The organism is Streptomyces sp. NPDC041796 (assembly GCF_055590785.1).
Genome location: NZ_JBVJAH010000029.1, coordinates 1 through 47,912 on the forward strand (window position 1 = coordinate 1; position 47,912 = coordinate 47,912).

A 47,912-nucleotide genomic window follows, 5' to 3' on the forward strand; every position below is an offset into this window, starting at 1 on the left:
CCCCCCCCCCCCCCCCCCCCCCCCCCCCCCCCCCCCCCCCCCCCCCCCCCCCCCCCCCCCCCCCCCCCCCCCCCCCCCCCCCCCCCCCCCCCGCCACGATGACGCTCCCCCCGGGCCGGGCCCGACGGGGCAAGGTGCCGGACGGTCCGTCCCGGCGTGCCGGAAACCCAGGCGCCGCGGAGGGCGCGGTGCCGGACGGTCGGCCCAGCGGCGCCCGGCCGGATGCTGCCGTCCGGCGCCCTCGGGGCGGCGCCGCCGGACGCTGTCACCCCGCCGGTGGCCCCGAGGTGGCCGCTTAGCTCAGCGTCTTGAGCGCCGCCGCGTCGTAGGACTTCAGCTCGTCGAGCCGGTTCGCCAGGACCTTGGCCGCCCACTGCGGGTCCTGGAGCAGGGCGCGGCCGACGGCGACCAGGTCGAACTCGTCGCGCTCCAGGCGGTCGAGGAGGTTGTCGATGCCCTGGACCGGGGCGCCCTCGCCCATGAAGGCGCGGATGAAGTCACCGTCGAGGCCGACGGAGCCGACGGTGATGGCGGGCCGGCCGGTGAGCTTCTTCGTCCAGCCCGCGAGGTTCAGGTCCGACCCCTCGAACTCCGGGACCCAGTAGCGGCGGGTGGAGGCGTGGAAGGCGTCGACACCGGCCGCGGCGAGCGGGGCCAGGATGGTCTCCAGTTCCTCGGGGGTCTCGGCGAGCTTGGCGTCGTAGGCCTCCTGCTTCCACTGCGAGTAGCGGAAGAGCACCGGGAAGCCGGGCGAGACGGCCTCGCGCACGGCGGCCACGATCTCGGCGGCGAACTTCGTACGGGAAACGGGGTCGCCGCCGTAGGCGTCGGTACGGCGGTTGGTCCCCGACCACAGGAACTGGTCGAGGAGGTAGCCGTGGGCGCCGTGCAGTTCGACGCCGTCGAAGCCGATACGCTCGGCGGCCGCGGCGGCCTCGGCGAAGGCCCCGATGACATCGTCCAGGTCGCGCCGGGTCATCGCCTTGCCGCCGCCCTCGGTGCCGTCGAGGCGGATGCCCGAGGGGCCGACCGCAGGGGCGTCGGGGTAGGGGGCATCGCCCTGCTTGCGCACCATGCCGATGTGCCACAGCTGCGGCACGATCCTGCCGCCCGCCGCGTGCACGGCTTCGGCGACCCCGGCCCACCCGGCGAGCTGCTCCTCGCCGTGGAAGCGCGGTACCCGGTCGCTCTGGCCGGCCGACTCGTGCCCGACGTAGGTGCCCTCCGTGACGATCAGCCCCACACCTGCGGCGGCGCGGCGGGCGTAGTACGACCGGACGTCCTCGCCGGGGACGCCGCCCGGGGAGAACTGGCGCGTCATCGGCGCCATCACGATGCGGTTCGGAACGGTCAGGCCGTTCAGCGAGACGGGCCGGGAGAGGATCTCGGCCGCGCGGGAGGCGGCGGACTCGGTGACGGTCACAGGGGTGCTCCTCGGGGTACCGGGCGGTATGTGCACGTGCATCCACTACAGGTGCACGCGTCAACCGCACCGGCGGCGCTCCGATTCCCGCACGCCGGTCGAACCGCCGTGTGATCCCGGACACGCCGGCCCGCCGTACCGGCCGCCGTGCTCACGACGGGCATCCTCACCCGGAGCGGCCGCCGCCTCGACAGGGGCCGCCCTGTGGACACGATCCCGACTCGCACCACGTCTTGCACAAGTCGAGAAGGGAGGCGGCAGCATGCCCATCACCACCAGCGAGGCGCGCCAGAACCTGTTGCCACTGATCGAGCAGGTCAACGAGGGCCACGCGCCGGTTCACATCACTTCCCGCAAGGGGAACGCCGCCCTCATGTCCGAAGAGGACTTCAGCGCGTGGACCGAGACAGCGCACCTCCTGCGTTCCCCCAGGAACGCCCGTCGCCTGCTCGACTCCATCGCCGAGACGGAGGCAGGCGCGCCCAGCACCGCGAGCTGATCGACCCCGGTGCGGAGCGTGCGTGAAAGGCTTGCCGATGCCCTTGAAGGTCGAAGCGGTAGGCCACCTCGACCATGCGCGCCTCGACATCGCGACGCCCCCTCTCCACAGCAAACCGAGCAAAAGCCGGATATCAGGGCAACCCCCCGGTTGTTCCTTGGAGGGCTACCGCCGTAACCAGTGACGGGGAGGGGATCCACCTATGGCGGTTTCTGTCCCCTAAGGGCTGTCCCGCTTTTGCAGTCAGGGTGTTCCGGAAGCCTCGCGTCATGTGCGGCTGGAGTCTGCTCCAAAGGCTCCGTAGCCGTTTGCCCCACAGGTTGGCGACGCCGGTGGCGGACCGGTTGTCGACACGGCGTCGTTCGACTGGCTAAATGATCGACAGCTTGGGGTGGAGGGGCTAGGTCAGCCCGTACTGGGGTGGGGGAACTGGTATGCCAGTCCAAACAGTGCCTACGCGGCCGACGCCCGGAACGTACGTGGTCATGGCGGCGTGCACCGGTGTCGCGGCCGTCCTGCTAGGGACGCTGTACCTGATCTACCGGGACATGGCGATCACGGGAGGCTGCGGATCACGGTACGGCGGCGCATGTTCCGGGAAACAGTCCGCACACATCTTCGCGGCGCTCGTGGTGATGCCCGCCTCCGTGGCGTGCCTCATGTTCCTGGATTGGGCTGTCTTCCGCCCGTACCGCCGGGGCCACGAGGCATACCGCCTCGTTGTCCCACTTCTCCTGGCGGCGGGCACAGTGGAGTTGTTCACAGCACATGTTCCCCTTGGCGGCGCAGCCGCGCTCCTCGGCGCCGTCGGGGTTCTCCTGGCCTTCCGTAAGCCGGTCGGTGTGCGGGGAATGGTGTGGGGGCTGAGCCAGGACCGCCTCAGGGCGCTGACGACCGATCCCGAGGCGGAACCGTTGTCCACAGGCCAGAACGTACTCTTCCTGTGCGCCAACGCCATCGGGACTGCGCTGGGACTCTTGGGTGCCGACCGGCTGCACTCGTCGCTGGGATGAGCTGAGCCGACCGTTCGCGGCCCGGCGGGAATACCATCTCCTTCACGCTCAGACGCTGCTTCATGGGGCAGGTGACCGCAGGCTGAACGCTGCGGTACCGCGCTGGAGCAGGAAGGACTCTCAGCAAAGGAATGATCCCCCAGTGACTGCTGTGATCACGGCGTCGAAGCCGTCTTGGATAGGTCCGTTCGCCCAACTGAGTCTGCATCAGTTCGGCAGGCTGATCGCCGCGCTGCGGTGGGAGTGGGCTGACCTGGTTCGCCAGGGCCGACCGTGGAGCCTGCCATTGGAGAAACGGCTGCTCCTGGCCGCTGCGTACTGGCGCGCGAACCTGACGTTGCGGCAGCTCGCCCCGCTCTTCGGCATCTCGAAATCGGCCGCTGTCCGCATCATCGACCACCTCGCTCCGTCAATCACCCTGCAACCCCGCAAGCGATTCGGGTGACCGGGAAGCGGCGCTGGCCAACTGCCATACAGTAGATCATTTATTGGACATTTAGTCGCCGCCACAGGGAAGCGTGTTCGCGAATTCGCTATCTCCCGCAATGAAGGACTCAACAGTGCCTTGATCGTTCATCAGGAACGTGATGACCTTTCCCTGAAACTGCGCCCCACGGGGGGTGAAGATGATCTGGTCCACACCAGGCGCTATCTCATTTACTTTCACGTCCGGTTCATAGGTCGCGAGCACCTCGTCCTGATGGCTGCCTACGTGGATTCCCGAGGCCGTTCTGATCGACGTCGACGCCGTCGAACCGACGTAAATGGCTACAAGCCGGTCGTCGTTGGAGAACCGAAGCAGCAGTCCTTGCGGCCCTCCGTCGATGGCCATGTCCGTGCAGTCCGGACCGCCAGGGCCTTTGGGAATCCGAGCGCCAACTGCCCGCTCGGCTTGCACCCGGCTCATCCCCAGGCGCAGGGGGCCCATACCGTTCACCGTGATGCGGTGTGTGCTCAAATCTGTACGGGTAGATTTGTCCGCATCAACTTCGGAACGCTTGACGAAACGGCTGCCATCCCACTCCCAGGTGACATGGCGAAGTATCGACGGACCGGTGGCATGACTGTCACCCGGCCCAAAGAAACGGACATCGGCAGTCAGCCGGCCATTCCGGAACGCCACGGTGCCCGGCTGGTAGCGGGGCGCGAGCCCCTCTACGTCGAACGTCGGCGTCCTGCCCACTTCCCGACCATCGACGGCACGGTAGACCCGCAGCTCGTGTAGGGAGAAATTGCTGGGCTGAGGGCTGCACGTGAACAGTACGGCGGTCACATCGCCAAGACGGCGCACCTTCCCGGATGTGATTCGTTGAATCTGCACACTCCAGAAGTCGTAGTTCCCGATGTCGCTCCCACCGGCTCTCACGCTCCCTCTGCCATTCCGTACAGCGACGGGCACAGCCTTGCTCACGGTGTCGCCGCAGGTCACGCCATAGGTACGGTTGTTCCAGTCAGTGGGGACCCGTGACGCCAGGAACTTTCCACCCTCAGTGGTGGATCGGCCGGAGTAACAGTGGGCCGAAGCGGGGCACTTCATCGGCACTCGCATGTCCTTGAGCCGCTGCGCCAGATCTCGCCCGTTATCCCGGTACCCGGTGCCGCACACTGGATCGCCGCGATTGCAGACACTATGCACCTTTTCGGGGAACGGTGGATAGGGCGTGCGCAGGCCACGGTTGAAGAGCACGGCCAAGCCTCTTCCCTGTCCGGGAACCCTCCACTGCGGATCTCCATACAGCTGCGCGGCGCGGACGAGCTGCCGCCGACGGGAGTCGGTGACCAGGAACTTGTCGACGACCCACGCGCCCAACGAGTATCCGGTAAGCACGAACGTCGTTGACGAACAACGCCTGACGGCCTGGTCCATGGCTTTCTGGACAGCCTCCACGCCGTCGTCTATGTCCGGCTCGATGCCGATCACGCTGTTCTTGGCCAGAAACTCGTTCCTGGACACCTTGGGAAAGGCGATCGCGTCCCGCTTCGGGGGAAGCGCCTTGGCGATGACGGCCGACTGGAACGATTTCCACGTGGCGTTGATGGTGGGTGACGTGAGGTCGCTCTGCTCATCCAGACCATGGAGTCCAAGGAAGTGAACGGGACAGCGTGCCGATGTAGCGGGCTGTGCTGCCGCCGGTGGCGTGGTCGGCTGGCTCACCAGCAGCCCAGTGGGCAGCACGAGGGTCCCTGTGACGGCGAGGAGTCTCTGGTATGCGCTGCGTGTCATGGTTGTGGCTCCGTACCTGGGGCGAGCCAGCCCGAGCTGAGCCTCCGGACACTTCCAGCACACCACAGGTCCCCCAGGCATGCATCCGGCCTTCGCGCCCCCAACGTCGACGTACTCCTGTGACAATCTGGGGGTGATCTCCGCGTTGGGCCGTGATGGTCGGCCGCTCGTCACGACGAAGCAGACCGCCTACTCGCTGGGCATGAGGCCTGGCGCCTTCCGTGAGTGGGCCAGACGCCGGGGCCTCAGCCCCACCGCCCGCCAGGCGCCACCGGATCGCGTGGGCCGGCGTTTCCTCGTGTCCCCAACGAGCAACTGAACCTGAACGAATGTCGAGGCGTTCCGGCAGATCCAGGTCTTCTGATTCGGTACTGCCGAGGCTGTGAGGTATGCGCGAGGTGGGGGCTTCACCGACGCGGAGAGGGCTACTCGCGAACGAGTGCGTGCTGGATGCGGTGGCCCGGTTTGAGGCCGGGCAGACGACCCGAGCCATCGTGACCACGCTTAGAGTGTCGGAGCGGTCGATGGAACGGTGGCAACGTCAATGGCGCGAGGGCAGTGCAGCTGGCGTCGCCTCGAAAGCCTGGCCGCTCCCGGCCACCCGACGGCCAATCTGTGCGATTGGAACGGGAGTTGAAAAGCGGTCCACTCGCGCACGGCTGGGCTGATCAGCGGTGGACGTTGGCCAGTGTGAAGACTCTGATCGGTCGGATGTTCCACGTCTCCTCCACCGTGGAGGGCACAAGGCGATTGTTGCAGCGGCACGGCTGGTCGCGGCAGCAGCTAGCACGGCGAGCGATCGAACGCGACGACGATGTGGTGGACCTGTGGAGGAAGGAGGTCTGGCCGCGGGTAAGAGCATCGCGACGGCCGCGACGAATGGATCGTCTTGAGGACGAGGCCGGTCAGTCGCCCCGACCTGAACCCGCAATAAGGTATCTGGTCGCTGGTCAAGCTGCCAGGATCTGCCCATCTGGACTGAAAGCCACAGAGGAAACGGGGCGGCCGACATGGCCTCTCAGCGATTCACCCAGCGACATTATCGTCGCCGATTCTCGGCGTTCGTGCAGATCAGAGCAGGTAAGCTTGCTCGCCCACATCGGGCCATGCAGATCCTTGCGGATGCTTGTGTCCCCACAGCGTCCCCAACGTCCCCGTGGCGTCCCCAATGACCGCCCGTCGAGAGCGTCCAGTTGTCCAGGAGCGACGTCCGGGCAGGCCACCAAGCGCGGCCGAACAGGCGAGCAGCGGAGTGCCTTACCGGCGTAGCGGGATTTGACCCCCTGCGCCCGGGGTAGAGCCATGAGGTTTTCACAGGTCAGCCGCCTATCGAGAGCGCACTCGAAAATGCGGCTTGGCCCCTCCGGACGAAACCGACCATATGGGCGACGCTCGACTGAATGCGCGAAGTAGGACAGCACGCCGTCGTAATCGGCGCTGACGAGGTCACCGGCGCGGTAGTGGCGGGCTCCGTGAATGGCGACGAACCGTTCGGCACTGGGGTCGGGCCGCCTTGGGTAGCGGCGGGCGAGGCCGTGGCCGCCTGTGGCGGCCGTCAGGGCTTCCAACTCGTCGAGGGTGCCCTCCGGCACGGCCGGTGCGAGGTCGCCACAGGGCGGTGACTGGCGACCAGTGAGCGCCGTGGGTGCCTCGCGGGTCCACAACTCGCCGCGGTACGACCCGCCCCGGAGCCGCCCCGGGACGACCTGCGCTGCAGGGTCGCTCAGCACCGGAAAGCGACCCGAGAGAGGGGAATTACCGTCTGGACGGAAGGCAGGTGGTTCCGCTTCAGCCCAGGGACGGCTGGGCCGTTCAGATCGCATCCCACGGGTCAAGCGGCCGCACCGTCAGCTGATGGGAGCCTGGGCCATGGTCTTTCACCTCAAGCCCCCGCCACGAGAAGCCCGCGGACATCTTCCTCCGGTCTGCGCGGTTCGTGGGAGAGTGCGCGGTCGCGAGCGCGGCGGTCGTTGAGGCCGAGGTCGAGCGGGGTGGCGGTTGCGTTATTGATGGCTTGCTGGTGTGCAGGGCCCGTAGGGGCCGTGCCAATGAGGCTGACAGTGCCGGGATGTGAGGAGCTGCCCGCGGTGCTGGTGTTTCGGCCGAAGGTTGGCACCGGCCTGCTCCACGACCTGGTGGTGAGGGATGGCGTCGGCGTCTGGGGCGGGACTCGACAGCAAGCCAATAATCGTGCCGGTTTTATGCAGCACATCCCATTACTCCGACAAGGGCGTTTGAATATGTTTCTGCCATGGTGCGACTTCCGACCCTGTGTGGAATAGAGAATTCCAGTTGTGTTCGGTGGGTGTGCTGTTACTCTTCGCTGGCTCTTTTGAGGATGCGTTGTTTATGGGGGGGTACAGGGTGAGACGTTTCGGCATGCGTGGCTTGCCGACGCTTTTGTTCACCGCGGTTCTGGCCGGGGCGTTGCCGGGTGCAGCCGTCGCCGCAGGGCCGGGTGATTCGGTGAGGCTCCCAACGGTGAAGCAGCCGAAGGCAGTGCCGGTGGAGAAGGTCACCGTGGGGGGTGCGGAGCGAAAGGACGACGCTGCTGCGCGCCCCTGGAAGGGGCGGCCGAAGGTGACGTGGCCCGCGGCAGGCAGCGCCGAGTTCGATCTCGGTTCCCCGGGGGAGGCGAAGAACGCCGCGTCGCAGGCGATGGGTGGCCCGCACAAGAGCACCGGACCCGGACCACTGCCCGTGACGGTCACGCCGGGACGCCTGGCGACGGCGGTGGCCCGTGCCGGAGCCGGGGGCAAGCTTCCCCGTGGATCCGCCGCGGAACCCAAGGTGAGGGTCTCTGTCGCCGACCGGGACGCGACGCGCAAGGCGGGCATTGACGGCGTACTGCTGTCTGTGGGACGCAGCGACGCGGTGGCCGCCCCGGCAGCGGTCAAGGTGGCGGTCGACTACTCGGACTTCAGCGGGGCGTACGGGGGCGACTGGGCCAACCGGCTGCGCTTGGTGCAATTGCCGGCGTGTGTGCTGTCGACGCCCGAAAAGGCACAGTGCCAAAGCCGACGGCCCCTGGTGACGAAGAACGATACCGAGACCGGCAGCGTGTCGGCCGAGGTTCCGGTAGGCCCGGGTGTCACCAAGGCTCCTGCCGCGCGCACCATGACGGCGGCCGGCGCGACGGTGCTGGCGGTCACGGCCGGGTCCGGCGGCTCCACCGGCGACTACAAGGCCACGCCGCTCGAGACCTCAGGCTCCTGGGCCGCGGGCGGTCCGACGGGAGGGCTCAGCTGGTCCTATCCGATGGGCGTCCCTGAGGTGCCGGGCGGCCTGACGCCGGGCGTGGCGCTGGGCTACAGCTCACAGTCCGTTGATGGGCGTACGGCCGTGTCGAATAACCAGCCCAGCTGGCTGGGCGACGGCTGGTCATACGAGCCGGGGTTCATCGAGCGGAGGTACAAGTCCTGCCAGGACGACAAGACTGACGGTACGAACACCACCAAGGCGTGGGACCAATGCTGGTTCAACGACAACGCGATGCTTTCCCTCGGCGGCAAGACGACCGAGTTGGTCTATGAGGAGGGCAAGGGCTGGCATCCGGCCTCGGACTCCGGCGAGAAGGTCGAGAAGCTGACCGGAGCGGTCAACGGAGACAAGGGCACCGCCGGTGTCGACGGTGAAGGTGAACACTGGAAGGTCACCACGACCGACGGCACCCAGTACTTCTTCGGTCTCAACCGGCTGTCGGGCTGGAAGGACAACGGCACTGCCGCCGACGATCCGGTGACCAACTCCGCCTGGACGGTGCCGGTCTTCGGCAACCACTCCGGGGAGCCTTGCTACAACACAACGTTCACCAACGGCTGGTGCCAGCAGGCATGGCGGTGGCAGCTCGACTACGTCGTGGACGTTCACGGCAACGCCATGGCGTACTACTGGAACACCGAAAAGAACAACTACGGCCGCGCCTTCTCCGAGACCACCGGCAAGGGCACACCCACGCCCTACGTACGGGGCGGTTGGCTGGACCACATCGACTACGGCCTGCGGTCGGACGCCGTCTACACCGGTAAGGCGATGGGCCAGGTCCACTTCGGCGTGAACGAGCGCTGCCTGACCAACTGCGGCACCTTCGACGCGGCCAACGCGGCGTACTGGCCGGACACTCCCTTCGACCAGCACTGCAAGGACGGGGACGAGTGCAAGGACCAGTTCTCCCCCACCTTCTGGTCCCGTATGCGTCTGACATCGATCACCACCAAGGTACTCACTGGTGGCGCCTACAAGGCGGTGGACTCCTGGACACTGGCTCAGGACTTCCCCGCCTCGGGCGACGGCATTTCCCGGCCCATGTGGTTGAAGTCCATCACCCACACGGGGAAGGCCGGCGGCGACCTGGCGCTGCCGGCGGTGACGTTCATCGGTGAGCAGCGGGCCAACCGCGTCGACAAGACCGGGGACGGCCTGGCGCCGTTCGTGCGCCTGCGCATGTCGCAGATCACCACCGAAACCGGTGGCGCCCTGGGGGCGTACTACTCTCAGCCGGAGTGCACCGCCACGACGCTTCCGCCGGCCGACGGAACCAACAACACAAGGTGCTTCCCGGTGAAGTGGGCCTACGAGGGCGACACCGCGAAGCTCGACTGGTTCAACACCTATGTCGTCACCCAGGTCGTTGAGGGCGACAACCTCGTCGAGTCGCCGGACACCGTCACCTCGTACAGCTATCTGGGCGGAGCAGCATGGTCCAAGAGCACGGACGAGTTCACCAAGGCCGAGGACCGTACCTATTCCGTCCCACGTGGCTACGGGCGCGTACAAACCAGAACGGGGGCGGCGTCGGACCCGAAGACCCTGGCGGAGACACGGTACTTCCGAGGAATCGACGGGGACGCGGTGACCGACTTCGCCGGTGTCGCGGTCACCGACCGCGAGCAGTTCGCCGGCATGCCCCGCGCCACGGCTCTCTACAACGGCGAGGGCGGCGCACTGGTCTCCGCAACCTCCTCCGCTCCGTGGCGTTCGCCCGCGACAGCCACGCGAACCCGAGCCGGTCTTCCTTCGCTCCAGTCCTACATGACGGGCACTGAGAGGGAGGAGAAATTGACCGCTGTCACCGGCGGACAGCACAAGACCGCCGTCACGTACACCTTCGATGCTTATGGCATGGTCACCCGGACCTCGGACCTCGGCGATGTGGCCAAGACCGGTGACGAGACCTGCGCCACCGCCTACTATGCCCGCAACGCCGGCGCGTGGCTGCTGGACAGGGTCTACCGCACGGAGAAGACGGCGGTTGCCTGCGGCGAGACGGTGAGCCGCCCCGCGGACGTGATCTCGGACAGTCGCGTCTACTTCGACGGTACGACGACACTCGGCACCCCGCCCTCCAAGGGCGACGCCACCAAGGTCGAGCAGATCAACGGCACGGGCACCGGCTACGACATCGTCAGCACCACCCCGGTCACCGACTACGACATCTACGGTCGCCCGCTGAGCACGACCGACACCTACGGAAAAAGAAACACGACCACCTATACGCCCGCCACCGGCGAGGCCCCGACCACCATCGTGGTAACGAACCCGCTGGGCCACCAGATCATCACGAAGTCCGACCCGCTGCGTGGCCAGCCGCTGAGCGTCACCGACGCCAACGGGCGGGTGACCACCACGGCGTACGACCCGTTCGGCCGGATCACCAAAATCTGGCATCCGGGTAGGTCCGCCGCGACCTACCCCGACTCGCCGAGCTACACGTTCTCCTACCTCGTCCGCAACGACGGTCCCAACGTCGTCACAACGAGTGCTTTGGACCACAACTCGGTCTACCAGACGTCCTACGCCTTCTACGACGGCCAGTTGCGCTCCCGACAGACCCAGTCACCGGCGCCCGACGGAGCGGGACGGCTGATCAGCGAGACGTCCTACGACACCCGGGGCCAGGCATGGCGCACCTCCGGCACGTTCTTCGCCGGCGGCAAGCCGGAGCCTGTCCTGGTGACCGGGCAGGAACTCAACTATCCCGCCTCCACCGACACCCTCTTCGATGGTGCCGGCCGGACCACCGCGGTCATCTCCAAGAGGTTCGGGGACGAGACCAAGCGGGTTACCACGGTCTACACCGGAGACACCACCACGGTCATCCCGCCGCTGGGCGGCACCGCCAAGACCACGGTGACGGACGCCCGGGGACGCACCACCGCGATCAAGCAGTACACGGACGCCGCCCGCACCACCTTCCAGTCGACGAAGTACGCGTACAACAAGCGGGGACAACTGGCGCAGGTCACCGACCCGTCCGGCGCCCTCTGGAAGTACGGTTACGACGTCCGCGGCCGGCAGAACCACGTGGAGGACCCGGACAAGGGCGTCGCGAACGTCACCTTTGACAAAGGTGACCGGGCCACCGACATCACCGACGCCCGTGGCTCCACGCTGCACACCGACTACGACGAGCTGGGCCGCAAGACCGCTCTGAAGCAGGGCACCACCACTCTCGCGACCTGGACCTACGACACCGCCACGAACGGCAAGGGCAAGCCGGCGAAATCTACCCGCTGGATCGGCGGCAAGGCCTACGAATCCGCGGTCACGTTCTACAACGCTCTCTACAAGCCGGTCACCACCCAGGTCACCCTCCCGACGGCCCCGGAGACCGGCGCACTGGCGGGCACGTACAAGTGGACCACCTCCTACAACACCAACACCGGGCAGGTGATGTGGGTGCAGCAGCCCGCCGTAGGCGGGCTGCCGGCGGAGAAGATCACCAACACCTACACCGCCGCGGGCGGTTTGCTGAACACCGTGGGCGCGGGGGTCGACCCCGTCGTTTCGGCGATGACGTACGACCACTACGGGCGGGCGACGCGGGCCGAATACGGCGCCTTCGCCGCGCACCTGTGGAGCTCGTATGAGTACGACGAGCACACCGGCGCGCTGACCCGCGCCTACACGGACCGCGAGGTGGCGCCGCAGCGGATCGACGACACCCGCTACAACTACGACCCCATGGGCAACATCACCTCGGTCTCCACCGCGTCCGGCCAGGGCACTCAGACGGTGACGGATATGCAGTGCTTCTCCTTCGACGCCCTGCGGCAGATCACCGAAGCATGGACGGCCGCCCCGACTGCCCCGGGCGGCTGCGACGCGGGCCCGTCGGCCACCACGGTCGGGGGACCGGACGCCTACTGGACGTCGTACACCTACGGCCCCTCCGGCAACCGCAGGACCGAGGTGCAGCACAAGACCCCTTCGGGCCCAACCAGTGACATCACCCGCACATACGGCACACCGGTGGCGGGCAAGCACGCTCTGCCGTCGGTCAGCCAGACCGGTCCAGCGGGCACGACCACCGAGTCGTACACGTACAACGCGCTGGGCCAGACCGACACGCGCAAGATCGGCTCGGCGGCGGTACAGACCCTGGAGTGGGACGCGGAAGGGCACCTGGCCAAGACCACCCAAGGCGCGATGGTCACCAGCTACCTGTACGACGCGGAGGGCCAGCGGCTCATCCGGGCCGACTCGTCCGGCACGACCCTGTACCTGCCCGAGGGCAACGAGGCAAAGCTGGGCAAGGACGGGACGGTCGTCGGCACCCGCTACTACAGCGCCGGTGAGACGGTGGTGGCCATGCGGACCGGCGGGAAACTGACCTACCTGTTCGCCGATCACCACGGCACCACCACCACCCAAGTAGACGCGACCACCCAGGCTGTCACCCGCCGCAAGACCGGTCTCTTCGGCGGCCCCCGGGGCCCTCAGCCCGCCACTTGGGCCGGAGACAAGGGCTTCGTCGGCGGAACGCGTGACGTGGATACTGGTCTCACACACCTCGGGGCTCGTGAGTACGACCCGGCCATCGGCCGCTTCGTCAGCGTCGACCCGCTCATGGACGTCACCGACCCGCTCCAGATGGACGGCTACGGGTACAGCCACAACAACCCCATCACGCGCAGCGACCCGAGCGGCCTCTACGACCCGGACCTGATGGACTGGTGTCACCGGAACCCCGGGCAGTGCGAAGGGGGCCGGCCCAAGCAGGTCAAGCCGGAGAAGAAGCTGACGTCCGAGAAGGACGGCAAGGGGAACATCACCAAGGTCTACGACAAGAACGGTGTGCCTCATCACATCACCAGCAAGACCGATGGCCCGACGGCGGACACGGCGCTCAAGACGCTGAATGACGACCTGAAGAAGGCGGGCATGTACTACGACCCGAAGAAGGGCGACGGTGTCCAGTACCTGATCCAGGACGACACCGATCCGGATGTCAAGAAGGACACGCCTATCAAAGACGAGAAGGGCGACTCGGCGAAGGCCGGTACCACGTCCGACTTCGTCAAGGTCACCTGGAAGAATGGCCAGATCGTGGATGTCGACTCCTACGACGCCACGGGTTCCACTCGGCCGGCGGCCCAAGCGCGGGGGACGATCGACAAGAAGCTTCGCATCCAGTCGAACAACGTCATCTTCGTGGCCAAGGACATGACCCAGGCACAGGAGATGGCCGCCCTCTACGACGGGAACCCCAACGTCAGGGTGATTTTCCCGGAAGGGGACTTCGACTCACGGAGAGTCTTCATCGCCCCAACGTCGACCGTCAAGCCACCCGAGGGCAAGGTTCGTGCGTTCGGGCTGGTCGGCGGCGGTCTGGCTGTGGCGCAGGCGCCCGGCTACGTCCGGGATTACGGGTGGTCCGGAGCTGCCGTGGAAATGTTCAAGGACACCTTCGATCCCTTGGGCACGCTCGACGGCGACGAGTCGGTTCCGCCGCCCGGCGAGCCGTACAGCTGCGCCGACTACCCGGGGTCGTGTGGCTGAGTCGTCCGACTGAGGTCGCATGGAGGGGGTGCCCGCACGTCGTACGGACGTGCGGGTACCCCCTCCTTTCAGCTGTCCGGTCTGTCGGTCCGGCGAAGATATCCGGTGATGCTGTTCTCGTACGGTTCCCGCTCTGTGCGGGGCAACGGGACCTCGGTGAGCGAACCGTCGTACATCATCCACAGCCCGAAACAGTCGTCGTCCTCGTCCCGCACCAGAACCTGGACCGAGTGCGGGTCGGGCCACGGCAGCGATTCCAAGTGCGGCAGCAGTCCTCGCCAGTTGAGGCGTGTGAACTGGATCACCCAGGTGTAGCACTCCTCCGAAGGCGTGCTCGCTCCCGCGAACATATGGTCACCGACACGCGTGAAGCACTGGTGCCACTCACGGTTCTTGTCCGGCCGGGTCAGCGGCTCCATGACCTCTTCGGCGTGCCGCGCCAGCACGATGACTTCGACGTATCTGCTCATGGAGGCATTGTCTCAGCTGCGGGGCCGGCCAAGAAATGCATGAGACGAGACCGAAATTGCTTATGCACACCACGTCTCACTTGAGCGTTTGGGGTGGTCTCGGACGTCATATCCGATTACTCCGGCAGAGGACGTTTGAATTCGTTTTCTGTTAGGGTGTCACTTCCGACCCGTTCGGAATAGAGAACTCCGATTGTGTTCGGCGCGCGTACTGTTACTCTGCTCACGTTTTTTCAGAATGCGCTGTTTCATGGGGGGCAAAGGGTGAGACGTTTCAGCACGCGCGGCCTGCCGACGCTCGTGGTCAGCGCGGTTCTGGCGGGGGTGATGCCGGGTGTAGCCGCCGCCGCAGGGCCGGGTGATTCGGTGAGGCTTCCAAAGGTGAAGCAGCCGAAGGCAGTTCCGGTGGAGAAGGCTGCTGTGGGGGGCGTGAAGCTGCCTGACGCGGCCGCCGTCAACTCGTGGCGGAAGAAGGCGCCGAAGGTGAGCCGGCCCGCGGCGAGAGCGGCGACGGCTGAGGTGTCGCTCGGCAGGGGCGGGCATGCAGGTTCGCCACCCGTGTCGGTCTGTGCGGTCCCGGCCGCGAAGGGTGCACGCCAGGGAACCGGCCGGGCGAAGGGTGCTGCCCCGGCCGTGAGTACCACACCGTCCAAGCTCAAGGTGGCGGTCGCCAACCGTGAGGCCGCTCGCAAGGCGGGTGCCGAGGGTCTGTTGCCGTGAACAACTACGGCCGCAACGTCTCGACGACGGGTAGGGCCACGGTCACCCCGTACGACCGGGGCGGATACCTGAAGCGCATCGACTACGGCCTGCGCAAGGACGCCTTGTACACACGCAGGGCTAAGGGCCAGGTCCACTTCGGAGTCGACGAATCCCCCACCCGCTCGGCTTGGCCTGCCAGAGAGGTTGAGTATGCCCACCCCGTTCCGACGCGCCGTGGTCGCCGTGGCATGCGCTGCCGCGGTCCTCACCGGCACATCCGCGTGCGTCGACAGTCGTACAGCACCACCGCCTCCGCCGGCCAAGGCGACGGCGGCGGATCTGCACGGCACTTGGAAGGGCTGGGCGGGAAGTTCGCTGACCTTGCGCGAGGACGGCGTCGCCGAAGTGACTGACCTGGACGGCCAGGAGTTCCGGTTCGACGACGGCTGGCGCATGACGGGCACCGGGACGTGGTCGCTGTCCGGCCCGGGGCAGTACAAGGGCGGGAACACGTTGGGCGAAGGCTTTGTGGTCAGCCTCGACGTGAAGCCACGGAAGGCATCGGCTTCCCCGTTGCTGTCCCCTGCCCCGGCTTCACCCACATCTCCGGTCCCGAGCGAGGCGGCGACGCGTACGGCGCCGCCGCCGAACGCAGCGTCCTCGGACCTCGGCGTCACCAAGGACAAGACCGGCCGCTTGACGCTGTTTTTCCTGAGCTCAGACCCGGACGTGAGGGACACCTATTACCTGGTGAAAGGATGACCTGGCCGGCCCCTGGTCGAGCCCCCCGTACTCGCCCCACGCGTATTGCTCGACGGCGACCGGTCGAGAGCGAGGCACCTCGGCGCCGCGCTTGGGAGCCGAAGCCCCGGATTAGTCGCTCAGTGTGAAAGTCGCTTCACGCCCTGCCCCGTCTGGAGAACCGGCGGCGGGGGCTCTTCAAGGGTCGATGAAGCGATTCCAGCAAGGAACAACGCAAAGGCGGTCTCGGCTCGCCAATCGGATCGAAGGTCCAGCTTCACTCGAAGGCGCAAGTGAGGCATGGTGCAGGGTTCCGACTGCCGGTAGAGTCGCGGCGCTTATCCGATTTTGAGAGGTTTATATGACACAGGAGAGACCCGGATCCGGCAGATTGGGTGGGCGCCTAATAGGTGGAATTTCACTTGCCTTGGTGAGTGCAATTTCGGCGACTGGCCTCGTTCTTCTTCCACATACCCCAGCGGCAGCCGCTGCCACCACGGCAGTCGACCCCGTCGCGGAGGGCTCCCTGAGCGAAGAGGACCACGCCCTTCGGCAAGCCAAGGCTACCGGCCAGCCGTTTGAGCTGACCTCAGCGCGGACCGAGTCGTCGGACGCATGGGCGTTGCCCGACGGCACTTGGTCGGTCAAGCGACATGGCACCCCGGTGCGGATGCTGCGGGACGGAGCCTGGATCCCGACCGACCCGACCCTTGCCTTCGCTGCCGACGGCAGCGTCGTGCCGAAGGCTTCCACGGTGGCGGTGTCGTTTTCCGGCGGTGGAAGCAAACCCCTGCTCTCGGGGGTCAAGGACGGCCGTACGCTGACTCTCACCTGGCCCAAGCCGCTCCCCAAGCCGACGCTCATCGACAACGTGGCTACCTACAGCGAGGTGCTGCCAGGTGTTGACTTGCAGTTGAAGGCCGAGGTGGAGGGCTTTTCCCAGCTGTTGGTCGTAAAGACGGCGGAAGCGGCGAAGAACCCCGAACTGGCCTCCCTGAAGTACAAGTTGGACACTGTCGGGTTGAGTGTGTCCACAGACGCGACGACTGGCAGTGTCACTGCGGTGAACCCGGCGGGGGAGACCGTGTTCACCAGTCCGTCCCCCCTCATGTGGGACTCCTCCACGGCTACCTCCGGCGGGACATCGCCGCAGATACGGAGCGCCACCACCGCCTCTACGGCGACTACCACCGGATCCGTTCCAGCCGACGCCTTCGAGCCGGCCCCGGGCGCACAGGACGCCCAGATGCCGACCACCGTCTCCGGTGACACCCTGGAGATCAAGCCTGACCAGGCCCTGCTGACCGGCGCGGAAACCACGTACCCGGTCTACATCGATCCTTCGTGGGCCTGGGGCAAGCGACAGAACTGGACGCGGGTCTACAAACACTTCCCGAACACCTCCTTTTGGAACACCAAGGAAGTGGTACGCGTCGGCTATGAGGCCGAATCCGGCGGATCCGACCGGATCTCCCGGTCGTTCTTCCAGCTCGACACCGCGAACATCAGGGGCGCGACCGTCAAGTCGTCCACCTTCCGAGTGAAGAACACCTGGTCGTGGTCCTGCCAGGATCGACCGGTGCAACTGTGGCACGTCGGCCCGATCTCGTCGAGGACCACCTGGAACAACCAGCCGACCAAGATCGGCTCTTCGCCGCTGGCGACTGTGAATGATTCGAAGGGCTGGAGCAAGGACTGCGCCGCTGGCAACCTCGAGTTCGACGCGACGGCCAAGATCCGCGAGGCAGCGTCCAAAAGGTGGGCGAGTGTCAATTTCGGGCTCTACGCGTCCGATGAGGGCGACACATTCGGCTGGAAGAAGTTCGACGCGAAGACCGCGGTGCTGGAGACGGTCTACAACCACCCGCCGAAGAAGCCGACGAATCTGGGGACCCATCCCAAGACGTCTTGTGCGAACGGCGGGCGACTCGGGAACACGAGGGTCAGCGTCTACGCGAAGATCGACGATCGAGACGGTGGAAACCTCACGGCCGAGTTCGAGATCTTCAAAGCGGGTACCACCACCCCGGTCGTGAAGCAGACCATGCCCGCAAACAGGGGCCAGGTCACCACCTATCCGGTGCCCGACTCGTACCTGTCCGGAGGCGACTACACGTGGCGTGTGCGCGCCAAGGACCAGGACAACGCCTACTCGGGCTGGTCCGCCACGTGCAAGTTCTCCGTCGACCGGGCCCGTCCCAGTGCGGCGCCGTTGATCACTTCGGACGGCAATGTGTTCCCGCCCGGAGACAAGGGCTGGCCCGTAGGCACAGGCAAGGCCCGCCAGACCGGCATGTTCTCCTTCGCGCCGAACGGAGCCGAGGGAGTCGTCGAGTACGGCTACTACACAGATCATGACCCTGACGTGAAGTCGGCGATGCCGGGTGATTCGGTACCCATCACACCGCCCGGCTACGGACCGCACTTCGTCTACGCGTTCAGCGTGGACCAGGCGGGCAACCGGTCCGACACGGCCACGTACATCTACTACGCGGCCCGCGCCTTCGTCCGTGACAGCCCGCACGACCTCAATGGCGACACGCACCGCGACATCTGGAGCGTTGACTCCAACGGAACTCTGCTGACCTACGCCGGCCAGGGCAACGGCACCTTCTCGGCCGCCACCAACGGCGGCGGCGCGTCCTTCGAAGGCAGGCAAGTCACCTTCGCCGGCGACTGGGGCCAGGACGGGGCGAACGACCTCGTCGCCCTGGAGTACGACCCCATCGACATGAGGAAGAAGCTCTGGTCGTACCAGAACAACGGCAGTGGCGTCATCGCCGACGGCTCGACCGAGCTCACCGTCAGCTGCCCCCGGAACGACCCCGAGATCGGCTGCTTCGGCAACGACGAATGGACCGGGGACGACCACTGGCACAACGCCGAGCAGGTCATCGGCGCGGGTGACATCAACGGCGACGACCAGCCCGACCTTCTGGTCAAGCAGGGCAAGCAGCTCTGGGCCTACCACGGCAACCGTGCCGGCTACGACCTCGACGTCGCGGGCAACAAGCCGCCCGTCCTCGTGGGTCAGGGCGACTGGGACAAGTTCACCATCGTGGCACCCGGCGACATCAACGCCGACGGAGTCGCCGACCTGTGGTTGCGCGAGGACGCCACGGGCACCATCTGGCGCAGTTACGGGAAGAAGGGGCCCGGTGGCGTCCTCGATCCCACCACCTGGGGCAACACGGCCGGGCGAGTGAAGATCGGCACCGGCTACCCCGCCACCGCGTACCCGACCCTCGGGTCCGCCGGTGACATCACCGGCGACGTTCTGCCCGACCTGTGGGCACGCAAGGCCGACAACACGATGCTTGCCTGGCCGGGCAAGACTCCCGGTACGGACAACGTCTCTTTCGGTGCTTCTTTGGTCATCGACGGCATCACCGGAGGCACCCGTATCCCGTCCGGCACAACCCTTACCGGCGGCCAGTCCTACACCTCCCGCTCGGCCACCCTGAGGATGGGGACCGACGGCAACCTCGTCATCACCTCCAATGCCGACAAGACCCTGTGGTCCACGAAGACCGCGGGCAACGCCGGGGCCAAGGCGGTCATGCAGGCCGACGGCAACCTCGTGGTCTACGCGGCCGACAGCAGCACGAAATTGTGGGAGTCGAAGACCGCGGCGCCGGGTGGTCACGCCCTGCTGCAGGACCGCGGCAACCTTGTCGTCTACAGCGTCAAGGGCCAGAGCCAGTGGAGCTCGGGCACCGCGGTCCGGCACGACCACAACGGTGACGGCCGCAGCGACATGGGCCTGTGGTACGACTTCACCGCCGGAACGGACGCCACGTACACGGTGATGGCCAATTCCGACGGTTCCTTCCAGCTTCCGTACAAGTCGTACGCCGCCGCTGCTGGCACGTGGGAAGCCAAGTACATGAAGTTCGTCACCGGCGACTTCAATGGCGACGGCCGCGGCGACATGGCCGCTCTCACCCCGTACAGCGACACCAGCATCAAGCTGTGGACCGCACTCGGCAAGGCCGACGGTGGCTTCAACGCGCCGTTCGTGTCCTGGTCCGTCCCCAAGGGCGTGATGCACGCCAGCTACATGACTCCTCAGGCCGGCGACTTCAACGGCGACGGCCGCGACGACATCGCCGTCTGGTACGCCTACCCCGACGGCACGACCAAGCTGTTCACCTACACCGCGACGGTCAAGGGAGGCTTCAACAAGCCCGTCGACTCGTGGTCGGCACCCTCCGGTACCTGGCTGCGCAGCCGCTGCAAGTTCGTCACGGGTGATTTCAACGGCGACGGCCGCGACGACATCGGCGTCTTCTACGGCCAGGGCGACGACACGGTGCGCAACCACACCTTCCTCGCCACTGTCACGGGCGGCTTCGCCCAGCCGACATCGTGGTGGTCCAGCGGCTCCCTCGACTGGGACCGCTCCACCGCGCACGCCGGCGACTTCAACGGCGATGGACGTGACGACGCCATGATCTGGTACGACTATGCCGACGGCAGCGACAAGGTCTCCACTTTCATCGCCGAGTCCGAGCCCGACAACAGCTTCGGCTCTGCCTTCGTCTCCCTTGCCAGCGATGCGGGCAACTGGGACATCAAACGCAGTCAGCTCGTCATCGGGGACTACAACGGCGACGGCCGCGACGACATCGGCGCCATGTACCACCAGCCCGACGGCGCCGTAAAGATGTGGACCTGGACCGCTCGGGAAGACGCCAAGTTCAACGGCGCCATCGCCAGCTGGATCTACACCGCAGACCAGTGGGTCTACGCGTCCACCCGCTTCTTCAAGCCCTACAACTAATACCCGGATCGACCACGCCGCTACCGGCAGCCGAAAGGCTGCCGGTAGCGGCGTGCATCGCTTTCTCCGGACCGATACGGCCCTGGCGGACATGGTGTGCCCGCTTGGACCGATTCTGCGGAGCTGCCGGCCAGAGGCGTCCGCGCTGCACGCCGGGGCTGACGGTGCAGCATCGCTCGCGAGCCGCAGGGGCCGCACCTCGCCGATGGCGCGGGTGACAGTGGAGCGGTCCGCCTCGAACCAGCATCGTGAATGGCACGGTGTCGGAGGCTGGCGAGCATGGCCAGGAGCCGGTCGACGAGACCAACCGATACTTCGCAGCAGCGCCCACGCCCCGCCTCAGCGGCACGGACGTAGGCCTGGCCTGGTGCCGATCATGGCTCATGTCACAGATGGCTCTGTCCCAAGGCTTACGCCCTGTCCGACCCCGTTCCACCAAGGACCTGTGCGGAGCACGGAGCTTCCAGATCGGGCCGCTTCGGAGCGGCCGGATCTCCGCTGGCCGCCCAAGGTTTCCTCGTGTCTCCACAGCGTCCCCAACGAGAACGCGGGAAGACCTCTGCAGCCCCGCTGCACTCTGCTCCGGCGCTTCTCCGCAGGTCAGGAGCCATGTCGACGCCGAGGACACGCCAGGCACCAAGGTCCTGAGCAGCGGATTCACTCCGTTGCAGTAGCTTTCGCGACCCTGACCCGGGAAGAAACGTTTCCGCAGGTCAGGGCACCGCGTGGTGGGGCGGGTGGGACTCGAACCCACGGCCGACGGATTATGAGTCCGCTGCTCTAACCGGCTGAGCTACCGCCCCTTACGGCGCGTCGCGCACATTTGTGCGCGCCGTCTGCCGCAGCATAGCCGCTCATACGATCTCCTGCTCCGGATGGTCGGCAACGCACGACCATGAGGACTGCTCTGCGCCCGGGATGGTTCCCTGCGGGGACGAACCGGGGCAAAAAAGTCGGGAGAGGATCCCTGAGGACCCTCTCCCGTCATCGCTCCCCCGGCTGGACTCGAACCAGCAACCCTCCGGTTAACAGCCGAATGCTCTGCCAATTGAGCTACAGGGGATCGCGCTCCCCCGACTGGACTCGAACCAGTAACCTGCCGGTTAACAGCCGGCTGCTCTGCCAATTGAGCTACAGGGGATTGCTGCGTTGCACCGAACGTACCTACCTGGGGCGTCCCGGGCGGCGCTCGCTCGCTGCGACACATACATTAGCGCAAGCAGGGGGGTGCTCCGCCAATCGGTTCTCCGGGGTGATCTCCGGCCCTGACGGGTAGGCGGCCAGCACCGACGCCTACGGAAGGGTGGCAGCCATGCGGTACAAGCTCACGTTCGTCGTTGGAGTGGCCCTCGGTTACGTCCTCGGCACCCGGGCAGGCCGGGAGCGCTATGAACAGTTGCGGAAGTCGGCGCGGGAGTTCTCCCACAACCCGGCCGTGCGCAACGCCGCCGAATCGGCCGCGCAGACCGGGCGGGAGGTGGCCGGCAAGGCGCTGCACACGGTGAGCGACAAGGTCGGCGACCGGATGCCCGAGTCGGTGGCCGAGCGGGTGCGCTCGCTGCGGGAGCGCAGCCAGGGCAATGGCCAGGACGAGTGGGGGACCAGTAACACCTAGGGTGCGGCAGAATCTATCCCCATGGGGATAGTCGCCGGGTTGGACAGTTCGTCGGGTTTCACGCGCATCGTCGTCTGTGACACGGAAACGGGTGCGGTGCTGCGGCAGGGCTACGCGCCGCACCCCGTCGAGCCGAAGGCCACCGAGGTGGACCCGCAGGCGTGGCTGCTGTCGTTGGGCGAGGCCGCGTCGGGCGGGTTGCTCGAAGGTGTCCAGGCCATCGGGGTCTCCGCGCAGCAGCACGGGCTGGTGCCGCTGGACCGGCAGGGTTCACTGGTGCGGCCCGCTCTGGTCGGCAACGACAAGCGGGCCCAGGTGGCGGCGGCTGACCTCGTCGAGGCGTTCGGGGGGCGTCAGGCGTGGGCGGAGGCCGTGGGCTGTGTGCCGCAGTCGGCGCAGCCGGTGGCCAAGCTGCGGTGGCTGGCGCGTACGGAGCCGGAGGCCGCGGCGCGCGTGGCGATGGTGCTCCAGCCGCACGACTGGCTGGTGTGGCAGCTCCTGGGCCGGCCGGTGCGCAGGACGACGGACCGGGGCGCCGCGTCGGGCACCGGGTACTGGTCGGCGGGTACGGGTTCGTACCGGCCGGATCTGGTGGAGCTGGCGCTGGGGCACCAGGCCGCGCTGCCGGAGGTGCTGGGTCCCGCCGAGGCGGCCGGGATGACGCCGGAGGGGCTGCTGATCTCGGCCGGTACCGGCGAGACCATGGCGGCGGCGCTCGGGCTGGGGCTCGGGCGCGGTGACGCCGTCGTGTCGCTCGGGGCGTCGGGGTCGGTGATGGCGGTGCACCACGAGGCGCTGGCCGATCCGCGCGGGATGATCACGGCGTTCGCGGACGCGGCGGGGATGCACCTGCCGGTCGTGCACACGTCGAACGCGGTACGGGCGTTGCGCGGGACCGCGGAGATGCTGGGCCTGGGCGGGCTGGAGGAGCTGTCGGCGCTGGCGCTGAAGTCGACGCCGGGCGCCTCGGGGCTGGTTCTGCTGCCGTACCTGGAGGGTGAGCGCACCCCGCAGCTCCCGCACACGGCCGGGACGCTCAGCGGGCTGAGGCGCGAGTCGATGAAGCCGGAGCACCTGGCTCGGGCGGCGTTCGAGGGCATGCTGTGCTCGCTGGCGGACGCGATGGACGTGCTGCGCGGGCGGGGCGTGGAGGTGCGCCGGGTGTTCCTGCTGGGGGCGGCGGCCGAGCTGCCCGCGGTGCAGGCGGCGGCGCCGGCGATCTTCGGGGCGCAGGTGGTCGTACCCCAGCCGGCCGATTACGCGGCGCTGGGTGCGGCGCGGCAGGCGGCGTGGGCGCTGGGGGTCTCGCAGGGGGTGCTGTCGCCGCAGGCGCCGCCGGCCTGGCAGGGTGCCGCCGCCCAGGTTTTCGAGCCGGGTGAGGAACTGGCGGTGGGGCAGGCGGTGCGGCAGCAGTACGGCGCGACCCGTGAGCAGCTTCACCCCGGAGCCTTCTCCTCGTAGGGGCGTGCGGCAAAAGACCGGGAAAACCGAGTCGTCACGGGGAGCGGGTCCGGCGATAGTTGAACCGTGCTCAGACAACTTCTCCGGATCCATCTCGAGCCGTACAGACGGCCCATAGCCCTGCTGGTCGCGCTTCAGCTTCTGCAGACGTGCGCCACCCTGTACCTGCCCGCGCTCAACGCGGACATCATCGACAACGGTGTCGTGCGGGGTGACGCCGGTTACATCCTGACGTTCGGCGCGCTGATGATCGCGGTGTCGGTGGTGCAGGTCGTCTGCAACATCGGCGCGGTCCACTACGGGGCGCGTACCGCGGCGGCGCTCGGGCGGGACGTGCGGGCGGCGATCTTCGACCGGGTGCAGTCGTTCTCGGCGCGTGAGGTGGGGCATTTCGGTGCGCCGTCGCTGATCACGCGGACGACCAATGACGTCCAGCAGGTGCAGATGCTGGTGCTGATGGCGTTCACGCTGATGGTGTCGGCGCCGATCATGTGTGTCGGCGGCATCGTCATGGCGCTCGGGCAGGACGTGCCGCTGTCCGGTGTGCTGCTCGCGGTGGTGCCGGTGCTGGCCGTCGCCGTCTCCTTGATCGTGAAGAGGATGAGGCCGCTGTTCCGCACCATGCAGGAGCGGCTGGACACGGTGAACCGGGTGCTGCGCGAGCAGATCACGGGCAACCGGGTGATCCGGGCCTTCGTGAAGGACGCCTACGAGCGTGAGCGGTTCGAGCGGGCCAACGCCGATCTGACCGACGTGTCGATGTCGACCGGCCGGCTGATGGCTCTGATGTTCCCGACGGTGATGACGGTGGTGAACGTCTCCAGCGTCGCCGTGGTCTGGTTCGGCGCGCACCGGATCGACAGCGGCGGGATGGAGATCGGCGCGCTGACGGCGTTCCTGGCCTATCTGATGCAGATCGTCATGGCCGTGATGATGGCGACGTTCATGTTCATGATGGTGCCGCGCGCCGAGGTGTGCGCCGAGCGCATCGAGGAAGTGCTGCGTACGGAGTCGAGCGTGATCCCGCCGGTGGCCCCGGTGCGGGAGCTGTTGCGGCACGGGCACCTGGAGGTGCGGGGGGCGGACTTCCGCTATCCGGGTGCGGAGGAGCCGGTGCTGCGGGGGGTCGATCTGGTGGCACGGCCGGGTGAGACGACGGCGATCATCGGTTCGACGGGCAGCGGCAAGTCGACGCTGCTGGGCCTGGTGCCACGGCTGTTCGACGCCACGGGTGGCGAGGTGCTGGTCGACGGCGTGGACGTGCGTGAGCTGGACCCGGTGGTGATGGCGAGGACGGTCGGCCTGGTGCCGCAGAAGCCGTACCTGTTCTCGGGGACGGTGGCGACGAACCTGCGGTACGGCAATCCCGACGCGAGCGACGAGGAGTTGTGGCACGCGCTGGAGGTGGCGCAGGCCGCCGACTTCGTACGGGACATGGAGGGCGGCCTGGACGCGCCGGTCTCCCAGGGCGGGACGAACGTGTCGGGTGGGCAGCGGCAGCGCCTGGCGATCGCGCGGACGCTGGTGCAGCGGCCGGAGATCTACCTGTTCGACGACTCCTTCTCTGCGCTGGACTACACGACGGACGCCCTGCTGCGGACCGCGCTGGCGGCGGAGACCGCCGAGGCGACCGTGGTGATCGTCGCCCAGCGGGTGTCGACGATCCGGGACGCCGACCGGATCGTGGTCCTGGACGAGGGTCGGGTCGTGGGGACGGGGCGTCATCACGAGCTGATGGCGGGCAATGAGACGTACCGGGAGATCGTGCTCTCCCAGCTGACCGAGGCGGAGGCTGCCTGATGGCGGGGCCGGCGGGACGGATGATGGCGGCGTCGGGGGGTCCCGACCAGCGGTCGATGGACTTCAAGGGGTCGGGCAGGCGGCTGCTGCGGCAGTTGCGGCCGGAGAAGGCCACCCTGTGGCTGATGCTGGCGGCCGGTGTGCTGAGCGTGGCGCTGTCGGTGGTGGGGCCGATGATCCTGGGCCGGGCGACCGACCTGATCTTCGCGGGGGTGGTCGGGCGCGGGATGCCGGACGGGCTCACCAAGGAGCAGGCCGTGGCGGGGCTGCGGGCGGACGGGGACGACGGGCTCGCGGACATGCTGTCGGGGGTGGACTTCGTCCCGGGGCACGGCATCGACTTCGACGCGGTCGGCGGCGTACTCCTGATCGTCCTGGTCGTGTACCTGGCGGCCGGGCTGTTGATGCTGGTGTCGACGCGCATGTCGATCCGGGTGATCAACCGGACGGTGTACCGGCTGCGGGAGGACGTGCAGGCGAAGCTGGAGCGGCTGCCGCTGGCGTACTTCGACCGGGCCAAGCGCGGTGAGGTGCTCAGCCGGGCGACGAACGACATCGACAACATCTCGCAGACCATGCAGCAGACGATGGGGCAGCTGATCAACTCGGCGCTGACCATCGTCGGGGTGCTGGTGATGATGTTCTGGATCTCTCCGCTGCTGGCGCTCGTCGCGCTGGTGACGGTGCCGCTGTCGGTGGTGGTGGCGACCAGAGTCGGCAAGCGGTCGCAGCCGCACTTCGTGCAGCAGTGGAAGTCGACGGGGCGGCTGAACGCCCATGTCGAGGAGATGTACACCGGGCACGCGCTGGTGAAGGTCTTCGGGCGGCAGGACGAGGCGGCGGCCGACTTCCGCGAGCAGAACGAGGCGCTGTACGAGGCCGGGTTCAGGGCCCAGTTCAACAGCGGGGTCATGCAGCCGCTGATGTTCTTCATCTCCAACCTGAACTATGTGCTGGTGGCGGTGGTGGGCGGGCTGCGGGTGGCGTCCGGGACGCTGTCCATCGGTGACGTACAGGCGTTCGTCCAGTACTCGCGGCAGTTCTCGATGCCGCTGACGCAGGTGGCGTCGATGGCGAACCTGGTGCAGTCGGGGGTCGCGTCGGCGGAGCGGATCTTCGAGCTGCTGGACGCGGAGGAGCAGGAGCCGGACACCGCCGGAACCGCCGGGCTCCCCGCGCGGTCGGAGGGGCGGGTGACGCTGGAGAAGGTGTCGTTCCGCTACGACCCGGACCGGCCGCTCATCGAGGACCTGTCCCTGTCGGTGGAGCCGGGGCAGACGGTCGCGATCGTCGGCCCGACGGGCGCCGGCAAGACCACCCTCGTCAATCTGCTGATGCGGTTCTACGAGGTGACCGGCGGGCGGATCCTGCTGGACGGGGTCGACGTGACGGAGATGACGCGGGACGAGCTGCGGTCCCGGATCGGCATGGTGCTCCAGGACACCTGGCTGTTCGGCGGCACGATCGCCGACAACATCGCGTACGGCGCCTCGCGTGACGTCTCGCGGGAGGAGATCGAGGAGGCGGCGCGGGCGGCGCACGCCGACCGGTTCGTCCGTACGCTGCCGGACGGGTACGACACCGTCATCGACGACGAGGGCGCGGGTGTCAGCGCGGGTGAGAAGCAGCTGATCACCATCGCGCGGGCGTTCCTGTCGGACCCGGTGATCCTGGTGCTGGACGAGGCGACGAGTTCCGTCGACACCCGTACCGAGGTGCTCATCCAGAAGGCGATGGCGCGGCTGGCGCACGGGCGGACGAGCTTCGTCATCGCGCACCGGCTGTCGACGATCCGAGACGCGGATGTGATCTTGGTGATGGAGAATGGGGCGATCGTCGAACAGGGCTCCCACGAGGAGCTGCTGGCGGCGGAGGGGGCCTACGCCCGTCTGTACGCGGCGCAGTTCGCGCAGGCGGTGGCGGAGGTCGACTGACGGAACGGAACGGGGAGGACGAAATGGCGGAGAAGGACACGGGCGCGGTGGAACCGGGCGGGCGCCCGGCGGTGCCCGCCGTCGCGCTGTGGATGCCGATCGGGCTGGCCCTGGGCATCAGCCTCGGTCAGCTCTCCGGCAACGTGGGCATGGGCATCGGTCTGGGCATGGCCATCGGTGCCGGGCTCGGCGCCGGCATCGACGCGGCGCAGCGCCCTAAGAGGGACGCCGCGGGCGACTCGTGACGGCTCAGTCCAGGTAGCCGCGCAGCTGGTCCGCGAAGGCGTGGTCCCGCAGCTTGTTGAGGGTCTTGGACTCGATCTGGCGGATGCGTTCGCGCGTCACGCCGAAGATCCGACCGATCTCCTCCAGGGTGCGGGGCCGGCCGTCGACCAGGCCGTAACGGAGCTGGACGACCTTGCGTTCGCGTTCCCCGAGCGTGGACAGGACCGCCTCCAGGTGCTCGCGCAGGAGGAGGAACGCGGCGGATTCGACGGGGGACGCGGCGTCGCCGTCCTCGATGAGGTCGCCCAGGGCGACGTCGTCCTCCTCGCCCACCGGGGCGTGCAGGGAGACCGGCTCCTGCGCCAGGCGCAGCACCTCGCCGACCCGCTCGGGCGCCAGGTCCAGGTGGGCGGCGACCTCGTCGTGGGTGGGCTCACAGCCGCGTTCCTGGAGCATGCGGCGCTGGACCCGTACGACCCGGTTGATCAGCTCGACGACGTGGACCGGGACGCGGATGGTGCGGGCCTGGTCGGCGAGGGCGCGGGACATGGCCTGGCGGATCCACCAGGTGGCGTACGTGGAGAACTTGTAGCCGCGCGCGTAGTCGAACTTCTCGACCGCCCTGATCAGGCCCAGGTTGCCCTCCTGGACGAGGTCGAGCATGGTCAGTCCGCGGCCGACGTACCGTTTGGCGACGGAGACGACGAGGCGCAGGTTCGCCTCTATGAGGCGGCGCTTGGCCATGCGGCCCATGACGACCAGCCGGTCGAGATCCAGGGCCAGTTGGGAGTCGAGGTCGGGGGTGTTCGCGAGCTTCTCCTCGGCGAACAGGCCGGCTTCGACGCGGCGGGCCAGTTCGACCTCCTCGGCGGCGGTGAGGAGCGGTATGCGGCCGATTTCGCGGAGGTACTGGCGGAAGAGGTCGGAGGAGGGGCCGCTGCCGGTGGCTTCGGCGACTGCGCGGCTCCGGCCCGGAGGCGCCTGCTCGGGTTCGTCCGGCTCCGGTACGGCGTCGGGCAGGGTTTCCGGGTGGTGCGGCGGAATGCCCTGGACGGGGACGGCGACGGCCGTGGCCGTGGCCGGGTCGATGTCGGTCAGGGTCTGGGTCTGCACGAGGGCGACCTCCAGGGTGATCGCTGCCGGTTCGGGGGCGTGCGGCAGCGGGACGGCGGCGGCCGGGCCGCTGTTCTCCGTCCCGTACTCGATGAGCGGATCCGCGGGGGTGAGAGGCCCACTGTCGGTGGACCGGCCGCGCTCCGAGGACTCAGGCACCGCACCCAGTGTGGGGTACGACACATCACCGCCAGTAGGGGCGTGCGACCACTTTTTGCTACCGATCGGTGACGGGGCGCGGTGAGGGCGGGTGCCCGGCCCCGGGGGTTACAGGGCGGCGGCGCCGTGGTTGCGGAGGGAGCGGGCGTACTGCTCCAGGACCCACAGCTCGTTCTGGACGGCCGCGAACCGGTCCGGGTCGGCGTGGGCGCCGAGGCGGGCGAGGGAGCCCTGGACGTCGCGGATGCGGCGGTCGACCGCGCGGAGGCGGACCTGGACGAGCTGGTCGCCGGCGTAGGTCTCGTCGATGGTGCGTCCGTGGATGACTTCCACGGCCAGCTCGGTGACCAGCGCGCGGACCGTGTCGTCGGGGGCGGCGTCCCGGACGCGTGCCAGGTACGCGGCGGCGTCGCTGATGCCCTGTTCGGCGCCGCCCGCGTCCGCGATGGTCTGGCGTACGGCGGCGTAGGGCGGGGCGGTGAACTCGTCGGCGCCGTACGCGTCGAAGGCAGGGGAGACCAGGGCCGGGTACTGGAGGGCGAGCTTGAGCAGTTCGCGTTCGGTGCGGTGGGCCGGGCTGCGCAGGTTCAGCGCGGGGCCCGAGGGAAGGGGGGCCCGCATCGCGGGGGACGCGGCCGGCGTGGGGCGGGCGGAGGCGGGCGCGGGGCCCCGGCCGCCGCGGTCCCTGGCCCAGCGGGCGAACTGGGCGACGCGCTTGACGACGAACTGGGTGTCGAGGATGCCGAGCATGCCCGCGAGCTGGACGGCGACCTCGTGCTGCGAGGCGATGTTCTTGATGCGGGCGACGATCGGCGCGGCCTCGTCGAGGGCGGCGGCGCGGCCGGCCGGGGTTTCCAGGTCGTACCGGTTCACGATCTGGCGCAGCGCGAACTCGAAGAGCGGGGTGCGGGGCTCGACGAGGTCGGCGACCGCCTCGTCGCCCTTGGCGAGGCGCAGCTCGCACGGGTCCATACCGTCCGGCGCGATGGCGATGTACGTCTCGGCGGCGAACTTCTGGTCGTCCTCGAAGGCCCGCAGCGCGGCCTTCTGGCCGGCGGCGTCACCGTCGAACGTGAAGATCACGCGGGCGGAGCCGTTGTCCATCAGCAGCCGGCGGAGGATCTTGATGTGGTCGCCGCCGAAAGCGGTGCCGCAGGTGGCGATGGCGGTGGTGACGCCGGCGAGGTGGCAGGCCATGACGTCGGTGTAGCCCTCGACGACGACGGCCCGGCTGGACTTGGCGATGTCCTTCTTGGCCAGGTCGATGCCGTACAGCACCTGGGACTTCTTGTAGATCGGTGTTTCGGGGGTGTTGAGGTACTTGGGGCCGTTGTCGTCGTCGCGGAGCTTGCGCGCGCCGAAGCCGACGACGTCGCCGCCGACGTCCCGGATGGGCCACATCAGGCGGCCCCGGAAGCGGTCGATGGGGTTGCGCCGGCTCTCCTGGGCGAGCCCCGAGACGAGCAGTTCCTTGTCGGAGAAGCCCTTGCCGCGCAGGTAGCGGGTGAGGTGGTCCCAGCCGGCCGGGCTGTAGCCCACGCCGAAGTGCTGGGCGGCGGCCTGGTCGAAGCCCCGTTCGGCGAGGAACTTCCGCCCGATCTCGGCCTCGGCGCTGTCCAGCTGGTCGACGTAGAACTGGGCGGCGGCCTTGTGGGCCTCGATCAGCCGGATCCGCTCGCCCCGCTGGTGGCCGGGGTTGTACCCGCCCTCCTCGTACCGCAGGGTGATGCCCGCCTTGGCGGCGAGGCGCTCGACCGTCTCCGAGAAGGAGAGGTGGTCGATCTTCATCACGAAGGCGATGGTGTCCCCGCCCTCCTGGCAGCCGAAGCAGTGGAAGAGACCCTTGCTGGGGCTGACCTGGAAGGAGGGGGACTTCTCGTCGTGGAAGGGGCACAGGCCCTTGAGGTTGCCGCCGCCGGCGCTGCGCAGCTGGAGGTACTCCGATACGACGGCGTCGATCGGGACCGCGTCCCGTACCGCCTTCACGTCGTCGTCGTTGATCCTGCCGCCTGCCACGCGTAAATCTTACGGGGGCTTCGGCGGTCGCCCGGCGGGGAACGGGGGCCTACGGGCGGGGCAGGACGGCGGTGAGCGGTGTGGAGGGGTCGGAGAGGGCCTCGGGGTCCACGGGCGCGCCGGAACGGATGAGGCCCTGGATGCCGGATGTGACGTCCCACACATTCACGTTCATCCCGGCCAGCACGCGGCGGTCCTTCAGCCAGAAGGCGATGAACTCCCGCCTGCCCACGTCTCCGCGGAGCACCACCTGGTCGTACGTGCCCGGCGGCGCCCAGCCGCTGTACTCCATGCCGAGGTCGTACTGGTCGGAGTAGAAGTAGGGGACCCGGTCGTAGGTGACGACCCGGCCGAGCATGGCGCGCGCGGCGGCGGGGCCGCCGTTGAGGGCGTTGGCCCAGTGTTCGACGCGCAGCCGGGTGTGGAGCAGGGGGTGCTCGGCGGCGGCCACGTCCCCGGCCGCGTAGATGTCCGGGTCGGAGGTGCGCAGGGACGCGTCGACGGCGATGCCGCCGCCGTGGGCCCGGTCGACCAGGGCGAGGCCCGCGTTCTCCGCGAGGGCGGTGCAGGGGGTGGCGCCGACCGCGACGAGCACGGCGTGGGCGGGGTGCTCGTCGCCGTCCTCGGTGCGGGCGGCCAGCACCATGCCGTCCTGGCCGACGATCTCCGTGAGGCGGGTGCCGAACCGGAAGCGGACGCCGTGCCCGGCGTGCAGGTCGGTGAAGAGCTGGCCGAGCTCGGGGCCGATGACCTGGTGGAGCGGGGTGGGGGCGGGTTCGACGACGGTGACCTCGGCACCGTATCCACGCGCGGCGGCGGCGACCTCCAGGCCGATCCAGCCGGCTCCGGCGATGACCAGGTGGCCGTTGTCGCGGCCGAGGGAGGCGAGGGTTCCCTGGAGCAGGTCGGCGTTGACGAGGCGGCGCAGGTGGTGGACGCCGGCGAGGTCGGTGCCGGGGATGTCGAGGCGGCGCGGCTCGGAGCCGGTGGCCAGCAGCAGCTTGTCGTAGCGGATGGTGGTGCCGTCGCCGAGACGTACCGTCCTGGCGGATCGGTCGACGGCGGTGACGGGCTGGCCGAGGTGGAGCTCGATGTCGTGCTCCGCGTACCAGGCGGACTCGTGGACGAAGGCACGCTCGCGCGGCTCCTTCCCCACGAGGTAGGCCTTCGACAGGGGCGGGCGTTCGTAGGGCGGGTCGACCTCGTCCCCGATGAGGATCACGCGGCCGTTGAACCCCTCGGCGCGGAGTGTTTCCGCCGCCTTGGCCCCGGCCAGTCCCCCGCCGACGATGACGAAGGTCTGATCTGCGTCGACCACTTGTTGCCTCCTGGTGGTTTCCGGGATTGTCACGCTACGCCGCCGTCCCCCAGCAGCGTCCCGTACGGAGCGTGTTGTCGGAAGGGGACGGCGGAGAACGCGGGCGCCGCCTTCAGCGGCGGCTCGTGAGGCGGGCGTGCAGGGTGCGGGCGGAGGCGTCGGTGAGCGAGGCGATCTGGTCGACGATCACCCGCTTGCGGGCCCGGTCGTCGGGTGCCGTGTCGAACAGGGCGCGGAACTGGGGGTCGAGGCCCTCGGGCGCGCGGGCCGTCAGCGCCTCGGCCAGCTCGGCGAGGACGATGCGCTGGTCGGCCCGGAGCGCCTCCTGCTCGGCGCGCTGCATCACATAACGGTCGGCGACCGCCTTGAGCACCGCGCACTCGTGGCGCGCCTCGCGCGGTACGACGAGTTCGGCGGCGTACCGGGTGAGGCGGCCCGTGCCGTACGCCTGGCGGGTGGCGGCCTCGGCGGCGAGGCAGAAGCGGCCGATGAGCTGGCTGGTGGCGTCCTTGAGGCGGGCCTGGGCGATGGCGGTGCCGTCGTAGCCGTGCGGCCACCACTCCTGTTCCATGAGCCGGTCGAGGGCGTCGGCGAGCTCCTGCGGGTCGGTGCCGGCGGGGACGTACCGCCCGATGGCGACGCGCCAGATGTCGGCGCGCTCGGGTTCGGCGGCGAGGAGGTTGGGGTCGATGTGCCCGGCGTGCAGGCCGTCCTCGAAGTCGTGCACCGAGTAGGCGACGTCGTCGGACCAGTCCATGACCTGGGCCTCGAAGCAGCGGCCGTGCTCGGGGGCGCCCTCCCGTACCCAGGAGAAGACCGGGAGGTCGTCCTCGTAGACCCCGAATTTGGGCGAGTGGGGGTCGGTGGGGTGGGCGCCGCGCGGCCAGGGGTATTTGGTGGCGGCGTCGAGGGTGGCGCGGGTGAGGTTGAGGCCGACGCTGATGACCTCGTCGGTCGCGTCGATGTGGACGAACCGCTTGGGTTCGATGCGGGTGAGCAGGCGCAGCGACTGGGCGTTGCCCTCGAAGCCGCCGCAGTCCTTGGCGAAGTCGTTGAGTGCCTGTTCGCCGTTGTGCCCGAAGGGCGGGTGGCCCATGTCGTGCGAGAGGCAGGCCGCCTCGACGAGGTCGGGGTCGCAGCCGAGGGCGGCACCGAGCTCGCGGCCGACCTGGGCGCACTCGAGGGAGTGGGTGAGCCGGGTGCGTGGGCTCGGGTCCCAGGCGTGGCTGCGGGAGCCCGGGGTGACGACCTGGGTCTTGCCGGCCAGGCGGCGCAGCGCGCCGGAGTGCAGGACGCGTGCGCGGTCCCGCTGGAACGCGGTGCGGCCGGGTCGCTTGTCGGGCTCGGGGGCCCAGCGCGCGGTGGCCTTCTCGTCGTACGTGCCGTCCTTGTCGTCCTTGTCGTACCGGCCGTCCTTGCCGTTCATGCCTTCCATGCCGTTCATGCACTGAAGGTAACCGCAGGGACTGACGGTGAACCGGTCAGGCGGAGACCAGTTGGGAGGAATCGGCCGGGACCGGCGCTGTGGTGAGGGCCTGGTCGTAGCGGTGGAGGAGGAGGCGGGCGAGCGCGGGGTGCGGGCCGAGGGGGGCGGCGGCGATCCAGGGCGCGGCTGCCGCGCTGCGGGTGGCGAACAGGCCGGGGGCGGTGAAGTAGGAGGCCACGGCTGTGCGGTGGTGGCCGCGGGCGGTGAGGGCGTGGACGGCTTCGGAGACGGTGGGTGAGGCGGCGGAGGCGTACGCGGGGAGGACGGGCACGCCGCCGAGGCGCTCGCTGAGCAGCCGGGCGGTGTGGCGGGTGTCGGCGGCGGATTCGGGGTCGCGGGATCCGGCGGCGGCGAGGACGACGCCGGTACCGCGGGAGGTGTGCCAGCCGGCTTCGGTGAGCCGGTCGTGGAGCGCTTCGACGAGCAGGGGGTGGGGGCCGAGCGGGGCGGCGACGCGCACGCGCAGGTGGGGTGCGGTGGCGGCGGCGCCGGGCAGGTCGTGCTTGACGTGGTAGCCGCGGCTGAGGAGGAGGGGTACGAGGACGGCGTCGCCGTCCAGGCCGGCGAGGGTGTGGTCGAGCAGGGGGGCGTTCAGCTCGATGTGCCCGAGCCGTACGGGCAGGCCCGGCCGTAGTTCGCGGACCCGGTCGAGCAGGGCGTTCACGGTGGTCAGCGCGCGGGGGTCGCGACTGCCGTGGGCGACGGCGACGAGGGTGGGCAGGTGGGGTGTGCTCATGGGCCTGCGCGTTCCGTTGAGGTGGAGGTGGGTCAGCTGGGAGCCGAGCTGCGCGGTGATGCGGGTGAGCAGGTGCGCGGTGGTGTCGAAGGGCGGGGGCGGGAGGGGGTACGGCGTGGGAGGACTGGCCGGCTCCGTCATGAATCGATGGTGACGGGCGGGTGTTGCCGGGGCGTTGCGTGGCGGTGACGTGTGTTTTCCACGGGCTCACCGGGCGCGCGGGTGCCGCGTCGGGTCCGGGTCAGCCGGTCGCGACCCAGACGCGGAGGGTGCCGGTGGCCGTGAAGCCGTGGCGCAGGGCGGCCGTCAGGTCGTCGCCGTGCTCGTAACCGACGACCGGGGTGCCGGGGTGGAGGCGGGCGATCGCGGTGAGGCAACCGGGCCAGGGGTCGGTGCCCGGTTCGGTGCGGAAGAGGTTGGAGACGCCGATGACGTCCGGGGCGGTGCTGTGGCTGACGACCGCTCCGGCGACGATGCGGCCGTCCGGCGCGCGGCCCGCGAGGACGGTGGTCGCGGGGTCGGCCAGCAGGGCGGGTCGGAAGAGGTCCTGGGGTGCGCCGCCGCTCCAGGCGGTTTCCCAGGCGGCGAGTTCGGCGGCGGTCCGGACGGGCTCCCAGGGTGCGGCGTCCTCGGGGGCGGCGTTCCCGGGGACGCCGTTCCCGGGCCACGGGGCGGGCGCGTCGGCGGGGCGGTGGATCCAGCGGGCCTCGAAGAGCGGCTCGAAGCCGTGTCCGGTGAGGTCGAGGGTGGCGAAGCTGTCCTTGACCGAGCAGCCGGGCGCCCTGCGGTCGACGCGGTCCAGCACCTCGTGCGAAGGGGTGCCGGGTAGGAGGGTGACGGCGTCCGGGTAGTAGGGCGGGGTCCGGCGCGGGTGGGTCCAGGCGTGGTCGCCGAAGGTGCCGGCACCCAGGCCGTGGGCGCGGCACATGGCGTCGCACCACTCGGCGTTGTTGCGGGCGGCTGCCCGTGCCCAGGGGCCGGATGAGGTCACGCGGGACATCGTGCCAGGGCGCGGGGCAGCGAACGATCTCTTTTACCCGCTACCTTCTTTTCGAAACGCGGAATATATTTTCCGCACAAAGGAAGTGGGGGTCTCATGGGTGGTACGCAGAGGGCGCTGCCACGCCGCGCTGTCGCGGAACTCGTCGGCAGCGGGGCACTCGTGGCGGTCATCATCGGTTCGGGCATCCAGGCCACCGGCCTCAGCCAGGACGTCGGAGTACAGCTCCTGGCCAACTCCCTGGCCTCGGCGATCGGGCTCGGGCTGCTGATCGCCCTGTTCACCCCCGTCTCCGGAGCTCACCTCAACCCGGTCGTCACCCTCTGCGTCTGGTGGACCGGCCGGAGCTCCCGCGACGGGCTGACCGCCCGGGAGGTCGCCCTCTACATCACCGCGCAGCTCGCCGGGGCGATCGCGGGCGCCCTGCTCGCGGGCGCCATGTTCGGCCGCGCGCCCGGCAGTTGGTCCACGCACGTGCGGTCCGACGGCCACCTGCTGCTGGGCGAGACCGTCGCCACGGCCGGCCTGGTGCTGCTCATCCAGGGCCTGGACCGCATCGGGCGCGCCCAGCTCGCGCCGGTGGCGGTCGCCGCGTACATCGCCGCCGCGATCTGGTTCACCTCGTCCGGTTCGTTCGCGAACCCGGCCGCGACGGTCGGCCGCTCCCTCACCGACTCGTTCACGGGTATCGCGCCCGCCTCGATGCCGGGCTTCATCGCCGCCCAGCTCCTCGGCGGGGTTCTGGGGGCGGGGCTCGCCGTGCTCCTGTACGGAGGCCGGCCACCGTCGAGATCACACGTGCCGCACTGAACCGAAGCGGCCGTTCGAGCGTCGGAAGAGGCGGAGGTGGGGGTGTGGGACTGCGACAGGTGGTTCGGTCCGTGCGGTTGAGGCTGACGTGGCCGGTGAGCCGGCGCGGGCAGCGGCGGCTGGTACAGGGCACGATGCTCGCGTGCGTCCTGGCGCTCGCGCCCGCGACCTGGATGCACGCCGTCGCGGACAGCCGGCTGCGCACGACGGCGGACGTGCCCGCGCGGGACGTCGCCGTCGTCTTCGGGGCCGGCCTGTGGAAGGGCCGCCCCACCCCGTACCTGGCGCACCGGCTCGACACCGCCGCCGCGCTCTACCGGGACGGCAAGGTGAAGGTCGTCCTGGTCACCGGCGACAACGGCCGCGTCGAGTACGACGAGCCCGACGCCATGCGCGGCTACCTGAGGGAGCGGCGCGTACCGGACGGGCGGATCGTCAGCGACTACGCGGGCTTCGACACCTGGGACTCGTGCGTCCGCGCCAAGAAGATCTTCGGCGTGGACCGGGCGGTTCTGGTCACCCAGGGCTTCCACATCCGCCGGGCGGTCGCGCTCTGTCAGGCGGCGGGCATCGACGCGTACGGGGTCGGGGTCGACGAACCGCGTGACTCCGTCTGGTACTACGGCGGGGCGCGCGAACTGGTGGCGGCGGGCAAGGCGGCCCTGGACGCGGCGTTCAAGCCGGATCCGACGTTCCTGGGCCGCCAGGAGACGGGCGTGACGGAGGCGCTGGAGCGCTGACCTGCCTCACCGGCGGCGCGGGTGGCGTCGGAGCCGGCCGTACCGGGCATGTAATGCGCCGTGTCGGTGGCCGTAACACGCGCGTCGCATGCTCAGGGGCATGCTCACCGCCACCACCGCCACGCACTGTCCGTACTGCGCCCTGCAGTGCGGGATGAACCTCCGGCCCGCCGGCGACGGCGTCGAGGTGGTGGAACGCACCGACTTCCCCGTCAACCGGGGAGCCCTGTGCGGTAAGGGACGTACCGCACCCGCAGTGCTCTCCTCCCGGGTCAGGCTGGAGGGGCCCCTGGTCCGACGCCCCGCCACAGGCAGGCTCGAACCGGCCACCTGGGAGGAGGCCCTGCGTGCCGTCGCCGACGGGCTGCGCGGCACCAGGGAGCGGCACGGGGCCGACGCCGTCGGGGTCTTCGGGGGCGGCGGGCTGACCAACGAGAAGGCGTACACGCTCGGCAAGTTCGCCCGGCTGGTCCTCGGCACCTCGCAGATCGACTACAACGGCCGGTTCTGCATGTCGTCCGCCGCCGCCGCCCACCAGCGGGCCTTCGGGCTCGACCGGGGGCTGCCCTTCCCGCTGGAGGACATCCCGCGCACCGGCTGCGTGATCCTCGTCGGGTCGAACCTGGCCGAGACCATGCCCCCGGCGCTGCGCTACCTCACCGAGCTGAAGGAGAACGGCGGCAAGCTCATCGTCGTCGACCCGCGCCGCACCCGTACCGCCGAGCAGGCCGACCTCCACCTCGCGCCCCGCCCCGGCACCGACCTGGCGCTCGCCCTCGGGCTGCTCCACCTGGTCGTGGCCGACGGGCGGACGGACGAGGAGTTCATCGAGAGCCGTACGACGGGCTGGGCCGACGCCCGCGCCGCCGCCATGTCCCACTGGCCCGCACAGGTCGAGCGCATCACCGGCGTGCCCGTCCCGCAGCTCCGGGAGGCCGTGGCGATGTTCTGCGACGCGCCCGAGTCGATGGTGCTGACCGCGCGCGGCCCCGAGCAGCAGTCCAAGGGGACCGACACCGTCGGCGCCTGGATCAACCTGTGCCTGGCCACCGGCCGCGCCGGCCGGCCCCTGTCCGGGTACGGCTGCCTGACCGGACAGGGCAACGGGCAGGGCGGGCGCGAGCACGGGCAGAAGGCCGACCAGCTACCCGGCTACCGCAAGCTCGACGACCCCGCCGCCCGTGCCCACGTCGCCGGCGTCTGGGGTGTCGACCCCGACTCGCTCCCCGGGCCCGGCCGCAGCGCCTACGAACTGCTCGACGCACTCGGCACCGACATCAAGGCGCTGCTGCTCATGGGGTCCAACCCGGTCGTGTCGGCGCCCCGCGCCGCGCACATCCAGGAGCGGATCGAGTCCCTGGACTTCCTGGCGGTGGCGGACGTCGTGCTGTCGGAGACCGCCGCGCTCGCCGACGTCGTCCTGCCCGTCACCCAATGGGCGGAGGAGACCGGCACCCTCACCAACCTCGAAGGCCGCGTCCTGCTGCGCCGCCGGGCCGTCGACCCGCCCGAGGGCGTACGGAGCGACCTGGAGGTGATGCACGCGCTCGCCGCGCTGCTGGGCTGGGAGAAGGGCTTCCCCACGGATCCCGAGGAGGTCTTCGACGAGCTGCGCCGCGCCTCGGCCGGCGGGCCCGCCGACTACGCGGGCATCAGCTACCGGCGCATCGCGGAGGAGGACGGCGTGTTCTGGCCGTGCCCCGAGCCGGAGCACCCCGGCACGCCCCGGCTGTTCCTGGAGCGGTTCGCGACCCCGGACGGGCGGGCGCGGTTCGTGCCGGTCACGCACCGGGCGGCGGGCGAGGAGACGGACGACGCGTACCCGGTGGTGCTGACCACCGGGCGGGTGGTGTCCCAGTACCAGTCGGGTGCCCAGACCCGGCGCGTCGACGAGCTGAACGCCGCCGCGCCCGGGCCGTTCGTGGAGCTGCACCCCCGGCTGGCGGGCCGCCTGGGCGTCGCCGAGGGCGAGCCGGTGGCGGTCGTCTCGCGTCGGGGGCGGGCGGTGGCGCCCGCGCGGATCACCACGGGCATCCGGCCGGACACGGTGTTCATGCCGTTCCACTGGGCCGGGGAGGGCCGGGCGAACACGCTCACCAACCCGGCGCTCGACCCGACCTCCCGCATGCCCGAGTTCAAGGTGTGCGCGGTGCGTCTGGAAGCCGTGCGGCCCGAGGCGGCCGGCGGCTGAGCCAGTCCCCGCCCGCTATCGGCTCCCCCAGCCGCACGGCCGGTGTGGCGACGTACACCCAGGCCCGGACGCCCGCCCCGTCCCGGGTGCGCACCACCTCGCACACCTCCCGGTCGTAGCCGTCCTCCAGGAGGTCCAGGACGGCGAGGAGCTCCTCGTACCGCCCGGGCGCGGCGCTGATCAGCTCCCCCGCCACCTGCCCCGCGCCCCGCACCACGTACGGGTAGCCGGGCCCGTCGTACAGCAGGGCACCCGCCAGCAGGGCCGGTTCCTCGGCCGCCGTGCGGCCACGGAGGAACCGGTCGTGGTTGTACTCGCCCGGCCGCAGCGTCCCGTACACGAAGAACGGCAGTTCCCTCATCGCGCCGACGTCTCCTGCTGGAGCCACGCCAGGTACGCCGCGCTCCCCCGTACCACCGGGGTGGCGATGATCTCGGGCGTGTCGTAGTCGTGCTTCGCGGTGAGGTACGCCTCCAGCGTCTCGTAGCAGGCCTCCGTCGTCTTGAAGAGGACCTGCCACTCCTGGCTGGTCTCGATGGCGTTGTTCCAGTGGTACACGGAGGTGACCGGGCCGGAGATCTGCGCGCAGGCGGCGAGCCGCGCCTCCACCGCGCCACGGGCCAGCTCCTGGGCCTTGTCGGCGCTGTCGGTCGTGGTCAGGACGGTCATGGCCAGGGTCACGGTCTCTCCTCCGCATGTCGCTGTCGCTCCACCGGTTCACGCCACGGCGGCGAGTGCGCCGCGTACGGCCGAGCGTACGCACCCCGGGCCGCCGGCAGCTCGCCGCCCGTGCCCTGCTCGACGGTCCGGCCCGCCTCCGTCACCAGGATCACGCAGGCGTGCCGGACGGTCGAGAGCCGGTGCGCGATCACGCGAGGGTGGCGGGCGGCGCATGACGAGGCCCACGGACCCGGCGAGGAGCGGGACGAGGACGAGGACGAGGACCAGGAACGTCAGGGCCGGCGGTGCGTCCGGGACCGCGGCCGTCGCGATGCCGCCGAGGCACAGCAGCGGCACGGCGGCATGGTTCAGCCGCCGTACGGGCGGACGGACTTGGCGTCGCGCAGTGCGTGGCCCCACCAGGCGAGCTGGTCGAGCATCGTCTTGGCGGCGGCGTCGGCGGCGGTGGGGTCCTTGTGGCGGCCGTCCTCGTCGAAGTGGCCGCGGGCGTTGTGGAACGAGACGGTGTCGCGGACGGTGACCGCGTGCATCTCGGCGAAGACCTGGCGCAGTTGCTCGACAGCACGCAGCCCGCCGGACATGCCGCCGTAGGAGACGAAGCCGACGGGCTTGGCCTGCCATTCGGTGAAGTGCCAGTCGATGAGGTTCTTGATGGACGCGGGGAAGGAGTGGTTGTACTCGGGGGTGAGGACGACGAAGGCGTCGGCGGCGGCCAGCCGGGGGCTGACCTTGGCGAGCCGGTCGCGGACGGCGGGCGCGGGGTCGTAGGACAGGGCGGTCGGCAGTTCGGTGTCGGGGTCGCCGAGGTCGAGTACGTCGACGGTGAAGTCGGCGTGCTGGGCGGCGTGGTCGAGGAACCAGCCGGCGATGACGGGCGCGAAGCGGCCTTCCCGGTTGCTTCCGACGATGACGGTGAGCTTCAGCGGTGCGTTCTTGGCGATCTCCATGAGCAAGACCTTGGTACCTCAACCATGCTTGAGGTCAAGCCGGTCGTGCGAACCGCTTCCGCGGCCATGACGAAACTCGTACGGCCCGGGGCCGCGCCGCCCGGTCGGGGGCCCGGGGCGCCGGGGCGGAGTGAACCGAGGGGCGGCCGTGCGTCACCCGTTCGGGGCGGCGCGTCGGGCGTGGCCGGGAAACGCGGGCTGAGCTGCGGCGATGCCGGGCGTCCAGGGCGGCGCGCCGTCCCGGACGGCGCAATCTGATGGGGCCTCAGCAGGCGGGCGGGCCGGGCGGGGCCTTACCTCGGAGACAGGACATCCGCCCATAACACCCGCCTGCCGCGCGCCCCGGAGGACCCCATGCGCACCACCGCCCGCCTGCTGACCGGTACCGCGCTGGCGGCCGTCTCGCTCGGCGCCCTCGCCTCGCCGACCGCGTACGCCGCGTACGCGGGTGACTTCGGCCGGCTGGAGGTGCACCCGTCGACCGTCCGGCCGGGCGAGACCGTCACGGTCAACACCACCGCCTGCGGCAAGAAGGGCCATGGGGTCGGTGACGCGGAGTCCCTCGGCGCGGGTGAGTTCGAGCTGTCGCCCGGCACGCACAAGGACGTGGTGGTCGGCCGGTTCAAGGTCCCCGCCCACACCAAGCCGGGCACCTACGCCATCGCCGTGGCCTGCGACAACGGCAAGACGGCCGGCGGCGACGTCAACGTCGAACGCGGCGGCCACAGCTCGGGCGGGCACAGCTCCGGCGGGCACAGCTCCGGCGGCCACGACTCGGGCGGCCACGACTCGGGCGGCCACAGCTCCGGCGGCCACGACTGGGGCGGGCACAGCTCGGGCGGGAACGACTGGGGCGGGAACGACCAGGGCGGGCACGACGGCGGTCATGTGCCCAGCGGCCACGTGAAGACCGGGGTGGGCGGCAGCGTCGGCCCCGACACCACCCAGATCGCGGCGGGAGTGGCAGTGCTGGCCGCCTCCGCCGTAGGCGGGGTATGGCTCCTGCGCCGCCGGGCGAGCGGCGCGCAGGACAGCTGACGGGGTCCGTCCCCGTACCCCCGCCCCCGCTCCCCGCCCCCGCCGCGCGTGTCCCCGAGACCGCGGCGCGGGCGGGGAGCCCCATCCCCCGCGAGGGCAGCCATGACCGACGACACCAGGAGCGAGACAGGGGACGGCACCGGGACCAACGGCACCGGGACAAGGGGCAAGGGCTGGGGCATAGCCATCGCCGCGTGCGTCGGCCTCTGGCTGGTCCAGAACGGCTCCGAGGACCTGACCCCGCCCGTCCCGAGCGCCGCCGAGGCCTTCGCCGCCGGACCGCACCGGCACACCGACGCGGCCGCCGCCCCCCTGCCGCCCTCCGCCCCGGTCCGCATCCGCATCCCCGAGATCGGGGTCGACGCCCCGGTGATGCGCCTGGGTCTCGCCCGCGACGGCAGCCTGGAGGTACCACCGGCGGGGAACCCGAACATCGCCGGCTGGTACAAGGACGGCACCCCGCCGGGAGCCAAGGGCACCGCCATCGTCGCCGGCCATGTCGACAACGCCGAGGGCCCCGCCGTCTTCCACGCGCTCGGCAGCCTCAAGAAGGGCCACTGGATCGAGGTCACCCGCCGCGACGGCCGGACCGCCGTGTTCACCGTCGACGCGATCGAGGTGTACGAGAACGAGGACTTCCCCGACCGCAAGGTCTACGGGCCCTCCGACCGCGCCGAGCTGCGGGTGATCACCTGCGGTGGCACGTTCGACGAGAAGACCGGCTACCAGGGCAATGTCGTCGCGTACGCCCATCTGATCGGCGCCCGCCCGCCAGCGTCAGCCCCACTGGTCGAACGCCAGCTTCGCCACCAGTGAGAAGACCACCACCAGCAGCACGCCCCGCACGAACTCCGCGCCCTTGCGCAGCGCCATCCGCGCGCCGAGCATCCCGCCCGCCAGGTTGAACACCGCCATCAGCGCCGCCAGTTGCCACAGCACCGTGCCCTGGTACGCGAACATCACCAGGGCACCCGCGTTGGTGGAGACGTTCACGATCTTGGCCGTGGCGGAGGCGGTCACCAGGTCGAGATGGAGCACGGCGGTCAGCGCCAGCACCAGGAACGTGCCCGTGCCGGGGCCGAAGAGCCCGTCGTAGAAGCCGATCCCACCGCCGACGAGGACGATCGCCGTGACGACCCGCGCCCTGGTCGCCGGCCCCTTGCCCTCCGCCGTGCCGAAGGACGGCCGCAGCATCACGAAGGCCGCCACGCCCAGCAGCACGACCATGATGACCGGCCGCAGGACGTCACTGCTGATCCCGGCCGCGAAGAACGCCCCGCCCATCGAACCGGCCAGCGCGGCGAGCCCGATGCGCACCGCCGTCCGCACGCTCACCGGCGCCTTGCGTACGTACGTCACGGCGGCGCCCGTCGTCCCCACGATGGCCACCGCCTTGTTGGTGCCGAGGATGTGGGCGGCCGGGACATGCGGAAGGCCCAGCAGCAGCGCGGGCAGGAGGAGCAGCCCGCCGCCACCCACCACGGCGTCGATCCAGCCCGCCACGAGAGCGGCCGCGCAGAGGAAGACCAGGGTGGTCAGCGATATGTCGGGCATGCACGCGACCCTATGGAGCAGATGGATGTGCCGTCCACGGAAATCGGGGATGCTTGAGGTACCTCTGAGGTTCGGACCCCGGTTCGCGTGGATGGCTTCAGGTGTGCGCGTCCGGGTGGCGCGCCACCGCCAGGACACGGCGGTGGCCGCCCTCCCCCTCACCGGCGGTGCCGGTCGTCGCTGAGGTCAGCTTTCCGTGGCCGAAACAATCGGGATGCGGCCGGGTAACACCGCCGACGCACGCTTTCGAGCATGAGTTCACGGATCGTGGTGGTCGGCGGAGGCACGGCGGGCGCTCGCCTCGCCGAGCGGCTGCCCGTCACCCTGCTCGGCGAGGAGCCGCACGCCCCGTACAACCGGGTGCTGCTCGCGGACGTCCTGGCCGGCCGGTACGGGCCCGAGGTCATCGCCCTGCCGTCGCCGCGCAACGACGGGGCGCGGCACGAGGTGCGGGTGACCGGTATCGACCGCGCCGCCCGGGTGGTGCACTGCGCGGACGGCGAGGCGTTCGCATACGACCGGCTGGTTCTGGCCACCGGCTCGAACCCGGTGCTGCCGCCCCTGCGCGGCCTGGGCACCGGACGGCTGCCGTCCGGGGTGCACGCGTTCCGGACGCTCGACGACTGCCTGGCGCTGGACGCGCTGGTGTCCCCCAAGGCGCGGGCGGTGGTGATCGGCGGCGGCCTGCTGGGCGTGTCGGCTGCTCGCGCGCTGGCGGCCCGGGGCGCGGAGGTGGTGCTGGCCCAGCAGGGCGAGCACCTGATGGAGCGCCAGCTCGACGCCGAGGCCTCGACGCTGCTCCGCCGCCACCTGGAGGCGGACCTGGGTGTGGAGGTCCACACCGAGTGCCGGGTCCGTGGCCTGCGCTGCGCGAACGGCGTCGACGACGCCGTCGAGGCGGTCGAACTCGCCGACGGCTTCGTCCTCGACGCGGACGTCGTGGTCATCGCGTGCGGGGTGCGGCCGCGTGTCGGTCTGGCCCTGGAGGCGGGTCTGGACGTGCGGCGCGGGATCGTCGTCGACGACCAGCTACGCACCTCCGACCCGTTCATCCACGCCGTCGGCGACTGCGCCGAGCACGACGGCCGTCTCTACGGGCTGGCCGGTGCCGCCCTGGAGCAGGCCGACGTCCTCGCCGAGGTGCTGGAGCACGGCACCGGCGCCTACCGGGGCACCCGCGCGCTCACCCGACTCAGCATGGACGCCCTCGAACTGGCGGCGTTCGGCGAGGCCACGCCGCTGCCCGGTGACGACACCGTGCGGCTGGCGGACGCGACGAGCGGCGCCTACCGCAAGGTCGTCGTCCGTGGCGACCGTCTCGTCGGCGGCGTACTGCTCGGCGATCTCGGCGCGGTCGGGGCGCTCGCCCGGGCCTGGGAGGGCGACGAGGCCCTTCCGGAAGCGCCCCTGCTCCACCTGCTCACCCATGACGGAGGCTCCTGAAATGGCCCACATGCCGAACACGCCCACAATCGTCCTCGTCGGCCACGGCATGGTCGGCCAGCGCTTCCTGGAGGCCCTCGCCGAGCGCGGAGTCACGGAGCGGGCGCGGATCGTCGTGCTCTGCGAAGAGCCGCGTCCGGCGTACGACCGCGTCCGGCTGACCTCGTACTTCGACGGGAAGACGCCCGACGAGCTGTCCATGGTCGAGGACGGTTTCATGGCGCGGCACGGCATCGAGCTGCACCTCGACGACCCGGCCGAGACCATTGACCGCGAGGCCCGCACGGTCACCTCGAGGGCCGGCCGGGTGATCGCGTACGACACCCTCGTCCTGGCGACCGGCTCGTACCCCTTCGTCCCTCCCGTGCCGAACAAGGACGCGACGGGCTGCTTCGTGTACCGCACGATCGAGGACCTCCTCGCCATCGAGGAGTACGCGAAGACGGCGCGGACGGGCGCGGTGGTCGGCGGCGGCCTGCTCGGCCTGGAAGCGGCGGGCGCGCTCAAGGGCCTGGGCCTGGAGACGCACATCGTGGAGTTCGCCCCGCGCCTGATGCCGGTTCAGGTCGACGAGGGCGGCGGTGCCGCACTGCTGCGCACCATCGAGAACATGGGCCTCATCGTCCACACCGGTACCGGCACGCAGGAGATCGTCACCGAGGACGGTTCGGTGACGGGCATGGCCCTGTCGGACGGTTCGACGATCGACACCGACCTCGTGGTCTTCTCGGCGGGCGTTCGCCCCCGGGACCAGCTGGCGCGCGACTGCGGCCTGACGGTCGGCGAGCGCGGCGGTATCGCGGTCGACGAGCAGTGCCGTACGTCGGACCCGGCGGTGTACGCGATCGGCGAGTGCGCGCTCGCGGCGGACGGCCGGGTGTACGGCCTGGTCGCGCCCGGGTACGAGATGGCGCTCACGGCGGCCTCGGCGATCGCCGAGGAGGAGACGAGCGGGTTCACCGGCGCCGACCTGTCGACCAAGCTGAAGCTGCTCGGCGTGGACGTGGCATCCTTCGGTGACGCGCACGGCACCGCCGAGGGCTGCCTGGACGTCGTCTACTCCGACTCCCGGTCCGGCATCTACAAGAAGCTGGTCGTCGACCCGGACGGAATCCTGCTGGGCGGCGTGCTGGTGGGTGACGCCGAGTCGTACGGCATGCTGCGGCCGATGACCGGCACCAAGCCGCCGGTGGCGCCCGAGCAGCTCGTGCTGCCGGCCGGTGCCGGTGCTCCGGTCACCCTCGGCCCCTCCGCCCTCCCCGACGACGCGATCATCTGCTCCTGCCACAACGTCACGAAGGGCGCGATCTGCGCCTGTTCGTCGCTGCCCGAGGTCAAGAAGTGCACCAAGGCGGGCACCGGCTGCGGAAGCTGCGTGAAGGTGATCCAGCAGCTCCTGCCGAAGCCCGCCGACACGGGGATGTGCGGCTGCTTCTCGTACACCCGCAGCGAGCTGTACGAGATCGTCCGCACGATGCGCTTCACCTCGTACGCCGAGCTGCTCGACTCGCACGGACGCGAGGAGGCGCGGGGCGGCGAGGGCTGCGAGATCTGCAAGCCGGCCGTGGCGTCGATCCTGGCGAGCCTGACCAACGAGTACATCCTCGACGGTGAGCGGGCCGCGCTGCAGGACACCAACGACCACTTCCTGGCGAACATGCAGCGCAACGGCTCCTACTCGATCGTGCCCCGCATCCCGGGCGGGGAGATCACCCCCGAGAAGCTGATCGTGATCGGTGAGGTGGCCCGCGACTTCGGGCTCTATACCAAGATCACCGGCGGTCAGCGGATCGACCTCTTCGGCGCGCGGGTCGACCAGTTGCCGCAGATCTGGGCGCGGCTGGTGGACGCGGGCTTCGAGTCGGGACACGCGTACGGCAAGTCCCTGCGGACGGTGAAGTCCTGTGTGGGCCAGACCTGGTGCCGCTACGGCGTGCAGGACTCGGTGAAGATGGCGATCGACCTGGAGCTTCGCTACCGGGGCCTGCGCGCCCCGCACAAGCTCAAGTCGGCCGTCTCGGGGTGTGCCCGCGAGTGCGCGGAGGCCCAGTCGAAGGACTTCGGCGTGATCGCCACGGCCAACGGCTGGAACCTGTACGTCGGCGGCAACGGCGGCGCCACGCCGCGCCACGCGGACCTGCTCGCCCAGGACCTGTCGGACGTGGAGCTGGTCCGGCTGATCGACCGGTTCCTGATGTTCTACATCCGCACCGCCGACCGCCTGGAGCGCACGGCGACCTGGCTGGAGCGGCTGGAGGGCGGGCTCGACCACCTGCGGGACGTGGTCGTGCACGACAAGCTCGGGCTGTGCGACGAGCTGGAGGCACAGATGGCCGCGCACGTGGCGAGCTACCACGACGAGTGGGCCGAGACGCTGAACGACCCGGAGCGGCTGCGCCGGTTCGTCTCCTTCGTGAACGCACCGGACGCGCCGGACCCGTCGGTGAAGTTCGTGCCGGAGCGCGGCCAGATCAAGCCCGACCTGACGATTCTGACGCTGGAACCCCTGGAAGGAGCTTCCGCCCGATGATGCTCGAACTCTCCTACGCCGACGAGTGGCTGCCGATCTGTGACGACTCGGTGCTGACGCCGGGCCGCGGCATGGCGGCCCTGCTGCCGGACGGACGGCAGGTGGCGCTGTTCCGGGACCGGTCGGGACGGCTGTACGCGATCGACAACCGGGACCCGTTCACGGGCGCCCAGGTGCTGTCGCGCGGCCTGCTCGGCTCGTCGGGCGGGCGGCCGTTCGTGGCGTCGCCACTGCTGAAGCAGCGCTTCGACCTGGAGACGGGGCGGTGCCTCGACGACGAGGAGGTGTCGGTCGCGGTCTTCCCGGCCCGGGCTCGCGAACTGGCCCCGGTCGCCTGACGGACCTGCCCGGGCGTCACGGCGCGGGGAGAGACGGGGGAGAGCAGCGGGGGGGGGGGGGGGGGGGGGGGGGGGGGGGGGGGGGGGGGGGGGGGGGGGGGGGGGGGGGGGGGGGGGGGGGGGGGGGGGGGGGGGGGGGGG

31 protein-coding genes, 3 tRNA genes and 4 pseudogenes are annotated in these 47,912 nt (G+C 69.8%); 21 read left to right on the plus strand and 17 right to left on the minus strand.

Going from position 1 to position 47,912, the window contains the following annotated elements; translation table 11 throughout:
- Positions 1–295: 295 nt before the first annotated feature.
- Positions 296–1,423, minus strand: a complete 1,128-nt coding sequence (locus ACZ6C1_RS35165; protein WP_469246900.1) for an NADH:flavin oxidoreductase — start codon at positions 1,421–1,423, stop codon at positions 296–298.
- A 262-nt stretch (positions 1,424–1,685) separates the two neighbouring features.
- Between ACZ6C1_RS35165 and ACZ6C1_RS35170 the strand changes: the two are divergent.
- The 3 genes and pseudogenes from ACZ6C1_RS35170 to ACZ6C1_RS35180 all read left to right on the plus strand — a co-directional run.
- Positions 1,686–1,948, plus strand: a pseudogene (locus ACZ6C1_RS35170) (type II toxin-antitoxin system Phd/YefM family antitoxin).
- Between the two features lie 459 nt (positions 1,949–2,407).
- Positions 2,408–2,935, plus strand: coding sequence for a hypothetical protein (locus ACZ6C1_RS35175; protein ID WP_469246901.1), 528 nt, complete (start codon positions 2,408–2,410; stop codon positions 2,933–2,935).
- A 142-nt stretch (positions 2,936–3,077) separates the two neighbouring features.
- Positions 3,078–3,374: pseudogene (locus ACZ6C1_RS35180) on the plus strand (helix-turn-helix domain-containing protein); the annotation flags it as partial.
- A gap of 57 nt (positions 3,375–3,431) precedes the next feature.
- Here the strand turns inward: ACZ6C1_RS35180 and ACZ6C1_RS35185 are convergent.
- Complete coding sequence (locus ACZ6C1_RS35185) at positions 3,432–5,159, minus strand: cutinase family protein (RefSeq protein WP_469246902.1); 1,728 nt, start codon at positions 5,157–5,159, stop codon at positions 3,432–3,434.
- Between the two features lie 382 nt (positions 5,160–5,541).
- Between ACZ6C1_RS35185 and ACZ6C1_RS35190 the strand changes: the two are divergent.
- Positions 5,542–6,089 (plus strand): annotated as a pseudogene (locus ACZ6C1_RS35190) (winged helix-turn-helix domain-containing protein); the annotation flags it as partial.
- Positions 6,090–7,640: 1,551 nt separating this feature from the next.
- Positions 7,641–13,940: an RHS repeat domain-containing protein gene (locus ACZ6C1_RS35195; RefSeq protein ID WP_469246903.1), complete on the plus strand. Its 6,300-nt coding sequence runs from the start codon at positions 7,641–7,643 to the stop codon at positions 13,938–13,940.
- A 68-nt stretch (positions 13,941–14,008) separates the two neighbouring features.
- On the opposite strand, the gene ACZ6C1_RS35200 is transcribed toward ACZ6C1_RS35195, so the two are convergent.
- Entirely contained in the window at positions 14,009–14,410 is a 402-nt protein-coding gene (locus tag ACZ6C1_RS35200) for a hypothetical protein (protein ID WP_469246904.1), read from the minus strand.
- Positions 14,411–14,674: 264 nt separating this feature from the next.
- Here ACZ6C1_RS35200 and ACZ6C1_RS35205 point away from each other — a divergent pair, with 264 nt between their 5' ends.
- The 3 genes from ACZ6C1_RS35205 to ACZ6C1_RS35215 all read left to right on the plus strand — a co-directional run bounded on the left by ACZ6C1_RS35205 (position 14,675) and on the right by ACZ6C1_RS35215 (position 20,636).
- The gene (locus ACZ6C1_RS35205) at positions 14,675–15,130 is read left to right on the plus strand and encodes a hypothetical protein (RefSeq protein ID WP_469246905.1); all 456 of its coding nucleotides are present in this window, start codon (positions 14,675–14,677) and stop codon (positions 15,128–15,130) included.
- 192 nt (positions 15,131–15,322) lie between these two features.
- Positions 15,323–15,874 carry a hypothetical protein gene (locus ACZ6C1_RS35210; RefSeq protein ID WP_469246906.1) on the plus strand — a complete coding sequence of 184 codons (552 nt, stop codon included), beginning with the start codon at positions 15,323–15,325 and terminating at the stop codon, positions 15,872–15,874.
- A gap of 340 nt (positions 15,875–16,214) precedes the next feature.
- Positions 16,215–20,636 (plus strand): FG-GAP-like repeat-containing protein, encoded by a 4,422-nt coding sequence (locus tag ACZ6C1_RS35215; RefSeq protein ID WP_469246907.1) that lies wholly within the window; start codon positions 16,215–16,217, stop codon positions 20,634–20,636.
- Positions 20,637–21,362: 726 nt separating this feature from the next.
- Here the strand turns inward: ACZ6C1_RS35215 and ACZ6C1_RS35220 are convergent.
- From ACZ6C1_RS35220 to ACZ6C1_RS35230, 3 genes are all read right to left on the minus strand, one after another.
- A tRNA-Ile gene (locus ACZ6C1_RS35220) sits at positions 21,363–21,439 on the minus strand.
- Between the two features lie 187 nt (positions 21,440–21,626).
- A tRNA-Asn gene (locus tag ACZ6C1_RS35225) sits at positions 21,627–21,699 on the minus strand.
- A gap of 5 nt (positions 21,700–21,704) precedes the next feature.
- Positions 21,705–21,777 (minus strand) — tRNA-Asn (locus tag ACZ6C1_RS35230).
- Between the two features lie 171 nt (positions 21,778–21,948).
- Between ACZ6C1_RS35230 and ACZ6C1_RS35235 the strand changes: the two genes are divergently transcribed.
- The 5 genes from ACZ6C1_RS35235 to ACZ6C1_RS35255 all read left to right on the plus strand — a co-directional run bounded on the left by ACZ6C1_RS35235 (position 21,949) and on the right by ACZ6C1_RS35255 (position 27,691).
- Positions 21,949–22,251: a YtxH domain-containing protein gene (locus tag ACZ6C1_RS35235; RefSeq protein WP_469246908.1), complete on the plus strand. Its 303-nt coding sequence runs from the start codon at positions 21,949–21,951 to the stop codon at positions 22,249–22,251.
- Positions 22,252–22,272: 21 nt separating this feature from the next.
- Positions 22,273–23,712 (plus strand): FGGY family carbohydrate kinase, encoded by a 1,440-nt coding sequence (locus ACZ6C1_RS35240; protein ID WP_469246909.1) that lies wholly within the window; start codon positions 22,273–22,275, stop codon positions 23,710–23,712.
- Positions 23,713–23,778: 66 nt separating this feature from the next.
- Entirely contained in the window at positions 23,779–25,512 is a 1,734-nt protein-coding gene (locus ACZ6C1_RS35245; RefSeq protein ID WP_469246910.1) for an ABC transporter ATP-binding protein, read from the plus strand.
- A complete protein-coding gene (locus ACZ6C1_RS35250) occupies positions 25,512–27,446 on the plus strand; it encodes an ABC transporter ATP-binding protein (protein ID WP_469246911.1) in 1,935 nt (644 codons plus the stop codon). Before ACZ6C1_RS35245 ends, ACZ6C1_RS35250 begins: the two co-directional genes overlap by 1 nt.
- 23 nt (positions 27,447–27,469) lie before the next feature.
- A complete protein-coding gene (locus ACZ6C1_RS35255; RefSeq protein ID WP_469246912.1) occupies positions 27,470–27,691 on the plus strand; it encodes a hypothetical protein in 222 nt (73 codons plus the stop codon).
- A 4-nt stretch (positions 27,692–27,695) separates the two neighbouring features.
- On the opposite strand, the gene ACZ6C1_RS35260 is transcribed toward ACZ6C1_RS35255, so the two are convergent.
- The 6 genes from ACZ6C1_RS35260 to ACZ6C1_RS35285 all read right to left on the minus strand — a co-directional run bounded on the left by ACZ6C1_RS35260 (position 27,696) and on the right by ACZ6C1_RS35285 (position 35,427).
- Positions 27,696–28,943, minus strand: a complete 1,248-nt coding sequence (locus ACZ6C1_RS35260; RefSeq protein WP_469246913.1) for an RNA polymerase sigma factor — start codon at positions 28,941–28,943, stop codon at positions 27,696–27,698.
- A gap of 108 nt (positions 28,944–29,051) precedes the next feature.
- The gene (gene dnaG / locus ACZ6C1_RS35265; RefSeq protein ID WP_469246914.1) at positions 29,052–30,959 is read right to left on the minus strand and encodes a DNA primase; all 1,908 of its coding nucleotides are present in this window, start codon (positions 30,957–30,959) and stop codon (positions 29,052–29,054) included.
- Between the two features lie 49 nt (positions 30,960–31,008).
- Positions 31,009–32,277, minus strand: a complete 1,269-nt coding sequence (locus tag ACZ6C1_RS35270; protein ID WP_469246915.1) for an NAD(P)/FAD-dependent oxidoreductase — start codon at positions 32,275–32,277, stop codon at positions 31,009–31,011.
- A 112-nt stretch (positions 32,278–32,389) separates the two neighbouring features.
- Entirely contained in the window at positions 32,390–33,712 is a 1,323-nt protein-coding gene (locus ACZ6C1_RS35275; protein WP_469246928.1) for a deoxyguanosinetriphosphate triphosphohydrolase, read from the minus strand.
- Between the two features lie 46 nt (positions 33,713–33,758).
- Positions 33,759–34,640, minus strand: a complete 882-nt coding sequence (locus tag ACZ6C1_RS35280; RefSeq protein WP_469246916.1) for a sirohydrochlorin chelatase — start codon at positions 34,638–34,640, stop codon at positions 33,759–33,761.
- Between the two features lie 100 nt (positions 34,641–34,740).
- The gene (locus ACZ6C1_RS35285; protein ID WP_469246929.1) at positions 34,741–35,427 is read right to left on the minus strand and encodes a hypothetical protein; all 687 of its coding nucleotides are present in this window, start codon (positions 35,425–35,427) and stop codon (positions 34,741–34,743) included.
- 168 nt (positions 35,428–35,595) lie between these two features.
- Here ACZ6C1_RS35285 and ACZ6C1_RS35290 point away from each other — a divergent pair, with 168 nt between their 5' ends.
- The 3 genes from ACZ6C1_RS35290 (at position 35,596) to ACZ6C1_RS35300 (ending at position 39,240) form a co-directional block, all read left to right on the plus strand.
- Positions 35,596–36,309, plus strand: a complete 714-nt coding sequence (locus ACZ6C1_RS35290; RefSeq protein ID WP_469246917.1) for an aquaporin — start codon at positions 35,596–35,598, stop codon at positions 36,307–36,309.
- A gap of 44 nt (positions 36,310–36,353) precedes the next feature.
- Positions 36,354–37,049 (plus strand): SanA/YdcF family protein, encoded by a 696-nt coding sequence (locus tag ACZ6C1_RS35295; protein ID WP_469246918.1) that lies wholly within the window; start codon positions 36,354–36,356, stop codon positions 37,047–37,049.
- A gap of 100 nt (positions 37,050–37,149) precedes the next feature.
- Positions 37,150–39,240 (plus strand): molybdopterin oxidoreductase family protein, encoded by a 2,091-nt coding sequence (locus ACZ6C1_RS35300; RefSeq protein WP_469246919.1) that lies wholly within the window; start codon positions 37,150–37,152, stop codon positions 39,238–39,240.
- Here the strand turns inward: ACZ6C1_RS35300 and ACZ6C1_RS35305 are convergent.
- The 4 genes and pseudogenes from ACZ6C1_RS35305 to ACZ6C1_RS35320 form a co-directional block, all read right to left on the minus strand.
- A complete protein-coding gene (locus ACZ6C1_RS35305) occupies positions 39,185–39,601 on the minus strand; it encodes a gamma-glutamylcyclotransferase family protein (RefSeq protein WP_469246920.1) in 417 nt (138 codons plus the stop codon). The genes ACZ6C1_RS35300 and ACZ6C1_RS35305 overlap by 56 nt on opposite strands.
- Positions 39,598–39,909, minus strand: a complete 312-nt coding sequence (gene cutA / locus ACZ6C1_RS35310) for a divalent-cation tolerance protein CutA (protein WP_469246930.1) — start codon at positions 39,907–39,909, stop codon at positions 39,598–39,600. Before cutA ends, ACZ6C1_RS35305 begins: the two co-directional genes overlap by 4 nt.
- An 8-nt stretch (positions 39,910–39,917) precedes the next feature.
- A pseudogene (locus ACZ6C1_RS35315) lies at positions 39,918–40,112 on the minus strand (hypothetical protein); the annotation flags it as partial.
- A gap of 156 nt (positions 40,113–40,268) precedes the next feature.
- Positions 40,269–40,868, minus strand: a complete 600-nt coding sequence (locus ACZ6C1_RS35320) for an NADPH-dependent FMN reductase (RefSeq protein ID WP_469246921.1) — start codon at positions 40,866–40,868, stop codon at positions 40,269–40,271.
- A gap of 354 nt (positions 40,869–41,222) precedes the next feature.
- Here ACZ6C1_RS35320 and ACZ6C1_RS35325 point away from each other — a divergent pair, with 354 nt between their 5' ends.
- Positions 41,223–41,906, plus strand: a complete 684-nt coding sequence (locus tag ACZ6C1_RS35325) for a hypothetical protein (RefSeq protein ID WP_469246922.1) — start codon at positions 41,223–41,225, stop codon at positions 41,904–41,906.
- A gap of 102 nt (positions 41,907–42,008) precedes the next feature.
- Entirely contained in the window at positions 42,009–42,722 is a 714-nt protein-coding gene (locus ACZ6C1_RS35330; protein WP_469246923.1) for a class F sortase, read from the plus strand.
- On the opposite strand, the gene ACZ6C1_RS35335 is transcribed toward ACZ6C1_RS35330, so the two are convergent.
- Entirely contained in the window at positions 42,684–43,460 is a 777-nt protein-coding gene (locus ACZ6C1_RS35335; protein ID WP_469246924.1) for a sulfite exporter TauE/SafE family protein, read from the minus strand. The genes ACZ6C1_RS35330 and ACZ6C1_RS35335 overlap by 39 nt on opposite strands.
- Positions 43,461–43,712: 252 nt before the next feature.
- On the opposite strand from ACZ6C1_RS35335, the gene ACZ6C1_RS35340 reads away from it, so the two are divergent.
- From ACZ6C1_RS35340 to nirD, 3 genes are read left to right on the plus strand one after another with little or no spacing between them, the layout of a single operon-like run.
- A complete protein-coding gene (locus ACZ6C1_RS35340) occupies positions 43,713–44,903 on the plus strand; it encodes an NAD(P)/FAD-dependent oxidoreductase (RefSeq protein WP_469246925.1) in 1,191 nt (396 codons plus the stop codon).
- Positions 44,904–44,913: 10 nt separating this feature from the next.
- Positions 44,914–47,433: a nitrite reductase large subunit NirB gene (gene nirB, locus ACZ6C1_RS35345; protein WP_469246926.1), complete on the plus strand. Its 2,520-nt coding sequence runs from the start codon at positions 44,914–44,916 to the stop codon at positions 47,431–47,433.
- Positions 47,430–47,771 carry a nitrite reductase small subunit NirD gene (gene nirD, locus ACZ6C1_RS35350; protein ID WP_469246927.1) on the plus strand — a complete coding sequence of 114 codons (342 nt, stop codon included), beginning with the start codon at positions 47,430–47,432 and terminating at the stop codon, positions 47,769–47,771. The genes nirB and nirD overlap by 4 nt, the downstream gene beginning before the upstream one ends.
- Positions 47,772–47,912 lie beyond the last annotated feature (141 nt).

Coding starts and splice junctions, on each gene's coding strand:
- nirB (WP_469246926.1), top strand. CDS start 44,914: ATGCCGAACACGCCCACAATCGTCCTCGTCGGCCACGGCATGGTCGGC.
- ACZ6C1_RS35185 (WP_469246902.1), bottom strand. CDS start 5,159: ATGACACGCAGCGCATACCAGAGACTCCTCGCCGTCACAGGGACCCTC.
- ACZ6C1_RS35210 (WP_469246906.1), top strand. CDS start 15,323: ATGCCCACCCCGTTCCGACGCGCCGTGGTCGCCGTGGCATGCGCTGCC.
- ACZ6C1_RS35305 (WP_469246920.1), bottom strand. CDS start 39,601: ATGAGGGAACTGCCGTTCTTCGTGTACGGGACGCTGCGGCCGGGCGAG.
- ACZ6C1_RS35255 (WP_469246912.1), top strand. CDS start 27,470: ATGGCGGAGAAGGACACGGGCGCGGTGGAACCGGGCGGGCGCCCGGCG.
- ACZ6C1_RS35215 (WP_469246907.1), top strand. CDS start 16,215: ATGACACAGGAGAGACCCGGATCCGGCAGATTGGGTGGGCGCCTAATA.
- ACZ6C1_RS35235 (WP_469246908.1), top strand. CDS start 21,949: ATGCGGTACAAGCTCACGTTCGTCGTTGGAGTGGCCCTCGGTTACGTC.
- ACZ6C1_RS35300 (WP_469246919.1), top strand. CDS start 37,150: ATGCTCACCGCCACCACCGCCACGCACTGTCCGTACTGCGCCCTGCAG.
- ACZ6C1_RS35250 (WP_469246911.1), top strand. CDS start 25,512: ATGGCGGGGCCGGCGGGACGGATGATGGCGGCGTCGGGGGGTCCCGAC.
- ACZ6C1_RS35275 (WP_469246928.1), bottom strand. CDS start 33,712: ATGGAAGGCATGAACGGCAAGGACGGCCGGTACGACAAGGACGACAAG.
- ACZ6C1_RS35200 (WP_469246904.1), bottom strand. CDS start 14,410: ATGAGCAGATACGTCGAAGTCATCGTGCTGGCGCGGCACGCCGAAGAG.
- ACZ6C1_RS35340 (WP_469246925.1), top strand. CDS start 43,713: ATGAGTTCACGGATCGTGGTGGTCGGCGGAGGCACGGCGGGCGCTCGC.
- cutA (WP_469246930.1), bottom strand. CDS start 39,909: ATGACCGTCCTGACCACGACCGACAGCGCCGACAAGGCCCAGGAGCTG.
- ACZ6C1_RS35325 (WP_469246922.1), top strand. CDS start 41,223: ATGCGCACCACCGCCCGCCTGCTGACCGGTACCGCGCTGGCGGCCGTC.
- ACZ6C1_RS35320 (WP_469246921.1), bottom strand. CDS start 40,868: ATGGAGATCGCCAAGAACGCACCGCTGAAGCTCACCGTCATCGTCGGA.
- ACZ6C1_RS35280 (WP_469246916.1), bottom strand. CDS start 34,640: ATGACGGAGCCGGCCAGTCCTCCCACGCCGTACCCCCTCCCGCCCCCG.
- ACZ6C1_RS35290 (WP_469246917.1), top strand. CDS start 35,596: ATGGGTGGTACGCAGAGGGCGCTGCCACGCCGCGCTGTCGCGGAACTC.
- ACZ6C1_RS35240 (WP_469246909.1), top strand. CDS start 22,273: ATGGGGATAGTCGCCGGGTTGGACAGTTCGTCGGGTTTCACGCGCATC.
- ACZ6C1_RS35285 (WP_469246929.1), bottom strand. CDS start 35,427: ATGTGCCGCGCCCACGGCCTGGGTGCCGGCACCTTCGGCGACCACGCC.
- ACZ6C1_RS35330 (WP_469246923.1), top strand. CDS start 42,009: ATGACCGACGACACCAGGAGCGAGACAGGGGACGGCACCGGGACCAAC.
- ACZ6C1_RS35175 (WP_469246901.1), top strand. CDS start 2,408: ATGGCGGCGTGCACCGGTGTCGCGGCCGTCCTGCTAGGGACGCTGTAC.
- nirD (WP_469246927.1), top strand. CDS start 47,430: ATGATGCTCGAACTCTCCTACGCCGACGAGTGGCTGCCGATCTGTGAC.
- ACZ6C1_RS35335 (WP_469246924.1), bottom strand. CDS start 43,460: ATGCCCGACATATCGCTGACCACCCTGGTCTTCCTCTGCGCGGCCGCT.